Source organism: Spirosoma arboris, from assembly GCF_009754945.1.
In the GTDB taxonomy this organism is placed as follows: domain Bacteria; phylum Bacteroidota; class Bacteroidia; order Cytophagales; family Spirosomataceae; genus Spirosoma; species Spirosoma arboris.
Window position 1 is genome coordinate 461,373 of record NZ_WPIN01000003.1, and the last position, 57,671, is coordinate 519,043.

At 47.4% G+C, this 57,671-nt stretch carries 38 protein-coding genes (1 of these 38 only partly in view); 17 read left to right on the forward strand and 21 right to left on the reverse strand.

Annotated elements, in window-relative coordinates:
- The 4 genes from GO755_RS09755 to GO755_RS09770 form a co-directional block, all read left to right on the forward strand.
- Window positions 1-764: the end of an L-rhamnose mutarotase gene (locus tag GO755_RS09755; RefSeq protein WP_157584555.1), read on the forward strand. The gene continues 1,744 nt to the left of window position 1, outside the view; only the last 764 of its 2,508 coding nucleotides appear in the window; its start codon lies off the left edge, out of view; the stop codon is at window positions 762-764.
- 62 nt (window positions 765-826) lie between these two features.
- On the forward strand, window positions 827-1,894 hold the full coding sequence (locus GO755_RS09760; RefSeq protein ID WP_157584556.1) for a Gfo/Idh/MocA family protein: 1,068 nt from the start codon (window positions 827-829) through the stop codon (window positions 1,892-1,894).
- 91 nt (window positions 1,895-1,985) lie between these two features.
- Entirely contained in the window at window positions 1,986-3,563 is a 1,578-nt protein-coding gene (locus GO755_RS09765) for a sodium:solute symporter family transporter (RefSeq protein ID WP_157584557.1), read from the forward strand.
- A gap of 60 nt (window positions 3,564-3,623) precedes the next feature.
- Entirely contained in the window at window positions 3,624-6,494 is a 2,871-nt protein-coding gene (locus GO755_RS09770; RefSeq protein ID WP_157584558.1) for a glycoside hydrolase family 95 protein, read from the forward strand.
- Window positions 6,495-6,520: 26 nt separating this feature from the next.
- Here the strand turns inward: GO755_RS09770 and GO755_RS09775 are convergent, their stop codons facing one another.
- Window positions 6,521-7,357 carry a DUF4198 domain-containing protein gene (locus tag GO755_RS09775; RefSeq protein WP_157584559.1) on the reverse strand — a complete coding sequence of 279 codons (837 nt, stop codon included), beginning with the start codon at window positions 7,355-7,357 and terminating at the stop codon, window positions 6,521-6,523.
- A gap of 316 nt (window positions 7,358-7,673) precedes the next feature.
- Between GO755_RS09775 and GO755_RS09780 the strand changes: the two genes are divergently transcribed.
- Window positions 7,674-9,035, forward strand: a complete 1,362-nt coding sequence (locus GO755_RS09780; protein WP_157584560.1) for an amidohydrolase — start codon at window positions 7,674-7,676, stop codon at window positions 9,033-9,035.
- A gap of 78 nt (window positions 9,036-9,113) precedes the next feature.
- Here GO755_RS09780 and GO755_RS09785 read toward each other — a convergent pair whose 3' ends face one another.
- The 3 genes from GO755_RS09785 to GO755_RS09795 form a co-directional block, all read right to left on the reverse strand.
- A complete protein-coding gene (locus GO755_RS09785; protein ID WP_157584561.1) occupies window positions 9,114-9,917 on the reverse strand; it encodes an NIPSNAP family protein in 804 nt (267 codons plus the stop codon).
- A gap of 254 nt (window positions 9,918-10,171) precedes the next feature.
- Window positions 10,172-10,735, reverse strand: a complete 564-nt coding sequence (locus GO755_RS09790; RefSeq protein ID WP_157584562.1) for an RNA polymerase sigma factor — start codon at window positions 10,733-10,735, stop codon at window positions 10,172-10,174.
- A gap of 274 nt (window positions 10,736-11,009) precedes the next feature.
- A complete protein-coding gene (locus GO755_RS09795; protein ID WP_157584563.1) occupies window positions 11,010-13,904 on the reverse strand; it encodes a PAS domain-containing protein in 2,895 nt (964 codons plus the stop codon).
- 322 nt (window positions 13,905-14,226) lie between these two features.
- On the opposite strand from GO755_RS09795, the gene GO755_RS09800 reads away from it, so the two are divergent.
- The 5 genes from GO755_RS09800 to GO755_RS09820 all read left to right on the forward strand — a co-directional run bounded on the left by GO755_RS09800 (window position 14,227) and on the right by GO755_RS09820 (window position 18,002).
- Complete coding sequence (locus GO755_RS09800) at window positions 14,227-14,436, forward strand: YtxH domain-containing protein (protein WP_198174793.1); 210 nt, start codon at window positions 14,227-14,229, stop codon at window positions 14,434-14,436.
- 284 nt (window positions 14,437-14,720) lie between these two features.
- The gene (locus tag GO755_RS09805; protein ID WP_157584564.1) at window positions 14,721-15,149 is read left to right on the forward strand and encodes a DoxX family protein; all 429 of its coding nucleotides are present in this window, start codon (window positions 14,721-14,723) and stop codon (window positions 15,147-15,149) included.
- A 130-nt stretch (window positions 15,150-15,279) separates the two neighbouring features.
- On the forward strand, window positions 15,280-16,182 hold the full coding sequence (locus tag GO755_RS09810; protein WP_157584565.1) for a helix-turn-helix domain-containing protein: 903 nt from the start codon (window positions 15,280-15,282) through the stop codon (window positions 16,180-16,182).
- Between the two features lie 82 nt (window positions 16,183-16,264).
- Window positions 16,265-17,098 carry an SDR family NAD(P)-dependent oxidoreductase gene (locus GO755_RS09815; protein WP_157584566.1) on the forward strand — a complete coding sequence of 278 codons (834 nt, stop codon included), beginning with the start codon at window positions 16,265-16,267 and terminating at the stop codon, window positions 17,096-17,098.
- 28 nt (window positions 17,099-17,126) lie between these two features.
- Window positions 17,127-18,002 (forward strand): oxidoreductase, encoded by an 876-nt coding sequence (locus GO755_RS09820; RefSeq protein WP_157584567.1) that lies wholly within the window; start codon window positions 17,127-17,129, stop codon window positions 18,000-18,002.
- An 89-nt stretch (window positions 18,003-18,091) separates the two neighbouring features.
- Here GO755_RS09820 and GO755_RS09825 read toward each other — a convergent pair whose 3' ends face one another.
- The 4 genes from GO755_RS09825 to GO755_RS09840 form a co-directional block, all read right to left on the reverse strand.
- The gene (locus GO755_RS09825) at window positions 18,092-19,648 is read right to left on the reverse strand and encodes a glycoside hydrolase family 28 protein (RefSeq protein ID WP_157584568.1); all 1,557 of its coding nucleotides are present in this window, start codon (window positions 19,646-19,648) and stop codon (window positions 18,092-18,094) included.
- 256 nt (window positions 19,649-19,904) lie between these two features.
- Entirely contained in the window at window positions 19,905-21,680 is a 1,776-nt protein-coding gene (locus GO755_RS09830; RefSeq protein ID WP_157584569.1) for a RagB/SusD family nutrient uptake outer membrane protein, read from the reverse strand.
- A 16-nt stretch (window positions 21,681-21,696) separates the two neighbouring features.
- Window positions 21,697-24,912: a SusC/RagA family TonB-linked outer membrane protein gene (locus GO755_RS09835; RefSeq protein WP_157584570.1), complete on the reverse strand. Its 3,216-nt coding sequence runs from the start codon at window positions 24,910-24,912 to the stop codon at window positions 21,697-21,699.
- Between the two features lie 32 nt (window positions 24,913-24,944).
- Window positions 24,945-25,613 carry a DUF3826 domain-containing protein gene (locus tag GO755_RS09840; RefSeq protein WP_157584571.1) on the reverse strand — a complete coding sequence of 223 codons (669 nt, stop codon included), beginning with the start codon at window positions 25,611-25,613 and terminating at the stop codon, window positions 24,945-24,947.
- Window positions 25,614-26,009: 396 nt separating this feature from the next.
- Between GO755_RS09840 and GO755_RS09845 the strand changes: the two genes are divergently transcribed.
- Window positions 26,010-26,897, forward strand: a complete 888-nt coding sequence (locus GO755_RS09845; protein ID WP_157584572.1) for an AraC family transcriptional regulator — start codon at window positions 26,010-26,012, stop codon at window positions 26,895-26,897.
- Window positions 26,898-26,981: 84 nt separating this feature from the next.
- Here the strand turns inward: GO755_RS09845 and GO755_RS09850 are convergent, their stop codons facing one another.
- From GO755_RS09850 to GO755_RS09870, 5 genes are all read right to left on the reverse strand, one after another.
- Window positions 26,982-28,694, reverse strand: coding sequence for a cell division protein ZapB (locus GO755_RS09850; protein WP_157584573.1), 1,713 nt, complete (start codon window positions 28,692-28,694; stop codon window positions 26,982-26,984).
- Between the two features lie 265 nt (window positions 28,695-28,959).
- Window positions 28,960-29,898, reverse strand: coding sequence for a dihydrodipicolinate synthase family protein (locus GO755_RS09855; RefSeq protein ID WP_198174794.1), 939 nt, complete (start codon window positions 29,896-29,898; stop codon window positions 28,960-28,962).
- Window positions 29,891-31,483: a sodium:solute symporter gene (locus tag GO755_RS09860; protein ID WP_157584575.1), complete on the reverse strand. Its 1,593-nt coding sequence runs from the start codon at window positions 31,481-31,483 to the stop codon at window positions 29,891-29,893. The genes GO755_RS09855 and GO755_RS09860 overlap by 8 nt, the downstream gene beginning before the upstream one ends.
- A gap of 112 nt (window positions 31,484-31,595) precedes the next feature.
- Entirely contained in the window at window positions 31,596-33,149 is a 1,554-nt protein-coding gene (locus GO755_RS09865; protein ID WP_157584576.1) for an MGH1-like glycoside hydrolase domain-containing protein, read from the reverse strand.
- A 225-nt stretch (window positions 33,150-33,374) separates the two neighbouring features.
- Window positions 33,375-33,887: an RICIN domain-containing protein gene (locus GO755_RS09870; RefSeq protein ID WP_157584577.1), complete on the reverse strand. Its 513-nt coding sequence runs from the start codon at window positions 33,885-33,887 to the stop codon at window positions 33,375-33,377.
- Between the two features lie 235 nt (window positions 33,888-34,122).
- On the opposite strand from GO755_RS09870, the gene GO755_RS09875 reads away from it, so the two are divergent.
- From GO755_RS09875 to GO755_RS09900, 6 genes are all read left to right on the forward strand, one after another.
- Window positions 34,123-34,515 carry a hypothetical protein gene (locus GO755_RS09875; protein WP_157584578.1) on the forward strand — a complete coding sequence of 131 codons (393 nt, stop codon included), beginning with the start codon at window positions 34,123-34,125 and terminating at the stop codon, window positions 34,513-34,515.
- Between the two features lie 92 nt (window positions 34,516-34,607).
- Window positions 34,608-38,948, forward strand: coding sequence for a CusA/CzcA family heavy metal efflux RND transporter (locus GO755_RS09880; protein WP_157584579.1), 4,341 nt, complete (start codon window positions 34,608-34,610; stop codon window positions 38,946-38,948).
- Between the two features lie 14 nt (window positions 38,949-38,962).
- Window positions 38,963-40,138, forward strand: a complete 1,176-nt coding sequence (locus GO755_RS09885; protein ID WP_157584580.1) for an efflux RND transporter periplasmic adaptor subunit — start codon at window positions 38,963-38,965, stop codon at window positions 40,136-40,138.
- Between the two features lie 155 nt (window positions 40,139-40,293).
- The gene (locus GO755_RS09890) at window positions 40,294-41,178 is read left to right on the forward strand and encodes a cation diffusion facilitator family transporter (RefSeq protein ID WP_157584581.1); all 885 of its coding nucleotides are present in this window, start codon (window positions 40,294-40,296) and stop codon (window positions 41,176-41,178) included.
- Between the two features lie 175 nt (window positions 41,179-41,353).
- Entirely contained in the window at window positions 41,354-41,725 is a 372-nt protein-coding gene (locus tag GO755_RS09895) for a BlaI/MecI/CopY family transcriptional regulator (protein ID WP_157584582.1), read from the forward strand.
- A complete protein-coding gene (locus GO755_RS09900) occupies window positions 41,722-43,086 on the forward strand; it encodes a M56 family metallopeptidase (protein WP_157584583.1) in 1,365 nt (454 codons plus the stop codon). The genes GO755_RS09895 and GO755_RS09900 overlap by 4 nt, the downstream gene beginning before the upstream one ends.
- A gap of 65 nt (window positions 43,087-43,151) precedes the next feature.
- Here the strand turns inward: GO755_RS09900 and galB are convergent, their stop codons facing one another.
- The 8 genes from galB to GO755_RS09945 form a co-directional block, all read right to left on the reverse strand.
- Complete coding sequence (galB, locus tag GO755_RS09905; protein WP_227686910.1) at window positions 43,152-45,539, reverse strand: beta-galactosidase GalB; 2,388 nt, start codon at window positions 45,537-45,539, stop codon at window positions 43,152-43,154.
- Window positions 45,540-45,700: 161 nt separating this feature from the next.
- Complete coding sequence (locus tag GO755_RS09910; protein ID WP_157584584.1) at window positions 45,701-46,822, reverse strand: glycoside hydrolase family protein; 1,122 nt, start codon at window positions 46,820-46,822, stop codon at window positions 45,701-45,703.
- 200 nt (window positions 46,823-47,022) lie between these two features.
- On the reverse strand, window positions 47,023-48,240 hold the full coding sequence (locus GO755_RS09915; protein ID WP_157584585.1) for a PepSY-associated TM helix domain-containing protein: 1,218 nt from the start codon (window positions 48,238-48,240) through the stop codon (window positions 47,023-47,025).
- Between the two features lie 92 nt (window positions 48,241-48,332).
- Complete coding sequence (locus GO755_RS09920) at window positions 48,333-49,562, reverse strand: DUF4374 domain-containing protein (protein WP_157584586.1); 1,230 nt, start codon at window positions 49,560-49,562, stop codon at window positions 48,333-48,335.
- Window positions 49,563-49,586: 24 nt separating this feature from the next.
- Entirely contained in the window at window positions 49,587-51,956 is a 2,370-nt protein-coding gene (locus GO755_RS09925; protein ID WP_198174795.1) for a TonB-dependent receptor, read from the reverse strand.
- Window positions 51,957-52,431: 475 nt separating this feature from the next.
- Window positions 52,432-53,316, reverse strand: a complete 885-nt coding sequence (locus tag GO755_RS09930; protein ID WP_157584588.1) for a sugar phosphate isomerase/epimerase family protein — start codon at window positions 53,314-53,316, stop codon at window positions 52,432-52,434.
- 3 nt (window positions 53,317-53,319) lie between these two features.
- Complete coding sequence (locus GO755_RS40890) at window positions 53,320-56,265, reverse strand: sodium:solute symporter (protein ID WP_227686911.1); 2,946 nt, start codon at window positions 56,263-56,265, stop codon at window positions 53,320-53,322.
- A 158-nt stretch (window positions 56,266-56,423) separates the two neighbouring features.
- Window positions 56,424-57,620, reverse strand: a complete 1,197-nt coding sequence (locus tag GO755_RS09945) for a four-carbon acid sugar kinase family protein (RefSeq protein ID WP_157584589.1) — start codon at window positions 57,618-57,620, stop codon at window positions 56,424-56,426.
- Window positions 57,621-57,671 lie beyond the last annotated feature (51 nt).

The window sequence follows — 57,671 nt, forward strand, 5'->3', positions numbered from 1 at the left end:
AGAAATTCCTGCAAAACGCTAACGGTCCAAATAATGTCTGGGATCATAATGGGCCACAAGTTGCCGATAGCATTAAAGTGAAAGCGGGCCTTCAGCCTTCGTACCAGCATCTGCTAAATGATAAAGCCCGACCCGACGCCAACTGGGGAATCAACAAAGAAAATCCAGTCATTATTGAATTGATTGCCAATGCCGGCCAAACCATTGACGTACAGCGACTAAAACAGGTATTGACTCGAAGCAAAGTCAATCCTGAAGCACTCTATCAATGGGAAAACCACTACGTCATTTTCGATAAAGTGCAGGACGCATTCGTGCTGAGTGAGCGATTGAAAGCGGCTTTCCCAGGTGCGAAAGTCAAGACGTACTACGATTTATTCTACGAGTTCAACCGGAACCATTGCCCTACTGGATCAGTCGCTGGCAAGTGGTCGCATACGATCTTAAGCGCAAATCTGGTAGCTGATCCAACGCTCCAAAACGAATATCTGGCCTATCACGCTACGCAATTTGCGAAATGGCCGGAAGTCTCGAAAGGATTCTGCAATGCCAATTTTCAGCAGTTGCTTCTATTCAGAAACGGGCGTCAACTCATGCTGGTCATTAGCATTCCAAAGGGCGAAAACTTAGATAAACTCAACCCCAAAACAACTGAGAATAATCCGCGTGTCGATGAATGGAACGCCCGAATGAAAAAGTATCAGGAAGGTATTCCCGAAGCAAAACCAGGTGAGGTGTGGATTGGCTTTCAATCAGTTAACTAATGAATTATCTGTCATCTCTCCTTACGTCGAGATGACAGACATAGAAAATCTAAAAATAAACTATGTTAAAATTAGGCATTTTAGGATTAGGCGAAGGGCGCAGCACCATGTCGGCGGCTTTATCGAGCCCGAATTATGAGTTAGTCAAAATTTGCGATCAGAAGATCGAACTGTGCCAGCAACGGGCGAAAGAGTTCGATTTTTATAATTATACAACCAGCTATCAGGACTTGCTCGACGATCCCGTCATCGACGTTATCGCGATTTATACGCCTGATAAATTTCATGCCGAGCACACCAAACAAGCTATGTTGCATGGCAAACATGTTGTGTGTACCAAGCCCTTCATCGATGATTTGTCGAAGGCGAAAGAACTCATTGACATTAGCGAGCAAACTGGCAAAAAGGTGTTCGTTGGGCAGAGTTCCCGTTTTTTTGAACCGATGAAAAAGCAACGCGCTGATTTTGACGCGGGCTTGATCGGCGAATTGATCACCATCGAAGGCTACTACCACGCCGATCATCGCTGGTTTCTAGACAAAGGCTGGTCGCTGGAAAATGCGTTCAAATGGTTATACGGTGGACTCAGTCACCCGGTCGATTTCATTCGCTGGTACTTACCCAATATCGAGGAAGTGATGGGGTACGGCATGCTCAGTACCAACGGACGTAAAGGCGGACTGAAAAATGTAGACACCATGCACTTCATTTTCAAAGCGACCGACGGACGTATTGCCCGTGTGAGTGGTGCCTATACAGGTCCCGTTCAACCCAACACCCGCGACTCTGAAATGAGTTGTATTCTGCGCGGCACAGAAGGCTGTAGTCAGGCCGACTACATGGATTTGCGCTACGCCATCACGACGAATACCGGCGACGAAATCATCCAAACCTGGGAGCACAAATTGAAGCACTATTTCCGATTTGAAGGCAAAAGCCACCATGCCGGAGAGTACCAAAACTACCTCGATTATTTCGCCACCTGTCTCGAATCCGGACAGACGGCCTACCCTGATATCAACGAAGGTATTGGCACCGTGGCACTACTTCAGTCGATGGACAAATCCCTCCAAACCGGCCAGCCCGTGAAGGTACAGGATGTATTGAAGGAGCATGGATTGTACTACTAGAACACTGATTTTTATGATGATTATGATTAAAAATGATCCGGGTAAATCATAAGGATCATAAAAATCAGCGTTCTATTCTAGCGCCTAACCTATGAACAACATCACCGACCGCTTAACTGCCTTAGATTATTTTATCGTTCTGGCTTACCTGATTATTCTGGCGGTGATTGGCTATAAAGCCAGTTCATCAAAAAAAAGGGACGAGACGTTGTTTCTGGCCAATAAATCGCTGGGCTGGTCGAGTATTGGGTTCAATATGTGGGGCACCAATGTGGGACCGTCCATGCTGTTAGCCTTTGCCAGCATTGGGTATAGCACGGGTATCGTGGCAATTAACTTCGACTGGTACGCGTTTGTATTCCTGTTTCTATTGGCTATCGTTTTTGCGCCTAAATACCTGGCTGCCAACGTATCAACCATGCCCGAATTTATGGGGCAGCGTTACGGCGAATCGACGCAAACCATTCTGGCCTGGTACGCCCTCATCAAAATCCTGATTTCGTGGTTATCACTGGGCCTGTTTGCGGGCGGGTTTCTGGTTCGACAAATTTTGGGCATTCCCATGTGGCAGTCGGTTATTGTGCTGGTGTTGTTTGCGGGTCTGTTTGCGTATACCGGCGGACTGAAAGCGATTGCCCGCGTAAACGTTTTCCAGATGCTGTTGCTCATTGGCGTGTCGTTGACCCTCACCATTCTAGGCATCAACAAAGTGGGTGGACTAGAAGCTGTTTTTCAGAAAGCACCTACGGAATATTGGAGCCTGATTCATCCTGTCAGCGATACCAAATATCCCTGGCCTGCTATTTTGTTAGGGTATCCAGTCGCAGCTATCGCCTTTTTCTGTACCGATCAGGCGATGGTACAATCTGTCCTCGGAGCCCGAAATCTAGAACAGGGGCAGTTGGGCGTCAACTTCATCGGCTGGCTCAAAATCCTGTCGCTGCCGCTGTTCATTCTACCCGGTATTCTCTGTTTTATTCTGTTTCCCAATCTCAACGACCCTGCCGAAGCCTACATGACAATGGTAACCAATTTGTTTCCTCCGGGTATGAATGGGCTCGTGATTGTTGTCCTGATTGCGGTGCTGGTAGGTACCATCGGCTCGTCGTTAAACTCACTCAGTACGGTGTTCACGATGGATGTGTATGCACGGCAAATCAACCGGAATGCCAGCAATCAGCAACTGATTAAAGTTGGGCGGATGACAGTGGTTGTCGGTTGCCTGTTTGCCATTCTGATGGCGTTGGCCATTGATAGTATCAAAGGGTTAAATCTGTTCGATGTATTTCAGTCGGTGCTGGGGTTCATTGCTCCACCATTGTCGGTCGTCTTTCTGTTGACTGTCTTCTGGAAACGTACTACCCGAAGTGCGGTGAACACCATACTCTCAGCCGGTTCAGCGTTTAGCCTGGGTGTAGGTGTACTATATTTATGGGTGCTTCCTTCCGATAACTATCCATTTTGGCCGCACTATCTGTTGCTGTCCTTTACCATTTTTGCGGTGTTATTGACTCTGGCTATTTTGATTTCATTACTCGATAAAAATCCGTCTATTTATACCCCTGTTACGTCTGAAACGAATCTCATTGCCAAGCCCACGCAGCGTGTCTGGATCGCCTGGATAGCTCTGATTATCAGAATGTTGGGATTGTATCTTAGTTTTCACTAAATCCCGTGATGTCGAGTTCTCAAACCCGATATCAGATAAATAATTTCAACTTAGCGCTATATGAAAACCTATTTCCATAAACTCTCCTTATTACTTCTCTTCATCGCCATTTCCTTAACCACTCAGGCACAAACACCTGTCCCACCGTCGCTAATTCTGTGGTACAAACAACCGGCCAACAAGTGGGTAGAAGCGCTGCCGATTGGTAATGGGCGATTGGGGGGTATGGTGTATGGGGGGATCGTGGAAGACCAAATTCAATTCAATGAAGAAACCCTCTGGACAGGCGGTCCGCGTGATTACCAGCGCGAAGGGGCGGCCCACTATTTGCCCCAGATTCGGCAATTACTAGCAGAAGGGAAGCAGGCGGAAGCAGAGAAATTAGCTCAGGACAAATTCATGAGCCGCCAGAGTAACGAGGGCGATTACGAGCAGAAGAAAACCGCCTGGTTTGCCAGCGTTCGCGAGTTAAGTACCGCGAAATTGAATCCAATTGCATCTACGTTCGATGATCACTCCTGGAAAACGATGGACGTTCCAACTGTCGATGGTTGGGAAAAAGCCGGGCCACGTCAGGCGGGGTTGGAAGGATTAGACGGTGCAGTCTGGTTCCGCACGTCATTTGACTTGCCGCAAGCTTGGGCTGGACAAGACGTCGTTCTGGATATGGGACGCATTCGCGATCAGGATTTTACCTACCTGAACGGTGAACTCATTGGCTCGGCAGAAGGCATCGCCAAAAACCGACGCTATCAAATTCCCGCGTCGAAAGTACATGTCGGCAAAAACCAACTGGCCATTCAGGTCATCAACCTGTTCGATAAAGGGGGTTTTATTGGTGTCAAAACTAACCAGCCTACGTTTGTCGTCTATCCTGTAGGCCAGCAGCCAACCGATGGTATTCCGTTGAGCCAACCATTTAAGTACTGGATTCAGGACGAGAACCCACCACCGGCTCCCCGCTATCAGGCTGATTACCAACCTTTCGGTGATCTTTGGATGCGATTTAAGAACCAGGGTCAAGCGATGAACTATCGGTTCGAACTGGATCTAACCAAAGCCATCTCGCGGGTGACCTACTTTGCTGACGGTGTACGTTTTACTCGTGAGTACCTGGCCAGCGCACCTGATCAGACCATAGCGATTCACCTGACTGCCAGTCGCCCAAGTCAAATTAGCTTCGAGACAACGTTGACTAGTCTGCACCAAGGAAGCTCTGTCAGGCAAATTGATAATCAGACGATTGCGTTATTGGTTCAAGTCAAGAATGGCGCATTAAAAGGTGAAAGTCTATTGCACATCCAAGCAAAGAAAGGTAAGATAACCGTATCGGATGGGAAACTCATCGTGTCGGAAGCAGACGAGGCAACCTTGTATTTAACGGCGGGCACTAATTTCAAAAACTATAAAGACGTTTCCGGAAATCCAGCCACAAGGAGCCAGCAACCAATCCAGACACTACGTACCAAACGCTTCGACGCCGTTAAAGCGGCCCATATACGAGACTATCAGTCGTACTTCAATACGCTGACACTTGATTTGGGTGCCTCGCCTAACGAGGGTCTCCCGACTGATGAACGACTGCAAAAATTCGAGAAATCGTACGATCCATCCTTAGCGGCATTATACCTCCAGTATGGCCGGTATTTATTGATTTCGAGTTCGCGGCCACACACACAAGCTGCTAATTTACAGGGGATCTGGAATGATCTGCTCACCCCTCCCTGGGGTAGCAAATACACCACCAATATTAATCTGGAGATGAATTACTGGCCCACCGAAATGCTGAACTTATCGGCTTGTCACGAGCCAATGTTTGCAGCCATCGACGAGTTGGTTGAAGCAGGTAAGAAAACGGCCAAAGCGCATTACAATGCCCGAGGCTGGGTACTGCATCACAACACTGATCTCTGGCGGGGTACGGCACCTATCAACGCGTCGAATCATGGCATTTGGGTGAGTGGAGGTGCCTGGGTTTCACATCATCTTTGGGAGCATTATCGCTATACACAAGACCGGACTTTTCTACAAAAACGAGGCTATCCGGCCATGAAAGAGGCCGCCCTTTTCTTCGTGGACTTTCTGGTCAAAGACCCTAAAACCGGCTGGCTCATTAGTACGCCTTCCAATTCACCTGAACATGGCGGGTTAGTAGCTGGGCCAACCATGGATCACCAGATTATTCGGGATCTATTCAAAAATTGCATAGCAGCCAGTGAAATCCTTGGTGTAGATGCCGCTTTCCGCGACACGCTCCAAACCATGTATCGCCAGATCGCGCCTAACCAGATTGGTAAACATGGTCAACTTCAGGAATGGTTGCAGGACGTTGACGACCCAAAAGACACGCATCGACACGTATCGCACCTCTGGGGTGTTCACCCCGGCACCGACATCACGTGGGATGAAACCCCTGATCTGATGAAAGCCGCCCGACAGTCGCTCTTGGAGCGCGGAGATGAAGGAACGGGTTGGAGTCTGGCTTGGAAAATCAATTTCTGGGCACGATTCCGAGATGGAAATCATGCCTACAACATGCTCAAACTGCTCTTCCGACCCGCTATTTCGCCAGAAGGTACTACGGGTGGCGGTTCCTACCCTAATCTCTTCGATGCGCACCCGCCATTTCAGATTGACGGTAATTTTGGCGGCTCTAGTGGCATTGCTGAAATGTTGTTGCAAAGTCAGGGCAAAACCATCGATATTCTCCCCGCCCTTCCCTCCGCCTTACCAACGGGCTACATCAACGGCATTTGCGCACAAGGTGGTTTTCTATTGAACATCCGCTGGCAGAACGGCCAGTTGAGCGAGGTTGACATTACGTCCAAAGCCGGGCAACCCTGCATTCTTCGTTATGGAGACAAGCAGGTGCAGTTGACAACCGAAAAAGGAAAAACGTATAAGCTGAATGGGATCTTGAAAACGCTGTAGCGCCGACCGTCCCGGTCGGCGCTACTCTATCGACAGCCAAATGTCAGGCTACCCCAATAGCTTTGCCAGTCGGCTTCTTTGGTATCGGTGGTTGGGGTCATTTGCACCAGACTGATCATATTTTGACCGGATCTGAGTTGAAAACGAACACGCCCTTGCGCGTCGGAACGTTGTTGTTCTTCCGTTAATCCTTTTGGCCTGATATCCGGGATTTCTTTCCCTATAAGCTCGGGGCGAGTCCAGTAGCGAACCAGCGCATTAGCCAACGGTTTATGATTGAATACAATCCGAAATTCAGCTAGGCCGCCCGGCTTTAGGCTGTATGGATTTTGTATCGGAATAATCTCCAAGGGCATTCCTGTATCCAAAGAAAACGTCCGGTCGGCGGGATTTACCGGGCCTGCCTGAATCATTGTTTTGACGCATCGGCGGTAGAATTCCCGGCTACGACGTTGCGTTTCATGTTGATCCTGGCGCAGTTGAATTACGTTATCCAACCCATCCTCCCGTAGGTACAACAGGAAGCTGTCTGCCCTCATTTCCAGGTATTTATTCGTATTGGCAAAAGCCACCAGATGCATGCCCGGCTTAGTTAGCTTGAGCGGCACAACTCCATAATGGCCTTCGGTCAGCTTTGGAGCCAGATCCTGTTTGACTCCCCCAACCCAATGAACGTACTGCACGATACGATTCTTCTTTGCTTCCGATCGCTCGCCATTGAAATTCTCTCCAACCAGAACCTCAATCGGTATAGTCTGTCCGGACTCTGCAAAGAAAGTGCCAGGCTGTAGCCAAAACTCATGCGCCTGGGCTAATAAGGCAATCAGCATGAGAAGGATCGAGGCTCCGTAAATTCGTTTCATCGAACAGTAATTGGTTCTTGAGACAGTGTATAATTTCCTGACGAATATCTGGTAAATCTGCGAGAATGCAGCCGGAGTAGTCAATCAATCAAGTTATTACGCGCCTAGCCACACCTGGCGATTTAGAAGGGCTCTTTTCTTCAAATAGCGGTCCACTGCACGGCAAAAAAACTTACAATCTCCAGAAAGTTATTTATTCTGTATTATATATAATTATTAATCTATAACCGTCAATTTTAATTAAAAGTCAAAATTATATATCGACTTAAATGTAAATTGCATTAAAATTGCTTTTACAACCAAATTGACTAAGTTAATGAAAAAATCTCCATCCATTATCGCTGCGTTAGCCCTGAGCGGTGTGGTCGTTTATTCGGCCTCGGCACAGGTCGGTACGTTAAACGCCCGTATGGACAAAGCGGCCGAAGGTCTCGAAAAAAAGGTGGTTACCTGGCGTCGGGATTTTCACCAGCATCCTGAACTGGGAAACCGGGAGTTCCAGACGGCGGCAAAAGTCGCATCTCACTTACAGGCGCTTGGTATGGAGGTCAAAACGGGCGTGGGTAAAACGGGCGTTGTCGCTCTGCTTAAAGGCGGGAAACCCGGCCCTGTCGTCGCCTTACGGGCCGATATGGATGGCCTTCCCGTAACCGAACGAGGAGAACTAGCCTTCAAATCGGAAGTCCGAACTGAATACAATGGTCAGCAAACGGGTACCATGCATGCCTGCGGACACGATACGCACGTAGCCATCCTGATGGGCGTGGCCGAAGTGATGGCATCGGTTAAAAATGACCTGCGGGGGACGGTGAAGTTCATTTTCCAACCTGCCGAAGAAGGTGCGCCAGCAGGCGAAGAAGGCGGTGCGAAACTGATGATTAAGGAAGGCGTTCTGGAAAATCCGAAGGTAGACGCCATTTTCGGTCTACATATTAACTCCCAAACTGAAGTTGGCACGCTGAAATACCGGCCAGGTGCAACGATGGCCGCCGTAGATACCTATGCCATTAAAATTAAAGGCAAACAAACCCACGGGGCTGCTCCCTGGTCGGGTGTTGACCCAATTGTCACATCGGCACAGGTTGTGATGGGTTTACAAACGATTGTTAGCCGTAACGTTACCCTCACCGACAATGCGGCCGTGGTAACTGTAGGTGCCTTGCATAGCGGCATTCGGCAGAACATCATTCCCGAAGAAGCGAGTATGATTGGTACCATTCGCACATTCAGCCCTGAAGCGCAGCAACTGGTTCACCGACGTATCAGCGAAATCGCGACGAATATTGCTGAAAGCGCAGGTGCTAAAGCCGATGTAACCATTAATGTTGGCTGCCCTGTTACCTACAATGATCCTAAGTTAACGGATCAAATGGTGCCGACACTCGAAGCTGTAGCGGGTAAAAACAATCTCAAAATTACACCAGCTTCGACGGGAGCGGAAGACTTCTCCTTTTATCAGGAAAAAGTACCGGGCTTCTTTTTCTTTCTGGGCGGCATGAAGAAGGGAACAAAGGTAGAGGATGCAGCTCCACACCACACGCCCGATTTTCACATTGACGAAGGTGGTTTTGTCCTGGGCATGAAATCACTCTGCCGCCTTACCACCGATTATATGGAATTCGCCAGTAAGGGTGTTGCCGTTAAAGAACTCACCGCAAGCGGTACGAGTGGTAAATAAATGTAAACAGACAATGCCGTCGTATCCTTGGTCTGTGAGGACACAGACCAAGGATACGACGGCCAAATAAATTAACTTCTATATCTGCGAGAAAGCAGTCGGAATCAGGAACATGCGCGTGATATTCGAAACGATTCGGGCATCGGTAAATTCGGGTACAGAGCTAATCTTTTTCCACTCCGGATCACTACTAAATGCTTTCCAGTTCTGATCATGTTCTTCCATGTTGTCGAAGGTCAGCATGTAAGTCAGATTGGGGCGCATGGGACCAATAAGTGTTTCGCCGAAAAACACAGGTGTCAACCCTACCCGTTTGAAAATGGCAATTTCTCCGCCCTGATTAAACATCTCAATCTTCTTTTTCCCGGCCAGTTCATTATGGCTTTCGTAGCGTCGAAGCTCAAAGATGCGTGGCTTTTTCTCAGGTGCTTCCAGCTTAGGCATGAGCGCAAACGCCTTCAGTAACGAACTGTCAATACGTTCATAAGACGGTGCCGTCGCTTCGGCGGTTAAATAATCGGCTCCAGCTTGCTGATAAGCCGCATCACTGGCCAATTTATCGGATGTATTAAAATAATCGTCGAGCGAGTTAAACGGTATTACGGCAACCAGTTTTGTAAATCCCTGTGGGAGGTATTCGGTGAATACACCAATGTTTTTACTCCCTAACCGATTAAGAGCCGGAATGAGCGCATTTTGAAAATAAGTCTCAACTGCTTTCCGCTGCCGGGCATTTTTCAAGCTATAAATCCGCAATTCATAAAACTCAGGATTTGCATTTTGCTGAGTATCTGAAGCGGCTGTAGCCTCACTCAAGGGGTCGATAAAACTAGTAACAGTACTTGTAAGAAGGGATACTTTTACGAAGGTACGTCTTTCCATCAGGAGTATTTTTTGGTAGTTATACTAAAAAATGCCTTGGCATTACTCTGCAAAGGAACAAAGGCGTTCGTTCTATCTTCCTTCTTCGGACAAATTCGGGTTGTTTTTAGCCGTATACGTAACCTCGATTGTCACGCCCCCTTATATAGCTATTCCACAAACTTACGACCTACAGTATACGTTTATAAAAATAGATATACCATAACTTTAATTTTACGACAGATTAAGTATTTACATAATTAGGTACAGAGGCACTATGCTCCATATTGGGCATGATAATGCTGAATATCCTGATCGAAAAACTGTTTGAGTTGTTGCAGCGCTGCTCTCATACGGGTTTTAACGGTACCCAGCGGTAATTTTAATATATCGGCAGCCTCCTGACTGGTGTAATCTCGATAATACATCAGTTCGACAACAGTCTGATACTTAGGCGCTAATTGGCTCAATAGTGACTGATGAAGCATGCCTTCGGCAAACCTTGGGCTCGTTGAGTCAACTTCATGCGCATAGATATACGTAGCAGCCGTTGCCCGAACTTTCCGAGCCCTTAGCTCATCCATAGCCAGATTCCGGGTAATGGTCAATAACCAGGTGAACAAGCGACCTTGCTTAGGGTTGTAGTTCTGACTATTTGACCAGATTTTAATAAAAGCATCCTGCAGTAAATCTTCGGCCCTATCGGGATCTTTGACCAGCCGGAGAAGCACACCGTAGAGGGCTGGCGAATAGGAGTCATAGAGCAGGGAAAAATCGGCAGACCGGTGGTTCTGAAGCGCACACACCAGTAGTTCTTCAGTAGGATAAGTAGCGTTCATGTAGGCAGACAGGTAGAGTAGGAATAAACTTGGAATTTATAAGCTCTCAAGTACGTATGTGCATAGAGCTTATTACTTGAGAGGGTCATAAAACCGTGCCAGTATACGGCAAAGCAGTCGAAAGGGGATAACCCTGCTGATAAGGTGGATTTAGTCGTCAGCCCGGCAAAAAACTCAGTACTAACTGTGGTCATAATTCCCCGCAAATGGGATTTTACGGGGAATATCAACCAAGCTAACCAAATGGATAGTAGTAATCCAATGTCGAGCCTTTCTACAGAGGCAGATACACGCTAAAGGTTGCTCCCGATCCTGGTTTGCTCGTTGCGGTAATCGCTCCACCATGATTGACAACTACCTTTTCACAGATCGCCAGACCAACCCCTGTTCCGGCAAACTCGTTCTTACCATGGAGTCGCTGAAAAACCTGAAAAATGCGATCTCTATATTTCTCGTCAAACCCAATTCCATTATCAGCCACGTCAATCCGTAGATAAGCCATAGTCTGGCGGGCAGGTTTTACAGAAACAGGCAAGTCCTCAGCTCGTAAGGCAGTGGCTCGTACAGTAATATGAGGTACAGTCGACTCACCTGACTGGCTTTTACGACTAAACTTAATCGCATTAGACAGCAGGTTCAGAAAGAGTTGACCTAATTGGGAGGCATCACCCTGCACAGTGGGTAAAGCATCTACCTCAATATGAGCGTTTGTCTCACCAATAGCTACCGATAAATTATCCAGTGCCTCATCAACGACCTGACTAAGTGATACAGAAGCAGTTACCACCTGGCGGGTTGAAATGCGCGAGAAGGACAGCAGATCTTTTATCAGGAGCGACATCCGACTAGCCGCCGACTGCATCCGCTCCAGATAAACCAGTCCCTCACCAAAAGACGTCTCATAGCGATTCCTGAGTAAATCGCCAAACTGCTGAATCTTACGTAGCGGCTCCTGCAAATCATGGGAAGCAATGTAGGCAAACTGCTGTAAATTCTGATTGGAGCGGGTTAGGTGTAGATTGGCTTCTTCAAGCCCCTTATTCGCTTTCACGATTTCTTCACTGGCTGCCGTAAGCTCTTCATTGATGGCCGCCAGTTCTTCATTAGTAGCCGCCAGTTCTTCGGTGCGTTCCTGCACACGATGTTCCAGGGCTAGTTGAATACTTCGCTGTTCGGTAACATCCTGCGCTGTACCGCTAATGGTATAAGCTTTGCCCTCTTCGTCGAAAAAGGCTTTCCCTTGTGCATGGATAATCCGTTCTCGTCCGGCCTGAGTGGCATCCAGAGTATATTCCACATCGTAAATACCGTTGGTGCCAGGTGTCATGGCATGGGTCATGGAGGCCTTAACCAATGGTCGATCTTCTTCCCTGATCGGGCGATAGGCCCGCTCAATTGTAATGATCTCATCTGGCCCGATACCGCACCATGCTCTCAATCGTTCAGAATAGTCCAGAATGCCCGTAGTCAGGTCAATTTGCCAGGTACCCAGTTCGGCCAGTTCGACGGCGCCCCGTAGCGATGCCTCGGCCCGCTCAACTTTCTGTCTGGCCAGCACCTGCTCAGTGACAACGGTAGCCAGAACCATTACGCCCGTAACTATACCTTCTACATTTCGGATCGGTGTATAAATAAAGTCATAATAAACGTCTTCCAGTTTTCCATTGATCATGAGCCTGGCGGGGGCTGCATAGGCGGAATAAAGTTCTCCGGTGCTATAAACCTGGCTAAGCAGCGCAAGAAAAGGCTGGCCTTCCAATTCTGGCAATGCCTGCCGAATAGGTTTGCCAAGAATAGTCGCATCCTTCCCCCAGGAAGCCAGTACGGCTTCATTGGCGGTTTCGACAATCATATCTTTTCCACTTAGCAAGGCGATGGCAACGGGTGCCTGCTCAACAATAGTGCGAAAGCGGACCTCACTCTCTTCCAGTTTTCGGCTAGCGATTACTTTATCGGTAACATTAGTAGCGGTAACAAGAATGCTGGCAACCAGGCCGTCTGTACCCAAAAGCGGTTTATAGTCGAAGTCGACATAAACGTCTTTTAATACGCCATCTATTTTATGCGTGACCAGCGCATTCGAAGCCGAGTAGGCTTTTGCAGTCGTAAAAACATCGTCTAATATGTGTAAAAATGGCTGGCCTTCTAATTCTGGTACGGCCATCGCCAACGGCTTTCCAATTACCTCGCGACCCTTTCCCCAAATAGCCAGAATAGACTGATTGGCCACTTCAATGCGTAACTCCCGCCCGGTAAGCAGGCAGGTGGCTACTGGCGCTTCTTCGACCAGACTTCGGAACCGATATTCACTTTTTTCAATCGTTTGTCGGGCTAGTACCTGCTCGGTAACCTCATAAGCAAAAACGAGAATACCATCCGTTTTCCCCTGACTATCAATGGTTGGCTGGTAAATAAAATCAACATAAGCAACTCGCGACTGCCCCGAAACGTTGAGCAGAGTAAGCTGAACGTTTTTGCCCGCAAAGGGCCTCTGGGTAGTATAAACAGTATCCAGCAGCTCATAAAATCCTTGCCCTTCCAGCTCTGGTAATGCCTGCCGGATAGGCTGTCCCAGCGGATTCCTCCCCCCGATCAGCTGTTGATACTCGGGATTGGCCAACTCATACACATGATCTGGCCCTCGCAGGATACAGAACGAAGCAGGAGCCTGCATAAAAAAGTTGTACAGACTCTGATCAGCTTGCTGCCTGATCTGGCTATTCAGTAGCTCATTTTGAGCTAACAACGCTTGTAATGCCTGATTGCCATCGGTGGGCTCATCGGGCTTGACAGCCATATCAGGCGATGAGTCGATGGCTTTTACTTTCGCTTCTACAATCTGGAGCAAGTCAACTACCTGATCGGCACGTTGTTCCATCTCCGAAAGGCCCAGACGGGCTTCAGTTACGTTTCCCTGCTGATAGAGATTAACCAGTTCTCGTGCAAGCCGGTGAAGTTGGCCATGGACTTCTTCCAGTTTATAAACTTCGGGAATGGATTCGTAGTGAATCAGGGCATGCGTATAGAGCCACTTGCCTACTGCACAGGCATATTGAGACAAGACGCGCGTATCGGAGGCATCCCCTTCTCCGTATAGTATTGCCCGGAGCCGACTTTTAAACAGGAGATGATTGGCTTTAGCCTGCTGGAAATCTAGGGTAGGTAACAAGGTATCAACGTGACGTAATTACGGTTGGGTGACCAACGCTAACGATATGGTAGCAAAAGGCATACACCCAAACAGTGTATAAACTGAGGAATTGTTTTAAAAACATTAATTTCAGGCTAACTGTTTGAATCTACTTTTAGTCTTCCAGAGAAATCCCCATTTTTGGGTACTAAATACCTCATACAGGGTTATCTGATGAATGAACTGTCAGCAAGAATAGTGCTTTTCCTGCGTTTAAACTGCTTTTCGTTCTTTTTTTCATGGCTGGCATGATTTTGTATAAACCAGCCAGTAATCACATTCACCACTAGTTTAATTAGCTATGAAAAATTACTTGAAAGGCATCCTGACTGGTGTCGCTGCTGGATTACTTATTGGCTATCTGACGGCTCCTAACTCAGGGAAGAAAACCCGTAAAAAGATTGTTAAAGCCCTCGATAAGCAAGCCAGAGAATTGACCGATGGCATTAGTGAGCAGTGGGACAAGACAATCGCAATGGCCGAGGACGTCGTTTCCAGTGTAAAAGGATAAGTCCACACGGGTAGCGATAAGCAGCCTGTATTGTGCTTCATGAAATAAGGCCTTGATCGTTGATCAAGGCCTTGTTTTTTTTGGAAATTCCCAGCGATTCAGGCTAAATCCAGTAGCAAATTTCAGGCTAAAAATGGGTAGAAAAGAATGTCGCAATTCACCCCAAAATTGCCGTTTATAGCCCCTATCGAAGTCGTTTTAGAGAGGTAAATTTGTATTGTCAGTCAGCCAAACAACAACTACACATGACACAGACCGATTCTAAAAACTTAACTCCTGCAGCCATGAAAAAGACAAAAATCACGTACTGGATATTAACGGGTTTATTCGCATTTGTTATGACGGGTTCAGCTATTCCCAATATCATGGTCAATCCAATATCTGTACAGGGGTTTAAAGAGATGGGGTATCCAATCTACATCATCCCCTTTCTGGGCTGGGCCAAGCTATTGGGTGCGGTGGCTATACTGGTACCGGGCTTTCCGCGCCTTAAAGAGTGGGCCTATGCCGGTCTTATTTTCGACCTGCTGGGTGCTACGTATTCCGTCGCGAATAGCGGTAAAGCTTTCGGCCAGTGGGCGCCTATCTTTATCTTTGTGGCGCTGGGGTTTGGCTCGTATATTTTCTATCACAAGAAGCTAAAAGAAACTGCTGCTATTACTGAAGCGAATCAATCAGACTTTCGAATAAAGGGAAGCATTCAATCTGTTTAGAAGATCACATCAGCGAACGAATACATCAATGGCCTTGAACGCAGGTAGCTCCTATGTTCAAGGCCATTGATCTTTAAAAGCCTTTATAGATCTGCGGTAATAAATGATTTGAATTTTATAATTTTACCGCATGGAAAAAGCGGAGACACTCGAAGAGTTTTATAAGAAGAAGTTTAACTGGTTACCCGAAAATCTGCAACAGGATATTGGCCACTTCAATGTATTTCGTCTGGAAGATTGCCTGGGATTGGGAGCCCCTGGCGTGCAGTACAGTCGCCGGGACTTTTATAAAATCAGTCTGATCCGGGGAGAAAACGTGTACCACTATGCCGATAAAAGTATTCAGATCAACGGCACGACGCTCATGTTTTTCAACCCGAACGTGCCCTATACCTGGGAGTCTTTATCAGACGACAAGACTGGCTTCTTCTGCATATTCACCGAAGCGTTTTTTACCGAAAAAATCAGGGGAAGTCTGAGTGAATTACCCATGTTCATGGCGGGGAGCAAACCAGCTTACATTCTAAACTCTACTCAGGATGAGCATATTAGCGCCTTATTCTTAAAAATGATTGATGAGATAAACTCTGATTATCAATATAAATATGATTTACTGCGCAATTATGTAATGGAGGTAATTCATTACGCCTTAAAGAGCCAGCCTTCCGAAACGTTATATCAGCATCAGGATGCCAAATCCCGAATCACCGCCGTTTTTGCTGAATTACTCGAACGGCAGTTTCCCATTGAATCGCCTTCACAACGGTTCAAGCTACGTTCCGCCAGTGATTTTGCCCAGCAGTTATCCGTACACGTCAACCATCTGAATCGGTCCATTCGGGAAACGACAGGCAAAACAACCACCGACTATATTGCCGAACGAGTGGCCAGCGAAGCCAAAGCTTTATTGAAGCATACAGACTGGAATATATCCGAAATCAGTTACAGCCTTGGGTTCGACGAACCGGCTCATTTCAACTACTTTTTCAAGAAACAAACCCAGCTAACGCCATCTGCTTTCCGAAATGTTTGAATTTGGTAAGTATTGGTTTGGATGTCGCAATGCTCTGCCCAGTTAGCTCCCCTACTTTTGCTCCCGTTAAACGAGCAAAATTATGGATACTAAGAAAGTATGGTTTGTTACGGGTGCATCAAAAGGATTAGGGCTCAGTCTGGTTAGCCAATTACTGGCAGAAGGACACTCAGTAGCAGGCACTTCCCGCAACGCCGATGAACTACGTAAAGCCGTTGGTGAGGAGCATGCTCAGTTTCTACCCCTACAAGTTGACCTCGCCAATGAGCAGAGCGTAGCGCAGGCTGTTCAGAAAACTCACGACACGTTTAAGCGAATCGACGTTGTCGTTAATAATGCAGGCTATGGCATTGGTGGCAGCATTGAAGAACTAACCGATCAGGAAACTCGCGATAGTTTCGACATTAACGTATTCGGTACGTTAAACATAATCCGCCACGTACTGCCTTTCCTACGCGCCCAGCAGTCGGGGCACATCATCAATATTTCGTCCATTGCCGGTATAACAGCCAATACGGGCTGGGCTATTTACGCGGCCACAAAGTATGCTGTAATGGGCCTCTCCGAAGTGCTGGCCGATGACGTTAAATCGTTCGGCATCAACGTTACGGTGGTGGCACCGGGTGCCTTCCGAACAAGTTTCCTGTCTGCTGAATCATTGCTACTGGCAAAGCATCCCATCGACGCCTATGAGCAGGTCAGGGCTTCGCATGCCAAATACCTGAACATGGATGGCGTACAGGCCGGTGATCCTGCTAAAGCCGCAGCCGCTATGATTCAGATCGCCAATGAATCAAATCCTCCTCTGTATTTACTCCTAGGCAGCGACGCCTATCAGCGGGCACTAAACAAAATCGACCTGCTTGGCAAAGCATTTACAAGCCAGGAAGAACTAACAAAATCAACTGATTTCTAATCCATTACACTAAAAACCAAGTATAATCATGAGTACTCAATCACAACAGACAAAAAAAGTGTGGTTTGTAACAGGTGCATCAAAAGGCCTGGGACTTTCATTAGTAAAGCAGTTACTGGATCAGGGGTTTAACGTAGCTGCCACATCCCGAAACATCAATGACCTGCGTCAGGCTGTCGGCACAGAAAGCGATAGCTTTTTACCATTGGCAGTCGATCTGAAAACCGAAGCCAGTGTTGAACAGGCTATTAAAGCTACGGTTGAGCATTTTGGTCGCATCGATGTAGTCGTCAATAACGCAGGTTACGGTTTGCTGGGCAGCATTGAAGAACTAACCGACCAGGAAGCGCGTGAGAATTTTGATGTCAATGTATTCGGTTCATTGAATGTCATTCGTGCCGTGATGCCGCATTTGCGGGAACAGCAATCAGGCCATATTTTCAACATCTCGTCGATTGGTGGCTTCACGGGTAACTTCCCCGGCTTTGGCATCTATTGTGCCACCAAGTTTGCCGTAGAAGGCTTTTCGGAATCGCTGGCTGCTGAGGCCAAAGCCTTTGGCATAAACGTGACGATTGTTTCACCCGGCTATTTCCGAACCGACTTTCTTACCGCAAATTCACTGGGTGTCCCCAGCCGTCAGATTGACGCGTATGAAGCCGTACGAGCAAGCCAGCAGGCGCACCAAACGCAGATCAACGGCAATCAACCCGGCGATCCCGAAAAAGCCGTAGCAGCTCTGATTAAAGTAGCGAATGAGCCAAATCCACCCCTTCATTTATTTCTGGGTCAGGATGCGTATGACATGGCATACGCGAAGATCAACGACGTTAAAACTGATCTGGAAACCTGGAAAGGCGTGACGATTTCAACAGGTTTTGAGGTTGAGAATGCTACCGTTTAATTGATGGGGTGTACCCACGGTCTTCAGGCCGTGTTTATTTCGAAACTAACACGGCCTGAAGACCGTGGGTACAAATAAATCAATCCGAACTATGGGAAATCAATCGTCAAACTTTCCAGTTTCCCATCCGTCAAAACGGGCGTTTTGACATGCCGGAAGTTGTTTCCGCTCACCGTAATGTTCTGGGTTTGCTGACCATTCAGTTTCAAAAGTACATCGGTACCAACTTTAGGGAAACAATTATGAATAAAGGCATCTTCCACGTTGATCAGCTCCATCACAGGCGTATTGATATGGGGTGTTCGTGAGGTCACTCCGTCGATTTCCAGGTCATGCACATTACTGGCTTTAATCGATGGCCCACTCTCGGTATTGACTGTGACGTTATGAAAGGCAATATGCTTAGCCTGGCTCATCACAAATCCTGTTTTTGCCTGGAATTCTAAGCCACTGAAACTGATATTTTCGATGGGCATTTCGTCTAGACCGTTTAGAAAACCAGCCTGATTCGTTTCAGCAGTAATGTGGCTGAAATGAATATTTTTGAAAGCGGGCGTTCGCTCTGAAACGGGTTCGGGTTGCGTTTGAGCATACTGCATATCGAGTACAATGGCCTGCTCCCGAATGTTTTTCATAATAACATTATCCACCCGAATATCCTCAACAACTCCTCCCCTGCCCCGTGCCGTTTTAATCCGAATACCCCGATCGGTACCGTCGAATATGCAGTTGGAAATCGCTATTTTCTTAACGCCCCCCGACATTTCACTACCGATGACCACGCCACCGTGTCCTGCCAGCATGGTACAATTTGTAATAGTATAATTCTCCGCTGGTACATTCATTTTGCGGCCCGCCCGATCTTTACCTGATTTAATGGTAATACAGTCATCACCGACGCTGATATGGCAGTTGGAGATGTGTACATAGCGGCACGATTCGGGATTTATGCCATCTGTATTGGGTGAGTGCGGATTATTTATCGTAACACCCGTGATGGTTACGTTCTCACAAAATTCCGGATTGACCGTCCAGAACGGCGAGTTACGAATGGTAATACCTTCGATCAGGACGTTTTTACAGTGCATAGGCTGAATGAACGGCGGCCGCAGAAAACCCTTCTCAATCCAACCTGGCAAATCGGGATGCAATACGTCTTTGTTCAATCGGTGAAATTCATCCTGCCACTTTGATCCCGGCGATGTCTTCACAGTCACCTCCGAATAGCCCCACCATTTTTTACCATGCCCATCAATGATTCCCCGTCCGCGAATGGCAATGTTCTCGGCTTTGTAAGCGTAGAATAAAGGCGAAAAATTCGTCACGTCCGTGCCCTCCCAGCGCGACAGTACCATCGGCAGATAATCGTCGAAATTATCGCTAAAATGCAGTTCAGCACCGGCATCGATCAGGATGGTAATGTTGCTTTTAAGGTGGATTGGGCCGGTCAGGTATTTGCCCGGTGGAAAATAAATGGTTCCTCCTCCAGTCTTCACCGCTGCGTCAATGGCTTTTTTAATAGCCGCCGTTGCGATTTTAGAACTGTCGTTTTTCGCTCCGTAGTTCAGTACGTTGTAATACATCCCTGATTGGCCGAAAGCGGTGAAGGCGGTTAGACAAAGAAAGAGAAGCAGTCGATTTTTCATATAGTTGGTTGTAATTAACCTCTGGCGTTTGCCCTCACCCCCCGTTCTCGCTTGGCTACGCCGAGTGAGGGCTATTTTTTAACGGCCTCTGGCCGGTGAATTAATTACATTATGTCAAAAACGGGCCAGAGGCCCTTGAAGTAATAGTCCTCACTCGGCGTAGCCAAGCGAGAACGAGGGCAAAAATCAACCCTGCTCACGTTGGTAGCAACTACACAAGGCAAGCAGGGTGAATACAATCCGATTAACGCTTTACTTATTTTAATGGGTCGAATGCACCGCCCCAGGTGTTATTCTGAATCAATTTTGGGTTATTGTCGATAGCCGTTTGTGGGATGGCAAAGAAGTAATACTCTGGCTTCCAGGCGATATCATACTTCGTATCCAATTGTTTGAACGCGATGGTGAAGTAGTCGGTATACGCCTGATCCAGACTTACATTGTCGCGGTTCGTGGCGAAATCTGCGGGAACGCCCGTTGTTTTCAGGTTGATCGTTACACCCGTTCTGCGGGTGCCGTTCAGTGTTTTTTCGATCAGTTTCCAGCGACGAAGATCCCAGAAACGTTTGCCTTCAAAAGCGAACTCAATTTGCCGTTCGTACAGGATTGCACTGAACAGTTCGGCACGGCTCATGTTGGCTTTCAGACCGTATAAACCGTCGGTACCTGCTTCGATACCCGCCCGCTTGCGAATGGCTTTCAGTTGCGTGTACGCTTCGTCCAGTTGGTTGATACCCACAGCACTTTCAGCCAGATTCAACATCACTTCGGCAAACCGAATTTCGATCCAGTCGGTACCCGAATACTGAACGTCGCCCGCAGCGGCTGTTGGATTAATGGCTTTCCGCGCATAGAAGCCCGTATTAGTCGCCTTCGATTCGACCGTTTTACCGCCTACAAAATAGGTCCATAATTTATAGGCAGTATTGCCATTGAGCGGCCAGGTTGCGCCATTGTAAGCAATCGTTTTGTCAAAACGAGGGTCTCGGTTTTTGTAGAACAGCTGATCCGAATACGTGTATTTGGTCGATTCTCCCGCTTTCTTACCGTCCAGCATCGGGAAGGCTTTCACCATCTCCCACGATGGCTGATTCGAGCCACCACCGGTTCCGGCATAGGATGGGCGAGTACTGTTATCATAGCCATTGTTTTTCTTCGTCTGATCGCCCGTAGCCGTGTTGTAGCCTGTAATGAAGACTGCTTCAGGGTTGTTGACCTCCTGGAACCACAATTGATCGAAGGATGCATGAAGTCCGTAGCCATTCGTCGTCAGCAGATCATACGCCTGTTTGTTGGCCGTATACGAAGTCTGCCATTTGGTCTGATCGTCGGTTGGGTTGAATTGGGGACTAGCTGCGTACAATAGGACCCGGCCTTTCAACGCAGCAGCAGTTCCTTTTGTAATCCGGCCCCAATCTGTTGCTGCCGACCAACGGCCCGGTACCGATGCAATTGCCGAATCAAGATCGCTTACGATTTGCGCAAAGCATTCGGCAGTACTGTTTCTAGGCAGAAAATCAAGCTGTTTGGCTTCAACACCAACGGCGGCCTGTGGCGATAACACTAGAGGAACGCCCCCGTATAAACGTACGAGATCGAAGTAGCGCCAGGCCCGGAAAAATTGCGCCTGAGCCCGAAGTTTATTTTTAGTGAACTGAGGCAATGTTCCACCGTTCACATCGCTCAAAAACATATTGATGACCCGAAGCTTGCCGTAATTGTTGGTCGCATCAAGTTTAGTCCCAAAGTCTGCAACTTCATTGATAAGCAACGAGCCCTGCAACAGCTTACTATCGGCATACGATTCATCTGACAGACCACTTATCCCCGTAGGTTCTGGCCCTAACGAACCAATGGGTGCCGGTAAATTCTGATCGTAGATATAATCGAGGTTCAGTTGGGTAAGTGTCGAATCTTTAAAGATCAACGTACCACTAGTCGAGCTCAGATCGGTTTTATCGAGCACCTCCATACAGCTTGTCAACGCAAGTGACGAGCAAAGGGCGACGAGTAATTTATAGGATAGTTTCATTGTATCTGAGGGAATTTTACAAGCCAAGATTTAAACCCAATGAGAATGAACGGAGTACGGGATACGCATCGTAGTTACCTGAGTACGATTTAAAATCATACGGATTGTACAGATTGAGCGGGTTCGTTGCTACTAAATAAACCCGTACCGTGCTGAGCCCGGCTTTACCCGCCAATCTATTCGGAAGACCATACGAAATGTTCAGGTTTCGAACGGATGCCTGGGTTGCACTTCTGAACCAGAAGTTGGAATCAACTGTATATGTGTCTTTGTAATACGGACTTGGGTAAGCCGCATTCGGGTTGTCGGGTGTCCAGTGGTCCGACCAGAATACAGGCCGGTTTGCAGTGGGTGTGGCTTGTGTCCGGGCGGTGCCTTCAACAAGTGCCTGACCACCAAATGATCCGCCAATGACGGCCGCAATCGAGAAGCTTCGGTACGACGCGCTGAAATTGAAACCAAATCCGAAATGGTTGTTCGCTTTCTTGTTCAGATAGTCCATATCGTCGGTCGTAATTTTCCCATCGGGAGCGGTGTATTGTCCCGATGCATCTTTGGGGCCTCGTACGTCCTGATAATACAGCATGCCGGGTTTGGGCGCGGCCCCGAAGAGTGTATACCCTGGATTTTTTTCCAGATAGCTATCCACATCCTGCTGCGTTCTGAACATTCCCAGATAATGGTAACCCAGAACGCCCACATCCGTTGAACGGCCAGTCGGATCTAAATACGTCCCTTGTACGCCTTTAGCGACGTCGACCAGAATTTGTTTGTTATCGCTCCAGCTCAGGAATGTGTTGACTTTATACGACCAGTCGCTGCCAACTTTGTCGTTCCATCCCAACGAAATCTCTGTTCCGAAACCATCGACGGTTGCATAATTTTCGGAGGGTAATGTGGCACCAACTAACAGCGGTACTGACGATGACAGGGACGTCAGCATATTGTAGCGGTGATCGTAGAAGGCATCCACCGTAAACGACAACCGGCTTTTCAGGAACTGCATATCCAACCCAATGTTGTACTTGGTATCATTGTCCCAACGAGCCTGACGGTTAGCCATTGAATTGTTGGGTAAAACGGCCAATCCACGATCTGAATTACCGCCGAACACGGCTGCCTTGCCCGTCTGAATCGAATAGCTGGTCAGCCAGTTATACGGCTTGGTCGCGTCTCCTCCCATAAAACCAATCGAACCGCGCAGTTTCAGGTAGTCGATTCCGCGAACATTGTTTTTAAAGAAAGGCTCTTCAGAAATTACCCAGCCTGCCGAGAACGATGGGAACAAACCCCAGCGATATTCGGGCGCAAAGTTGGTCGAGGCATCGTAACGAATGGCGCTTTCAAACAAGTACTTATTTGCGTAGCTATAGTTAATACGAGCTGCATACGACAGGAAACCCGTTTCGGACTCCGTTTCTGAGGTTGTCTGCGTACCCGTGGCATAACGCATATTGTCCAGACCATCAATGATAACGCCCTCGGCCATGGCCGCTACCTGATCGGAATGCGTTTCGGCCTGCTCGAAGAAGGCAATGGCCGTGATCTGATGCTTACCAAACTGGCGATCGTAATTCAGATAGCCATTGAATTGATACGCATCGATATAGCCCGGATTGATCCGAACCCGATCGCCATTGTTCAACGACGTTGTCTTGATCACATCCCCCCCATAAATGTGCTTATGGTCGCCCAGCATCGAGAAACTATACACATTGTATTTCGTACCGTACTGTTTTCCGAAGCTGTTATCGAGCGTACGACTGTAGAGTAAACGGGCTTTCAGGCCTTTTACGCCTGGAATGGTGTATTCCAGATTGGCCGTTACGTTAAAGCCCGTCGTTTTGGTTTGGGTGTAGTTATTCGAATTCTGAACCTCGAAAAAGTTAAAGGCGTCGATGGTATTTGTGTTGCTCGAATTCGACAGCAGAACGGGTAAACCATTGACATAAGGCGGATTAAACTGAGACGTGTAGAGCAGGCTCTTCATGTCATTCTCAGGATTTTCACCCCCTTGCTTCAGGAAATACATGCGTTTGTTACCGAGGTAGCTGCTCAACGAGATAGCTGCTTTTAACCCTTTGGTCACCTGCATATCGGCGCTGGCCCGGAATGTCCACTTGCTGTTATTAATATTATCGAAGTTGGCGTCCTGCGCATTGTAAGAAACACCCGCAAAATAGGTTGCCTTTTCGTTGCCTCCACTCACATTCAACGCATGCCGCTGAACGGTCGATGGTTTCCAGGCTGTGCGGAGCCAGTCGGTATTATGATCTTTAAAATACGCGAGTTCGTCGGGGGTATAAATCAGTGGGTCGGTGGCGAGTTTGCCACCCGCATAGTTCATATCATTCAGATAGGTAGCCTGTTGCACTCCATTCATCATGGTAGGCAATGTGGCATCTGAAATACCCGTTGAGCCACTATAGCTGAATTTAGGCGCTCCCACTTTACCGCGCTTCGTTGCAACAACAACAACGCCCTGGTTAGAACGAGCGCCATAAATAGCCGCAGCCGCATCTTTCAACACCGAAATCTGGTCTACTTCTGAGACATCGAGCGCATTGAAATCATCGGCCGACCGGACAACGTTGTCAATAACATACAGCGGTTGCAGCGTTCCACCATCTTTCGACAGGATAATCGGATTACGAACTGTAATCACAGCATTATCACCAGGTCGGCTGGTTCCCCCTGCAACCCCAACACCGGGCAATTGACCCGTCAGTACTGCCGACAGGTTATTCACCGGAAGATCCTGAACCGATTTCATGTCTACCGTAGCAACGGCACCGGTCAGGCTGGCTTTCTTTTGCGTACCATAGCCAACCACGACAACTTCGCCCAATGCGGCCGCATCTTCTTCCAGTTGAACCGTCAATCCATTCCGTCCGCTTACCGGAACTTCTTGGGTTTTAAAGCCGATATAGCTAAAAATCAGCGTCTCATTTCCGGTTGGCAGGTTTAGCCGAAACATACCTTTGATGTCCGTAATTGTCCCGGTCTTCGTTCCTTTAATTAAGACGTTTACGCCGGGTAGTGGCTCGCCTTTAGCATCCTTCACTGTCCCGGTAATATTCTCCAGCGGGGCTTTATGCGGGGCAACTGTTCCAGGAAGTCGGTTTCCCTTTTCTGCGTAACAGACCTCCTCCGTGAACCCTCCCAGGAGTAACGCACAGACCAGTTTTACAGCACTGGTGAGCAGCTTTTGTGTTCGTAAAGGCGATAACATGTGTGTATGATTAAGGATAAGATTGTTGTGATCTATTCTTTGGATTTACCCGCTTCTTTTTCTTTAGCGATCCGCTCTTCCCATTCTTTGCTTGCCTTTTTCATGTCGATTCCGGCAGCAGACAGGTAATTATTTATTCGCCCTTTGTACTTGCCGAACATGGCATGTTTCTTCTCGGATGTTCCTTCATCCATTGCCCGTTCGCGCGCTTCGGTCAAATAGGTGAGTATTTGTGTTTTCTGGGCGTCGGTCAAATCCGGCAACATGGCCTGATAGCCTTTATAGGTAATGGGCAATACGCCATAAGTCATACCATCTTTTACCATGTCAACCTGCTGAGCCGTTAAATCGCGGGCAAGGATAGTGAGATAGTCATTGTGTAGTGTGGCCAGTTTACGAGTCGTCTCCGTTTCGAACGCTTCTTTCTGTGCTTGGTCAGTCAATGTTGCCAGAGCTTCTTTTCGGCCTTCCTGAATGTCATTCAGGCTTCGATACTGTTGAGCGATTTCTGTTTTCACGCGCTCTGCAGCCTTCGAATCGGTAATGCCCAACGTTGCAACAATCTTAGTCGCGCGTTCTGTGATGACGCGGGTGTAAGCAGCTTCTTTGCTTTCAATTGTCTGATCTTGTCCTACTGCTGAAGCCACAACTATAAGCGTCAGGAGACTACCAAACCAAAGATTTTTTAGCGTACTAGCCATCTGTAAAATGGGGTAAAAAGGTTATTTTTCAGGTTAAACAGACCGATTTATCGAGTGTGCTTGCAGGAGGTAAAAACCGTCATTAAGCGAGCCTTAAAAGCAGACAAAAGCATGATTAAACAATACTTTTCTATAACATGATACAAAAATATAGTACATTTTCCGGCAAGAACTGCATTTTTTTGTCAATTTATTATAGGAAATTATCATAGAATAAATATGACTTATCTACGATATTTCTTTTAGGTTTGTATATTGATCGCTCAGATACTCTCCAGGGCTCAACCAGAGAAGATTAGGCTGATTAGAATCAAATGCAGGGTCAGTAGGCAGACCGGTGCTTATGCTTATATACTATACAAATCGAGACCGTATTGACTAGATTTGCCAATTGCCATGAAACCATTATTCCGAAAAGTCACTGCCAATCTGGAGAGCTCATATACGGTTCGGCATAACATTTTGCCGCACTTTAAGAACATCTGGCATTATCACCCCGAGCTTGAACTGCATTATATTCTTAAGGGAGAAGGCGTCCGGTTTATTGGCGATAAAATCAGCAATTTTTCGCCCGGAGAAATTGTGCTAGTTGGCGAGAATCTGCCGCATACCTGGCGCAGTAATGAAGAATATTTTCATAACGACCCTGACCTCAACATCGAGGTTATTGTCATTCAGTTTCTGCCCGACTGTTTGGGCGATCATCTCTTAAAACTACCCGAAGCGTACCTGATTCCAAAGCTCTACGAAAAGGCTAAAAGCGGTATGGTCATCAATGGCCAGACTAACGCCAAACTGGCCGAACTGATGCGCAGGGCTATCGATGCGACTAACTTAGATAAGCTGATTATTCTGCTGTCGATTCTAAAAATCCTGGCAGAAACGAGTGAGTACGAAATGATTGTGAATGGGCGGGCTGTATTTTATCAATCCAATGAGACCGATACGCTGCGCCTGAACAATGTGTGCAGCTACACGCTGGAGAACTACAAAAAGGATATTACGCTGGAAGAGATTTCGGCGATCAGTAACCTGAGTGTTACGTCCTTCTGTCGGTATTTTAAATTAATGACCAATAAGACGTACTACGATTTCCTGATCGAAATTCGCATTAGTCACGCTTGTCGGGCATTAATTGAAGACAAAACTCCTACTGAAATCATCTGCTTCGATTGTGGGTTCAATAACGTATCGAATTTCTATCGTCACTTCAAGAAAGTGACGGGCCTGACTCCGCTGGAGTACAAGCGGCAATATTTGAAAAAAGGGAAGGTAGTTGCTTAATGATGACGCAAGGTTCTGGCCTTGTGTCTACTATTCCCCGGCCTCTGGCCGGATTGTAATAAACATCAACATAAACGACTCTCCCTAGTCTTTGGGAAGGAGTTGGTTGACCAGCCGCTCAAGCTGGGCCTGCTTCTGCTCCATGACTTGTAGCTTCTGGTCATAGTGTTGTTTGATCGTTTGTAATTCGTCTCTTTGCTGCTGATTCGCTTTTTCTAGCTGGATACTATATAACGTTAATTCCTCAACCTTCTCTAAAAGAGTAGTATTCATCTTAAGCAGATCGATGCCTTCGTTAACTACTTGTTGAGCAGAAGGCACACCTGGTAAGTGGCCATGCTGGCCAATGAAGGCGGCCACTGAGGATAAGGGCCTCAGTGAGTAGGAGGAGGTAAAGACATTATCACTCCATTCATTAGCAGTATTGATGCGAAGCCGGTACCGAGCTTTGATTACATCCCCTCGTTCACTCACGGTTAGAAATTGATCACTCGAACGTACCGAGGGACTAGTTGCGGTTAGCTTCGTTAAGCGTAAGCCGCTGGCATCTGGTGTTTCACTGACCACTTCTAAGCGAGCCGTAGGAGCTGACGTCCCAATCCCGACGTTGGCCTGATTGCCCAGAACAACTGCATTGCTCACAGTCACACGGGCATCTGCCCCAATAGCCGTAGCATGGTGTAAATCGACTATCGATTCGGCGCTGGTTTGATGGCCAAGCAGGGTATTGCTGTTGCCAGCCCATTGACCTCCACCCGCTTCTCCGCCCAGAATCAAGTTATGCTGACCTCTGCCCGTGCCCGATTGGACGTTGTAGCCCATCAGTATATTATCATTGCCTGTGGTGACTGCCGTGCCCGAGTTTGGCCCAATGATAATATTGGTACTGCCTGTCGTATTATTATAACCTGCCTGGTAACCCACAAACGTATTGAGAGCACCCGACGAGTTGGTATAGCCTGCTTTGGAGCCCAGAAAGATGTTATTAGAAGTCGTCGAGTTGAATCCTACCGAATCGCCAATCATTATATTTCGCGAGCCAGTTTGGTTATTGTAGGCTGCGGAGGGACCAATAGAGATATTGGAAAAACCAGAGCCATTATTGATACTAGCCTGGTATCCAATAAACGTATTATCCCCCCCAGAGCTATTATTAAAACCTGCCGAAGTACCCACAAAGGTATTTCTGGCACCTGTAACATTCAAAAAACCTGCAGCAGTCCCTACAAACAAATTATTGAACCCTGTCGTATTGCTTTTGCCCGTCTCACCGCCCACAAACGTATTTCCGTGACCCGTATCGTTGACAAAGCCTGCCTGATAGCCTAAAAAGGTATTTCCGAAACCCGACGAGTTCGTATAGCCTGCCTGATAACCCACAAAGGCATTACGGTCACCAGTCGTGTTGGAAAAACCGCTACTGGATCCCACAAAAACGTTACCACTGTTTTGGTTGCTTTTTCCGGCTTGATAGCCAACGGCGACTACATCAGAAGCCAAATTTACCCCCGCCTGGTGGCCTATCAGGACGTTACGGCTTCCCGTACTGTTATTATAGCCAGCTCCTAAACCAGAATATACATTAAAGGAGCCAGTGGTATTGGAGAAACCGGCCTGATAGCCCGTAAATATGTTGTTATTCCCACTGCTAACATTATTGCCTGCCTGGATACCTATCAGCGTATTGTAAGTGCCAGGGCCTCCCGAACTTGGGCTCGTAGCAACGTAGTTCGTTTGAGTGAAACCCAGGTTAGGTGTGGCTACCCAAAGAAAAAGCCAATAATATAGTTTATTCATGGCAGTATTCAGTAAATCAACAGGATCATTATTGCCTCTCAAGTTATCCACTTACGTACTGAAAATCAATAGATTAATGGAGTTTTAATAACCTACTGAATGATCGCTCAACTTACGGGTAATTCCAGGATTCGGCCGTTCCAGTGTGTATAGCTTGTCAATACAAAAGGGCCCGCCGTTGCGGCTAGAGAACACAAAGTCGTCAGAAACTAGCTTTGTATTCTCTGGCCGCAACGGCGGACCCTTCTATGTTAACTACAAGAAGCTACACCACACTCAATTCCAGTTCATTTTGCAACTGGGTGTAACTCGCATACAATCCTTCAACCTGCTTGCCAATTTCGGGTGTAAACGTACCTACACTACGTCGGGTAAAGGTGCTCATGTCAAATCCGCGTAGTTGCAGGAAGTACTTCGAAACGGTTGGATAGACATTGTGCATCACATCCATATTATCGATCAGGAATTGTTGAACTTTCGCGACTTCGTCCTGCAAATCGACGTTATTGTAATTCCGGCAAAGCCAGACGATCAACTCGGGAAAGTAGTTACCCTGAATGCAGGACAGCCCCGCTGATCCCGCTTTCAATGACTCCACTGCGTGAGCCATGTAGGCATCATACAGGCCAAAGCCAGGGCGAGAAGCCAGGCGTATTTTCTCTTTGATTTGCGCTAGATCCAGCGACGTATCTTTATGGTAGATAACCCGGCCGGTATTCACAAACAACTGAAGTTGCTCCGGCGAAATCAGGCGTTTGTACGGAACGGGGCACTCATAAAATCCAACTGGAACTGTGTCCGTTTGATCTAATAACTGGAAAACGCGCTCATTGAAAACGGCATCCGATTCGGCTTCGTCGGCAAGCAGACCCGTAATTAGAATAACAGCTTCGGTACCTGTGTTATGCACCCGTTTAATAAAATCAGCCTGCTGCGCAATTGGACCGCCAAAGGTACCTGTGGCTACAACGGGAACGACTCCATTTACAACCTTAATGACATGTTCGATAACCTGAATGCGTTCCTGCTCGCTCAATTCGAACATTTCGCTCGACAGGCAATTGGCAAACAGACCAGCCGCGCCCGCTTGTAAGTAAAGCTCCGTGAGTCTTGTCAGGGCATCGAAATCAATGGCACCGGTGTCGGTAAATGGGGTGAGCATCACCGGAATGAAGCCCTTTTCAACTGTTTTCATATTATTCATTGGAGACTATAACTTCTTTTCTGATTTGTTCCGACGAGCGGCCTTTGCTTTTGGTTACGAGTAAGCCAACCAGGAAAATAGTGAGCGTCCCGACCACAATAATCATGTTGCTGTGCAGTGGGTTGCGCAAATAACTGAATTGGTCGGGAAGATTGCTGGAAAAGGTCATCCAGACAATGACCAATACGCCAATACAAGTGGCAGTCAGTGCTTCATGGCTATTAGTTCGCCGACTGATCAGGCCCAACAAAAACAGCCCGAGCATACCAGCGGCAAAAATACCGGAAAGCGTCCACCACGTATCGAGAATACTTTTTACCCCAATCATGGCTAACCCAGTCCCTAAACCCAATAAACCAACTACCACAGTGGTCAAATGAAGCAGGCGAAGGAGCTTTTTATCAGATATGTCGGCGTTGATATACCGCTTGTAAATATCTTCCGTAAATACCGTGGCCGATGCATTCATACCTGAGCTAATCGTACTCATAGCGGCCGACAGAATAGCAGAAATGATCAAGCCCATCAGGCCAGCGGGCACTTTGGTCACCATAAAATGCGGCATCACTTTATCGCCATAATCGGCAGGCTGAAGCGTAGCCATGAGTCGAGAAACTTCTGCCGCCGAAGCTGTAGCCGGTAGTCGATCCATCGCCACCTTTTGCTTGATGGCTTCGATAAATTCGGGGTGGACCTGATAATAGGCAAACAGACAAGAGCCGATCACAAAAAACATGAGTGAAGCCGGTACATATAGCCAAACGCAAAGCCAGAGCGATTTCGACGCTTCTTTGGCCGACGAGGTTGTATGATACCGTTGAATGTAATTCTGATCCATCCCGAAGTTATTCAGGTTGATAAAGAAGCCATATAACAGCACCACCCAAAACGAGGATTGTGTGAAATCGGGGGCGTAGCTCCCCAGACTAAACTTGTCGTGCGCAACACCAATATCGACAATTTTGGAAACGCCACCCGGCATCGAATTAACAATTAGGTACAGAATCAGCAAGGCCCCAAAGGTTTTGATAACAGCCTGCACCACTTCTGTCCAGATAACGGCTTCCATGCCCCCCATAACCGTATAGATAATGATGCAAACACCCATAACAACCATGATCATCTGCATCGAATAGCCCGTAAGTGCCTGTAAACTAATCGCGATTCCCAGAAAAATAGAACCCATGCGGGCTAGCTGAGTCAGTAGGAAACAGGCAACGGCATAGGTTCTGGCCCAGGGACCAAAGCGATGTTCGAGGTGCGTATACGCCGATATTTCGCCCGTTTGACGATAGAACGGCACGAAAAAACGAGAGGCCATGTAAGCCGCCAGCGGCATGGACAAACTAAATACAAATGAGTTCCAGTTTCCTCCGAATGCCTTCCCAGGTACACCCAGAAACGTATTGCTGCTCAGGAACGTAGCGTAGATGGACATCCCCAACGCCCAACCCGGAATCTGCCCGGACGCTTTAGTGAATTGGTCTGTATTTTTGTTTTTTCGGGAAAAATAAACGCCAACCAGCACCATTGCCACGAGGTAAGCAGCAATTACGGCAAGGTCGAATAAGGGCAGGTTTTTCATATTTTTCTGTCATTCCGACGACAGGAGGAATCTCAACGTTGTGTATTAGTCAAGCTTGAGATTCCTCCTGTCGTCGGAATGACAGAAAACTCATCAATTGACATACATTACTCTAAAATGATCGGACAGCTAATGGAGCAAGTGTCTTCCCCTTAACTACTATTTTTCCATCAGAAAAGACTATGAAGCCCTTGCCTTTACCGTAATGTTTTCCGGTTTTGTCGTACAAAATGGTCAGCATTTTCCCGTGATACAATACTTTATCCAAACAAAACCAATCCCATTTGTTGTCGGGTATCAGCGGGTGAATTTCCAATACGTTATCGGCACGGGGTTTCAGGCCAACCAGATCACTGATAATTAAGTCGGCAAAGCTCGAGTGATTATAAAATTTACTTCTCGGATTATCCCCTTTCAGCCACTCCCCCGTCTTTTCGTCCTGATACTCACCCAGATATATTTTACCATTCATCGTGTGCGAATGGGCGTACTTCAGCAATTCATCATAAAAAACCGACTTGGTCATACGCCCCTGATTCCGGTATTTGGTAAGAAGGTTCGACAGTCCTTTCAATGTTTGCGTCGTGGCAAATGGCCAGACGGGTCCATCCCACTCGCAGCCGTGCCCTGACCCATGCGTCCGAAAGAGCGGATGCCGTCGTTCGGCAGTGGTAATTCCCCAGGGCGCCTTGAAACCCGTTGTATCAGTCAGTTGATCCCACTGACTGGCATAAGAGGGCTTGTCGTCGGGTAGGTTGAAATACCAGGGAATAAAACCGATGGCTTCGCGGGCGTTTGAGAAATTGCCTTTTTCCAGTTTCACTTCAAAAAAATGGGCTGAATTGTCCCAAAGGCTATCCAGCGTCAGCTTTTTCAATTCTGTCGCCTGTTGTTGGTAACGGCGTTGGAGCGTATCATTCTGGGCAAGAGTCGCCATGGCCGCTAAGGCTTTGGCATTTCCGTACATGTAGCTGTTAATAGAAGGGCGTCGGTTTTTCTCTTTCCGTGATCCACTAATCGACTCTTCCATAGCGTCTTTTACATCGAACTGCCAGAACAATCCGCTCGGCAATTGCTTCTCCTGTTGCCATTTTCGATAATCGGCATCCAGAGCCAGAAGATTTTTGTCGATGAAGGGCTTATCCAGATTAACGAGGTAGCGATTATACACCGCATCATCGACCCAACTGCTGAATCCATGAAATCGCTGCGCTACGTGTTTGGGGTCAATGTAGAGCCAGAACGAAATGTAATCGTTGATATACTGTGGGTTATGCAACCACCGGCCTTCGTAAATATGATGTCCCAACGCGCTACTGATGGCATTGTACTTCCCAGCGTGGTTCACTTTAGTGATGAACTCCGTAAATACATAGCCTTCTGGAGTCTCTTTCAAATGCTTCCGAAATGCCCACCAGCGATAGTAATAAACCTCCTGCAACACCGAATCCGGGCAGTCGAACAACGGAATATTTTCAGAAAGCCAGTCAACCGACTGCTCATTCGGGACGTAGTTTTTTACCGCTTCGTCATCAATAGAGTTGAAATAGGTAACGTAGTTTTTGAGGGTATTCGTAGACAATACAGCTGTCGTCTGCGCGACAGAAAACGACGTTTGCAGGAAGCTGATAATCAATACGAGTACGCAATACCGTTTAGCCGTCATGGGTAACTGTACTTTCCCGAAAGGTTGAAGCTGTTTATACCCTTCAAAATTAATAGGAATATACCGCTACAGAATATGCTATTTTCACAAGCCATTGTAGGATGTTAGCTTGTTAGGTAAACGTTGAGCAGAAAAAGGGTTTCGACAGGATTTACAGGATAAAACAGGATTTTATGTAATGTTAAAAATCTTGTCAATCCTGTAAATCCTGTCGAAACTTTATCATCATATCTCAGGATCTTGCTCGTAAATACTCCACAACTGCGCTGGTGATTCTGATTTCTTAGCCAGCGTTATTCTGGAATTAATAGAGCCTTTGGTATCAGCGGGTGTGATATAGAGGTTTGTTCCTTTCAATTTAATCCGATACGTGGCTTTTCCGGCGGGAATAAATTCATACTCCTGATTGGCCTGCGAACTTATGAGGGGCTGTTGTTCCAGATTGACACCCTCGGCAGGCGTACCAGCTTCTGGCTGAAGGGTTTTACTGGTGAACAGGTTCTTGAGTTGATACGTATCCCCTTCCACATGCATAAAATCCCAGGTGACGCATTTCCAGTTAACGGGCGAATAGGCAACAATCGGCGTTCCATTTGCTTTTCGGGCATCCTGAACACGCAGAAGCAAGCCCGTCTGGGTGTTCTTTATCGCATAATGGCCATGAATCGTTTGGGCGAAACCGGTTGTCTGTATCAGTCCAAGAATAATCAGAAAGGAGAATAGGAGTCTGGTTTTCATCGCTGTAGCGCTTTTTTCATACAAGTTAATATGTGTGTTACACATATCAAGGCGTTTATTCTACGTTTAGGTACCTTTATATCAAGTACTATAACCTCGTAGAGGTGAAATTTTTATAGTCAATTTATTTTCTATAATCATTTCATGCCTCCGGCATTTTTAGAAGAGAGTAGTGTTCTTTCTTTTTACTTACCCGATACTAAGTTTCTCAGTTAGTAGGACGTACCTTTGCGACATGAAATCCGCCACAGCTCTCTTTCTAGGAATACTGCTCTTTGTGGGTAGTCTGTTTCCGCAGACAGATGTGGAGGAAGTTTATAAAATTCCGGGATTGATTGCCCACTATCAACTGCACAAGCGGGCAGCCGGAAGCGGTTTTGATGTCTGGCAGTTTCTGGAAATGCATTACAACGCATCCTCGAAACATGCGAAAACCCCACACAAAGGCGTCAAAATACCGCTTTACAATCACCTCTCAGCGGGTTTTGTGTTTGTATTGACCCAACCGCATCGGCTCCCCGCCGAATTGTCAGTACTGATTCCGTGGCCACAGGTCCATTTCTCCTACGAGAACCTGTATTCGTTCCTTACAGCTACACTGCTGTTCCAACCTCCCCAAATCGGATAACTCTGCTGTATGTATTGGCCAATTGACTGACCGTGTGCTTGTGGCACATAGGCAGGTTGTTTGCTATTTATTCTCAACGAGTTATCTATTTTATGATCGATAAAATCATTCAGTTCAGCATCAGTCAAAAGCTGATGGTGGGGCTGGGCGTGGTGGCATTGATTGCCTGGGGCACCTTTGCGCTCCGGCAATTACCCATCGACGCTATTCCCGATATTACCAACAATCAGGTTCAGGTGATCACGCAGGCGCCTTCGCTTGCGGCTCAGGAAACCGAACAATTCATTACGTTTCCCCTCGAAACTACCCTCCGCAATGTGCCGGGCGTTACCGAAATCCGCTCCATTTCCCGCTTTGGCTTATCGGTGATTACGGTTGTTTTTGAGGAATCAACGCCAACGTTTCTGGCCCGGCAGCTTGTGACGGAACAACTCAAAGCCGCTGAACAAACGCTGACGACTGGCTCTCCCCAACTGGCTCCGGTTACAACCGGATTGGGTGAGATTTACCAATATGTTATACGCCCCAAAGAGGGGTTTGAGAGTCGTTATTCGGCTACCGATCTGCGTACAGTGCAGGACTGGCTGGTGAAACGGCAACTGGCTGGAGTACCCGGTGTGGTCGATATTAGTAGCCTGGGTGGGTATTTGAAAGAGTACGAAGTCAGCATCAACCCCGAGCGTCTGCATGGCATGAATACCACGCTCACGGAAGTCGTCCAGGCACTGGCCGATAATAACGCCAACACGGGCGGAAGCTACATCGAAAAAGGGCCTGAAGCCTTTTTTATTCGGGGCGAAGGTATGGTAAAAACGCCTGACGAGATTGGGCAGATTGTCGTAAAAAACGTTGGTCCTACGCCTATTCTCGTTCGCGATGTGGCCCAAGTGGGATTAGGCCATGCGGTACGTTATGGCGCTATGACCCGCAATGGGCGGGGTGAAGTTGTCGGTGGTATCGTGCTGATGCTTAAGGGAGCCAGTTCCGAAAAAACCATTTCGGGCATAAAAGAACGGATTGCTGAAGTTCAGAAAAGCCTTCCTCCCGGCCTGGTTATCGAGCCATTCCAGGATCGTAAAGTGCTCATCGACAAAGCGATTCACACTGTCGCCAAAAACCTGATGGAAGGCGGACTCATTGTTATGAGTGTGTTGCTGCTATTGCTGGGAAACTGGCGGGCAGGTCTTGTCGTAGCCTCAGTGATTCCGCTCTGTATGCTTTTCGCATTGGGTATGATGCACGTTTTTGGTGTATCAGCCAACCTGATGAGCCTGGGCGCCATTGACTTTGGGTTACTGGTCGATGGGGCCGTAATCATTGTCGAGAGTATGATTTTCAGCATTGTCCATACAAAAGCCACCCGCTCGCAGTCGATGGACGAGATTGCGCTGGACTCAGCCAGTCGGCTAATGCGCTCGGCCCTGTTTGGGCAGTTAATTATCCTGATTGTCTACGTGCCGATTCTGTCGCTGACGGGCATTGAAGGGAAGATGTTTCGACCCATGGCGCTGACGGTTGGCTTTGCTATTATTGGTGCTATGTTGCTGTGCGTGACTTATGTACCGATGATGGCCGCAACACTTCTGCGCAAAGACATCAAAGAAGAGGGTACCCTGGCAGACCGAATCATGAAGGCCCTCTACCGGGTATATGAACCGCTATTAAATGGCGCACTACGTTGGCGAAAAACGGTTTTAGCAACATCTGTTCTCTTGCTCATTGGCGCGATGGGAATTTTTGGAACTATGGGCGGTGAGTTCATTCCCAACCTCGACGAAGGTGACATTGCGATCAGCTTGACTCTGAAACCCGGTTCGTCGTTGCGGCAAACTATCGAAACGACGGGGCGGATGGAAACGATCCTGAAAAATGGTTTCCCGGAAGTGAAAGACGTGATTTCCAAGATCGGTACCGCCGAAATACCTACCGACCCCATGCCTATCGAAGCGGCCGATGTAATTGTTGTGCTAAAAGAACCGAGCGAGTGGACCTCAGCGACGACGAAAGATGAATTAGTCCAGAAAATGGAACGGGCACTGAGCGTATTACCTGGTTTAACCTACGAATTCACCCAACCCATCCAACTGCGATTCAATGAGTTAATGACGGGCGTCAAGTCCGACGTTGCCGTCAAGATTTACGGCGAAGATCTAGGCGTATTATTTAAAAAAGCCAATCAGGCAGCCGCTAAACTCAAGACGATTCCAGGTGTAGCCGACTTGAAAGTCGAACAGATCAGCGGGCTTCCGCAGATGTTGGTGTCCTACAACCGACCGAAACTGGCACAATACGGCGTTTCGGTGGCGGGTTTGAACAGGATTCTGAAAGCGGCTTTTGCGGGCGAAACGGCGGGTGTGGTGTTTGAAGGCGAAAAACGGTTCGATCTGGTTGTGCGTCTCGACAGTATGTATCGTCAGGACATCGACAACATCCGGCAGCTCTACGTCGATTTGCCCAATGGGCAGCAAGTGCCATTAGATCAACTGGCGTCCATTCGTTACGAAAATGCACCCATGCAGATTTCGCGGGACAACGCCCGCCGACGTATCACAATCGGCATCAACGTGCGGGGCCGCGATGTGGAAAGCCTGGTGGGTGACATGAAAGCAGTGTTGGAGAAAGATGTTCCGCTTCCGGCGGGTTATAGCTATACCTACGGTGGTCAGTTTGAAAATCTGGTGAAAGCCAAAGGGCGTTTGGCTGTTGCAGTACCACTAGCGCTTGTGTTGATTGGGTTGTTGCTCTTCTTCACTTTTGGCTCCTTCGGGCAGGCAATCCTGATTTTCACCGCCATTCCGTTGTCGGCCATTGGTGGTGTACTGGCGTTATGGTTCCGGGGAATGCCGTTCAGTATTTCGGCGGGCGTGGGTTTCATTGCCTTGTTCGGGATTGCGGTTCTCAATGGCATTGTCCTGATTAGTTATTTTAACCAGCTTGAAGACGAAGGCATAACCGATGTACTGCAACGGGTTAAAGAAGGCACGGCGGTTCGATTCAGGCCTGTCATTATGACGGCAGCCGTAGCATCAATGGGATTTCTACCGATGGCGTTATCAAGCTCTGCCGGGGCCGAAGTACAAAAACCGCTGGCAACGGTTGTTATTGGAGGGCTGGTCTCGGCCACGTTATTGACACTGATCGTTTTGCCAGTGCTGTACAGTTTAGTGGCTTCCCGTAAGAATCATGCTTTGCAATTGACAGATGGAGAACAGTCTCGACCCGCAATTGCCCATTGTGTTGTAGGGATTTTAGTCCTGGCATTCGGAAGTTTGTCTGCCTCTCAAGCTCAAATGCAACCACTCACGATTGACCAAGCGATTGAGCAAGGTTTACGTCTGAACGGCGGATTACAGGCTACAGTGTTGGAGGTGAAAGTCGGGCAGAGTTTACAGAAAACAGCCTGGGATATTCCCCGAACAACGGTCGATTACCAGCGGGGCCAAATTCAATCGTACCCCATCGATCATAGCCTAACGGTCATGCAGTCAATGGCGATGCCGTCTGTATATGGAGCGCAAAAACGACTCTACCAGGCGCAGCAGGGCGTTGCCGAGCGACAGGTGGCTGTTGGTCGAACGGAGTTGGTTCGTCAAATTCGGCTGGCTTTTTACAAACTTCGGGTTGATTACGAACGAGTTAAGCTGCTTCAGGCGCAGGACAGCTTATACCGCCGGGCAGCTCATGCGGCAGCGGTACGTTACCGAACGGGGGCTACGAATCAACTGGAAACGGTAACCGCTGAAACCCGACAACGTGATATTCTGAACCGGTTGGCCGTATTGCAAACCGATATTTCGATTGGTCGACAAACACTGGCCATCTTGCTGCAACAAACCGAATTGGTAAGCATTGATACGACAGGCAGCTTAAAAACTGGAGCACCGCAAACGCCATCCACGCTGGATGCCAACCCGCATCTGGCGGTGTTACGTCAGCAAATTGAAGCCACCCGTCGGCAGGTCGATCTGGAAAAACAGCGATTCTGGCCCGATTTTCGGGTGGGTTATCTTTCGCAATCCATCGAAAGGCAGGGAGGCTTTGGTGTCTATCAGATTGGATTATCATTGCCACTCATCACGGCTCCCTTACGCGCAAGGCTCGATATAGCCCGTTTACAAGGTCAGATTGCCGACCGGCAGTTGAACTATCAGCAACACCGGCTTAAAGGCGAACTTTCCATTCGGGAGCAACAGTATGCTCAGTCGCTCAGTACATTGGCTTATTACGAAAACTCGGCCCTGCCTCAGGCAAATCTCATCCTTCGAACAGCCGAGCGCAGCTATTTAAGTGGCGACATCGAATACCTCGAATTTGTGCAGAGTACCACTCAGGCCTGGCAAATCCGGGAGCAGTATCTGGATGCCATCACACAATACAATCAGTCTCTCATTGAACAGGAAGCGCTAGCTGGATTTACACCTGTTACGCCCTAACTAACGATATACGTATGAAACACAAACAGAATAAATGGCTGCTATCTATTCCTTTTCTACTAGGAATCAGCGTTTTAACAAGTTGCTCACATTCCGACGATAAGACGACAGACAAACCCAAAGCGGCCGTTCATACAGCCGCCCGCACGGTAACAATCAGTGATGCCCAGTTCCGGGAAACAGGGATTCAATTGGGTGGCCCCGATACGTTGACATTGGGCGAAACGATTCAGGCAACTGGCAAACTGGAAGCCCCACCCGATCATTGGGCCAGTGTTCATGCCCCGATGGGCGGCTTTGTGCGATCAACCCGACTAGTTGAAGGTGATTTTGTAAAAAAAGGGCAGATTCTGGCTGTTCTGGAGCATCCCGATTACATTAAATTACAACAGGAATACTTGCAGGCCATCGCCAAAAGTCGATTCGAACGGCAGGAACTGGACCGGCAAACCGAACTCAATCGGGAAGAAGTAGGTGCCCGCCGGAAACTGGAACAATCAACCGCTGATTACGAAACGACGCGCGCCTTATTGACGTCATTGGAAGCGCAATTATCGCAACTACATATTCCGCTTGAAGCCTTGCGAAAAGGCACGATAAGTCGCACGATTCCGCTGCTGGCTCCTATTAACGGCTATGTCGATAAAGTAAATTTACGATTAGGTCAGTACGTAGGTACAACCGACGAACTGGTCGAAATTGTCAATAAAGAGCATTTGTATCTTGAATTGCGGGTGTTCGAAAACGACATTCGGCAGGTTCAGGAAGGGCAACAGGTTCGCTTTACGATCTCCCAGCAATCGGGCGAGTTACAGGCAAAGGTGTATCGGGTAGGTCAATCGTTTGATCCACAAACTAAAACGGTACCAGTACACGCCAATCTGCTCACGAAAGATGTAGGACGATTGTTTGCCGGTTCCTATGTACGGGCCACTATTCTGGCCGATCCGCATCAGGTAATTGCTCTTCCCGAAGATGCGCTGGTAAAAGAAGGCAATCAATCGTTTGTATATGTTCGTCAGACAAACAGTGCTGCCGATTCGTACCGATTCGAGTTAGTAGCGGTCAAGACGGGCATTACCCAAAACCATAAGACCGAAGTCGTGTTACCCAAAGGACTGAATCAGTCAGCCATTGTACGACAAGGCGCTTATTTTATCAGCGCCGAACGCGCTAAGCTGGCTGGTTAGTTTTAGTAGTATGGTGACGTTCAGTGATGTCAGGTTCTTCAACCTGACATAGCGAGGTTTTGAGAAACCTCGTGTATACATTTAAATAGGTTTTGAGAAACCTCACGAGTCAGGTTGAAGAACCTGACTCCACAAAAGCCAACAATACATCCTATATGGAACAACCAATAAAATCCCATCAGGCCGAACGGGGGCAAAAATCAACGCTGATTGGCATTGCCGTTAATATTGGACTGGTGCTGGTCAAAGGGATGGCTGGATGGCTGGGCCACTCCTACGCCCTGATTGCCGACGCTATGGAATCGGGCACCGACATCGTTACGTCGATTTTTGTCTGGTTTGGTCTTCGCACAGCGTCCAAAGCGCCCGATCAGAATCACCCGTATGGCCACGGAAAGGCCGAGCCGCTAGCCGCTATGGTAGTGGCGATTGCGCTGGTGGGTGCGGCCATTCTGATTGCTGTGCAGAGTATTCGAAATATTCAGGTGCCGCACGAAATCCCAGCGCCTTTTACGCTGGCGGTTTTAGCCGGAGTGGTGATTGTCAAAGAAGTGCTCTTCCGGCGCATTGCCAAGGTTGGGGATGAGACAGACAGCAGTGCCGTTAAAGCTGACGCCTGGCACCATCGCAGCGATGCGATTACATCCCTAACGGCTTTTGTGGGTATCAGCATTGCCCTGATTGGTGGCCCTGGTTACGAAAGTGCTGACGACTGGGCTGCGCTGCTGGCTTCGGTCGTTATCGTGTACAATGCCTATCACATTTTCCGGCCATCGTTCGGTGAGATCATGGATGAAACCCCTGCTGGCGACTGGCAAAACGAATTAAGAGCGCTTGCCATGAGCGTACCACAGGTGAAAGGAATCGATAAATACCGGGTTCGAAAGACCGGCTTTGAGTACTTCGTCGATTTACACGTACTGGTTCCCGGCGATTTAACTGTTACACAGGGACACGCCATTGCACACGCTGTAAAAGCGGCCATTCTTAAAGAGAAACCGGCCGTATATGACGTGCTCGTGCATATTGAGCCTGTTTAGTTCGCCGAATTGTGGCGCGACATATGCCATATCTTGAAGATATGGCATATTCTTTTTAATCATCTGACGTACCCACTAACTCAGCTAAGTCGAAGCAAAATAAAAAGTCAACAAAATTCTTGCGTGAGTCAAATTTTTTATTCTACATTTGTAGAAACAATTCTATAATTGTAGAATGAAATTAACTACTGCCGAAGAAACACTCATGCAACATCTATGGAGCCGCGAAAAGGCTTTTATGAAAGAGTTGCTTGATGCCTACGATGAGCCCAAACCAGCTGCCACAACCCTGGCTACGTTGCTCAAACGCCTAATCGATAAGGGAGCAGTTGGTTACCAAGAGTATGGTAACTCCCGCCAATATTATCCAATCCTGAAACGACAGCCTTATTTCGCCAATCAGGTTAATGAGCTGATTAAGAATTTTTTCAATAATTCGGCGGCTCAGTTTGCATCCTTTTTCACGGCAACTACAGATCTGTCGGCCAGTGAATTAGAAGACTTGAAGAAGATTATTGATGAGCAACTCAATAAGAAAAAGTCATGATCGTTTACCTGCTCAAATCCAGCCTTTGTCTGATTATCACCTTCGGCTTTTATAAGCTCTGGCTCGAGAATGAGCAAATGCACGTCTTCAAACGATTCTACTTACTGGGCAGCCTGGTGGTTTCGATGCTGATTCCATTGATTTCGTTTGACAGTTGGTTCGATGCGGCTCCATTGACCCCTGAAGTATGGGACGATTATACCAGTCTGTACAGCCTGACCAATGCACGCCCAGCAACCCAGATAGTCACAGTGCCGACTAATGCTGGCCCAGCGTATGGTCTATGGCTGTATGGTATCGTAACGGCGGTGATGTTGGGTCGATTTGTGAAAAACCTGTATACGCTGGCTCGTAAAATTTATTCCCATCCGAAACAGTCTTTTCATGGAGCTACGTTAGTCGAATTGCCCGGAAATGGATCACCGTATACGTTCCTGCATTACTTATTTCTCCCTGATTATAGTCGGAACGAGCTAGAAAATGAATTGGTAACGCACGAATTAACACACATTCGACAGCGGCATTCACTCGATGTCCTATTCGTTGAATTGCTTCTTTGCTTTGGTTGGTTCAATCCGTTGCTGAGCTGGTTTAAACGAGCTATTCAGCTTAATCACGAATTCCTGGCCGACGCAGCGGTTACCCAGACGTATCAGGATGTACCACATTATCAACGTCTTTTGCTGAGCAAACTAACGCTCACGGGACAGCTTTCCTTAACCAGTTCGCTAACGTTTCAAACCACAAAACAACGGTTGATTATGATGACTAAACACACAACACCTATTCGGATTTGGCTGACTGGAGGCAGCACAGCGTTGCTGTTTGGAACGCTGTGCCTTTTATTGGGAAATGTCAGTTCGGCGCAGCAGCTACCAACAGCTGATGTACAGACCGCAACACCCAATCGGTTGCAATCGAAACCTAATGTGGAGGAAATGGAACGGTTATATGGCGATAACTACGTTATGTTACCAATCCGGAAAGGTGGGCGAAAAGAGACTCGTAAGAAGTTTTCGAATTTATCTACCAGCGAAAAACAACAGGTTCGACTCATTCCTTTTGCGCCTGAGTTAGTACCAACCGAAGCGCAACTGAGCGACTGGGGGAATAGCCAAAAGTATGGGATATGGATCGACGAAAAGCGTGTACCGAACGAGCAACTGAACCAATATACACCACAGGATTTTGGTTCTTATTATTCCAGTAAACTGGAGAAAAATGCCGCTAATTATGGTAAATACTATTTCCAGATTGGTCTGATGACCAAACCGTTTTATGAAAAGTATGTAAAAAAGTCGATTGAGTCGCCTTTTTTAGTCCTGGTAGATCACAAGACAAAGGCTATGAATGGCCGGTAATTAGACTAGTGAACCCAACGGATTTAATGGCATAGAACGTTGAATTCGTTGGGCTTAGGTATAACTTAACGACTGATTAGCTCAAGAACTGCCCCCTGCAATCCTTCAGACGTAGCTTTCACACGTATCTTTCTCGCCTTTTCGCTCGTCTGAATGATCGCAAGGCACTTGCCATTATACGCCTTGCGGTAATTGGCTTTGAAGGGTTCCATACTTGCCTGATAGCCGTTGTCAACGCCAGCTATTATACCCTCACCCTGAATAGAAAACGTAATTAGGTGATTGGCATCGGGAACAAGGTTACCTTGATCATCCAGCACATTTACGGTAATGTAGGCTAAATCTTTTCCGTCAGCTTTCAGTGTGGTTCGGTCAGCGATTAGTTGAATTTTGGTAGGCTTTCCTACCGTTGAAATCGTTTGAGTTAACACAGGTTTGCCGCCTTTTCGGGAGATTGCTTTCAGCGTACCGGGTTCGTAGGTAACGCGCCACATGACGTGTAGATCATCACCGGTTTTCTTACGAACGCCCAAAGATTTATCATTCAGAAACAGCTCGACTTCATCGGCTTGGTTGTAGTAAGCCCACACATCAACAGTCTTTCCTTTTGGCCAATTCCAATGCGGAAAGATGTGCAGAACGGGCTTGTTCGTCCACTCTGACTGATATAAATAATACACGTCTTTAGGAAAGCCAGCCAGATCGAGAATCCCGAAATAGGAACTTCGGGCTGGCCACGGATACGGATGAGGTTCACCTAAATAATCAAAGCCTGTCCAGACGAACAGCCCCGCCATGTGCGGCAATTTTTTGATGACTTTCCAGGTTTGCTCGTGTGTCGAACCCCAATAAGCGGCTTCATTGTCATAGGCCGATGCCGTCCAGTCGGGATTACCATCTTTGAAGTTGGCGGGGCCACCTTTTCCCCACATCCGCACGGAATCGGAAGGCATATCATAATGCCTGCGCGTTTGTAGCGATGAGCCTGTTTCGGAGGCAAGTACCGCCTGATTGGGGAAGGTCTTCGGAAAGTCTGCGTAGGCTTCGTGTTTGTAATTGAAACCTAACAAGTCTAAAGCACCCGAACGATAGATGAAGTTTTTATCGGGTATGTTTTCGGTCAGTGCTGAGGTAACGGGGCGGGTTGTATCCAGCTTTTTAACGATTGACGCTAGCTCTTTTGTGATTGTAATACCCGTTGAATCAAACTGTTCACGAATTTCATTGCCAATACTCCAGATAAAAATCGACGGGTGATTTCGATCACGACGAACCATGTCTTCGAGGTCGGTTTTGTGCCAGGCGTCCCAACTGAGACCGTAATCCTGCTTCGACTTCTTTTTCTTCCACATGTCGAACGCTTCGTCCATGATGATAAAGCCCATTTCGTCGCACAAGTCCAGAAATTCAGGAGCGGGCGGATTATGCGCTGTTCTGATGGCATTGCAGCCCATCGCTTTCAGTAACTCAAGCTGGCGTTGCATGGCGCGACGATTTACAGCGGCACCTAATGCACCCAGATCGTGATGGAGGCAAACCCCGAGAATCTTCATCGGCTGGCCATTCAACGAAAAACCGGTGGCCGGATCGAAATGGAAATAACGAATGCCCAGTGGTGTTTCATAGGAATCGACCAGTTGATTTTGGCTGTAGATTTGGGTTATGATTTTGTACAGATAAGGTTTCTCAACCGACCAAAGTAGTGGATTTGAAACATCGAACTGTTGCGAAACAATTGTGAGTGTATCCTTAAGCTGTACTGACGTTGCCGTTTGGGTAGCAACTGCTTTTCCAAAAGTATCCAGAATTGTGCTTACGATTCGAATTGTTTGCGACTTTCGGGTGGCATTACGAATACTGGTTTGCAGCGAAACGGTTGCTTTCTGATTTGAAACTGTGGGCGTTGTAACGAACGTACCCCACTGATTAACAGCAATTGGCGAGGTCATTACCAGCCGCACATTCCGGTAAATACCTGATCCTGTATACCATCGTGAATTGGGTTGCGCTGCATTATCGACCCTCACGGCCAATGTGTTTTTCTCGCTTCCGAATTTCAAATACTTACTTAACTCATACCGAAATGAGCTGTAACCATAGGGCCGAATACCTAATAAATGCCCATTAATCCAGATCTCACTGTTGCGATAAATGCCATCAAATTCAATAAATATGGCTTTATTTTTTGCAGAAATTGGTACAGTAAACACTTTCCGGTACCAGCCGATTCCGGTAGGCAAAGCGCCTTCCTGTGTAGTGCTCAGATGTTGTTCGCTGAACTGTCCTTCGATACTCCAATCGTGAGGCAAAGGCAGTTTTCGCCAGTCTGAATCATTGAAGGCTACGTCTTTTGCTTTAGGCTCATCCCCTAAGTAGAATCGCCAGCCTTTGTCGAAATCAAGAATGGTACGTGGGTTGTTTTGGGCGAAGATTGGGGAGGTGAGTAAGCTCATTAGTGAGCAGATTAGCCCAATTTGACGTCGCACTATGTGGTGTCGGTTACTCATAACCGACATTTTAGGTTTCTCAAAACCCACTGACACGAGGTTTTGAGAAACCTCTCGTGTCAGATGAAAGCATCTGACACCACAAGAGCCACGAAACAACATCGTCCTCATGGCTTCTTCGTGACAGGTGGGGCTACGAAACTCTTCTTGCTCTTGCTCTTGCCTAAATCAACTGAGGTGGCCACTGCGATACCGCGTTGATCAGCTTTATTGACAGCGCAATAGAAGTGATAAACCACACCTTTGTGCTTCACAACAAACGATTTGTGCGCATACAAGTCATCATAGGACTCCGACGGCTCGATTAGATGATCGCCTGTCCAGTCGGTCCAGTTGACTAAATCGGTGGAGGCAGCAAAGCGGTTGAAAGCACCTTTCCGATCTTCCCAGAAGGCCCCGAAGTAGAACATGACGTAGAGCTCGTCCATTTTCTGGATAACGGCATCGCCTGTAATACCAGCCGAATGCATTAGAACCGGCTCTTTGTGAAACCGTTTCCAATTCAGCATATCATCTGACACGGCCATTCCGATACGTTCAAACCAGCGCGTTTTATTTACGCCAGTTGTATCGCCATTCGCGTTGTAGTACATCACAAACGGATGCCCAGTCAGTTTTTTGGGATCATGAATGACTGTGCTTTTGTACAGTTTCCGATTTTCCCACCAGCGCGTATCAGTGTCTTTTGCCGTCAAAACGGGTTTTGATTGTCGCTGCCACTCGTGCGCTTTTGAGGGGTCCTGTGCTGTATAGGCAACGCCAATCGACAGATCGCCAGCTTCGTAGCCCTTCGCAGGCCCACCGATATACGACATCCAGTACTTACCATCGAATTTCTCCAGTTCGTAATTACCACCCCATTGATAATTCTGTAAAGCATTATACCCCGCTTTCTGATTGGCATCCCACTGTGTACTGTCAGAGAAGGCCATGATCCGCCCAAGCGTTTTCCAATCCAACAGGTCTTTACTTGTTGCCAGCCAGGTTTCGTAGCCACGCCCGTCATAAATCAGGTAGGTCATGTACCATTTGTTGCCTTTTTGGAACACCGTTGGGCAATCCATCTTCCGCGAATTATCGGCAGGAGTCATTACTAACCCGTACTTAAATGGCGTTTTGACTTCGGCATAAATTCGCTGCATCTGCGCGTCGGAAATACGCGCAGATTGGGCAAAAATTGGTGTGGATAGAAGGCAAAGAAGTATAATTCGGATGCTCGATAAAGTCATTACGCTGGTCAATTAGGGCTGATGGTGACTCAGAGTACAAATCTATCCGTGATTAAGTCTATATCTATCTATTATTTTTCCTGAAGATTGTAGCATGTTAGCGTGGATAATTTATCGTCTCTCCTTTCAGAAAAACTCCTGCCTTTAGTAAAACGAAAAGGCTGCCTCTAAAGACAGCCTTTTCTTCTAATTTCAGTTACTTATATCGATGCTTGTACTTTTGTCTTTTTGCCTTTCGACTTTCCTTTTTTCTTTTTTCCCCACCAGATAATGAATCCTGTAATCGGCAAACTAGCGCCAATCAGGCTGACGAGAAAAGCCAACACCTTACCCGGAAGCCCCAGAACCGTGCCGATATGAATATCATAGTTCATTCGGCGGAGTTGGTTTCCGAATGAATCCTGCGAGAATTTCTGGCCGTAGATTTTGTCTTTGGGAAGTTCCCTGAGCGTAAACTGATCATAGATGTAGCCTTGATTATCATAAATTACCCCCGTCGATGGATAAACCGTTACGATGATAACGGCTTTGTGATTGGCTGAATCTGGAAAAGAAATATAAAACCCTTTTGAATCTGGATGCAGGTTAGCCGCTCGCTGCCAGGCTATATCCATAGCTTTGGCAGGCGTGTAAGGTCGGCGGGTTTGCAGGGTATCGGAAGAAAGGTTGTCATAGCCGGGCAATGATGTTCCCCCTGTAGTGGTCCAATAAACTCCTTTCCCGAACCACTCAAGGCCATAGACCATTCCCGTCATAGCAATGACCGCCACGATCAGCAGGGAATAAAAGCCCAGCACATTATGCAAATCGTAATTGACTCGTTTAGCCGAACTCGTCCACTTAATTGTGAAGCTTCGTTCACGTGTGCTTTTGGTCCATTTATGCGGCCACCACAATACCAGACCGGTAATAAGTGTAAAAACAAAGATTAACGTACTGTAATTGACAATCGGCCGACCTATTTGGTAAGGAAGCCATAAAAAACGGTGCCCTTCCAGAATCCATTCGAAAAAGTCGACACTGTGTGATTTGGGGTCAATTTTACGGATAATGGTACCCGTGTAGGGATTGATTTTAAGCAAAGCTCCTTCATCCCGCTGCCCAGCTAAGTTTACGTTTATGGCTCTTCCCTGATGGTATTCAGCAGAGCCAACGCGCTTTCCCGGAAACTCTTTGTCGACAATAGCCATGAGCTGCGAGGGTAGAACAACCGGCTTTTTCTGATAAGGTACGTTCGACTCGGGGTCGAGGAATGCACTGGTGATTTCCTCCTGAAACACCCAGATGCAACCTGTCAGGCAAACAATAATGACGACGATACCAGCAACCAATCCCAACCACAGGTGCAACCAGGCCGAAATTCGGTAAAAACGAGTTCGGGAAGATTCTTTTCGTTTGGAAATCGTATTTCGGCTCATAAGATCGAAAAACTTACGGACGGGTTTATTTAAATAATAGAGGCTGCCTTCTTCAGAACAGCCTCTATGAGCACTTTAGATAAACGTAAATCTTACTGCACCTTGAATAGTCCGCCAACGAACGATGCCTGAACTTCGGCACCTTTCTTAGCGACTGCAGTTGATACGTCAATTTGATAGATAAATGTGCTACCATCTGAACCCGTTATCGGATAGTACACTTTAGTGCCATCAACCAACACAGGGAAACTACGACCACCATTGCCGTTGTGTATCAACGAAGCAGCGGTTCCTGTCTCTGGTTTAACATCGGTGATTTTCTGGTTGACAACGTCGATGATCGCCATTTTCAGCGATTTGTCGCCCCAACGATCGTCGGCTGTCTGAGTTGTGATTGTGCTGATCGTAGCGAAAACCAGGCCATTGCCAACGTACTTAATGTGCGAAATTTTGCCCCCCAGTTTATCCGTATTGAAGAAATACGACTGATCAAAAGCCGTTTCACCACTCTTGATGCGCAGGAAACCGCCGGGTTTGGTCGATTTGCTGTAGCCATTCGAAATGTTGCTGGACGACATCGCATAAATATCACCACTTTCGGCTTTGAACAGGCCGTTTTTCGTTTGCCACGCACCCGTTGGGCCTGTACGCGTGTCGGTAATCAGCTTTTCGAACTTAATCTCAGGATACGTATAAACCGCTACGTAATTCGTGTCGGTATGGTTTGTGTTATACGACGCATCGAAATGTAGATTCGAGACAAACAATTGGCTTCCCCGCACAACCATACCCGAATAAACCGGATTGTCGCCACCGGCCACCAGCGGAGCCAATGGGGTTGACAGGTTTTTGGTGATCGCTTTCGAGGCAATATCCACGAAATACCAACGTGCATTGCTACCATTGGCTTTAGACGGATACTCCAGCGCCAACATCTGGGTGTTGTCAACCTGTTGAATATCATCGGCAGACCGATCAAATGTAGCCGAACCACTTATTAATAATTGACCACTGGCGTCCTGCGTGATGCCATTTACATTGACTTCACCAAGGCCACCAACAGCAAAAATAGTATTGTTACCCTGCGAAAAATCGCGATAACCAGCCAGTGTCAGGCCATTGCCAATCGGGGTAATTTTGCCGGTCATCAGATCGCTGGCTTTCACTGCATAATTGGTTGTGGCTCCGTTTGACGTCACACCAACACCGACTATGTAAGACGTTGTAGAAAGAGTAGGGTTGTTACTATCACTCGAACAGGATGCCGCGAATAAAGCCATCCCGGCAAAAAATCCAACGTTAAAAAATTGCTTAATCATCATTAGGTTTATTAACTGAACAAAAAATTACTTACTGATAAAATACCTGAACTTGACGGAGAATGAGCGCCCTGGCTTTTGTAGCCGATACGAATCATACAAGAGGTTATCGGTGAAATTCCGGCACTCGAGCGCCAAATTGTATTTGCCTCCACCCAGCGAATAACTCGCCGATAGATTGTGCGAAAACTGCGTAGGTATGATGTATTGCCGATTAAAGGCACTCTCACCCAGCTCTGCGTAGACCAGATAGTACTTCTGTACGTAGTTCAGGTTGTAATTCAACGACAACGCCCGATTGGGTTGCGTCGGGAGATTGACTCCAATGTTGGCGTTACCAAACAGGTAAGGAATGTTAGGAAGCCGGAAGTTATACGTAATGTTTTTGGTCGCGCCACCCGTAAATCCGCCACTCTGCTCAAACTCCTGCTTGTCGATAATGCTCTGATAGGTACCATTTACCGACGCAAAAAATAGCTTTCGGAAGTAATACCCCAGTTCGGCTTCAACACCCGTTGTTCTGACTTTGCCTTTGTTCTGATTCTGCCGCTGGGCTCCCGAAACGGATTGATCAAGGCGAATAAAGTCGGTGGTCATCCGGTAAATAAGGCCAGTTTCGGCCGTGATGCGGTGGTCTTTTTCCGCAGGCGTCGCGTAGCGGGCACCCAGATTGATGTTGTCGCTTTTTTCGGGTTTCAGCCCAACGCTGTAAACGACGAAAACCCCATCACCAAAAATTTCGCTCCCATCCGGCATCCGGTAAGCATGTTCGTAAGATCCTTTCACCTGAAGCGTAGGACGAACAAAATAAGCCGTCGCCAATCCATAGCCCGGATTCGAATAGTTGAACGTAGTGGCCTCATAACGTTCCTTCTCGGTAAAGGCATCAACCAACTGATAGCCAACAGCTTTCATCGCAAAGTATTTCGCGAAAATCGAGGTCGTAAATTTGTTGGGGATATTCAGATTCCAGGCCATACCCAGCACATTCTTGGCTAAGTCAGACGGAAATCGGTTGCCGATGGCATCGGGATTTTCGGGATCGTAGGATGCCCGATGAAAGTTGGTATTCACGTAATTGAGTGCCAGCGTCTGCAACTCATTGAGCTTATACGTCAGATTGGCAGTGACCAATCCTTCCCGGTCTTTATTCTGATTTCGGGTACGGCTACGTTCTCCCCCAACGCTGCTACTTCCCGAAGCCGGATTAGTTTTATACTCGCCCAGCCAGTTGTACATGCGAGCGGTCGTATCAATCAGCGTAAAGCGGGTCATGTTGTAGGCAGCATACAGGTTCAAATCCAACCCACTGACAAACAGGTCCGTTTTTTTGTATTTGAGCGTCGGAATCAACGTTCGGGTATTGCTGGTAATAGCTCCGAATACCTGCTCCATCACGACGCCCGTTTGTACGTCTTTATCATTACCCGACGCGATGATACCAACCAGGAGTTTATCCGCCCATTTTTTGTTTGTTACACCCGCTTCCAGTTGCAGCGTTGCCGACTTATAATGATCATGAAAGCGGGGTACCCATTGCTCTGCACCAAAGCTGCTGGTTGTCAGATCTTTTATGGGAACCAGCACTTTGTAGCTGTTGTCTGAATAATTAAAGAAGGTATTTGCTCTGACCGTAAATCCTGTTCTGGCGTTCGTGTAGGCTCCGTTAAAGGCCACCCGATGCGTATTAAATGAACCGATCGAGTAGCTGGCATCCAGGTAGTTCGGATTACTCCGGCTCACAATATTGACAGCACCGCCAAGGGCATCGGTTCCCAGACTTACCGGCAATACACCTTTGTAGACCTCAATCCGTTCGGCCATGTTGGCGGGGAAATTGTTGAGCGTCAGCGACGAGCCAAAATTGTCGATTGGAATCCCGTCCAGAAAGAATTTGACCTGATTCCCCGAAAACCCATTCAACGAAAAATTGAAATTAGACCCAAGCCCTCCTTCTTCCCGAATACGGATACCCGTGGTCGTATTGAGTACCTGATTCAAATCCCGATTCAGGCTGTAGCTGGTTTTCAGATCAATGGCGTTGACGTTGAAGCCCTGCTCATTAATCTTCCGAACTTCGGTTTTTCCCCGCACTACGACTTCATTGAGTTCATCGTCGGCCAGTAGAACCAAGTTTGTCAATTCCGTAGTTTTCCCATCCCTAATGACTACATCATGCGTTTGCTTCTTCAAACCAACCATGCTTATTGACAGCACATACTTCCCGGATGGAGCCTGAATGCTGAAATTCCCAGTTGCATCAGACGTTGTATTGTACTTTGTATCAACCAACACAACTGTAGCAAACTCGACTGGGGTATTTTCTTTGTTGGTGATTTTTCCACTGATTCGGCCTAAATTCTGTGCTACCAAAGGACCAGAAACGATGAGAAACACAAAGAATAAGTGGTAAAATCTGTGCTTAGATTTGGTAGATATAGGTAATGGCATCAATACTTCTTTGTGTTGGTCAATACATCCTTTTATAAAAGGCCTTTCAATCTACTCCTTGCTCAATAGCAAGAGTAAGAGTCGTTGAGGAATAGTATGCGCTGAGTATCAGCCACTGAGGAAGGGCGTAGAGTCAATCTAATCTTATTTAGACTAGTTCTACAGTACAAACGTATGAATAGTTTTTCGTAAATTCAAGAAGCAGACTCAAATGTTTACTCAGGTCATGCCGCCTGCAAGAATTTTGAAGAAGTGTATAGATTGAACAACCGATTGATTATCAGATAATAGTCGACCAGCTTTAGTAAAAAGAAGGTTACAAATTTTAATGTATTATCCTATCCCCTAAGCGGTTACATAGCAATATAGGCTGGCATGTCCCTATTATACTCTTAAGGTAGAAATGGCAAAGTCTATAGTATTAACTCGCCTGAAAAATGGATTTTAAATAGGCGGTGTTCGCGCCAAAGTTTTTTTTCACGTTTCGCGGATCGCTGGCATCACGTGAACGTTCGATGACGAGCCAGCCTTTCCAGTTCATATTATCCAGCGTTTGCTTTACTTTTTTGAGATCGATTCGAGGGTTGTTCTGTAGCCAGACACCATCTTCGTCTGTACAGTGAATTTGGCAAATCCGCTTTTTGCCAAGTATTCGTAATTCGTCGTGCAGGTCGCGACCAGCTTTCAGGGGGTTGGAGAAATTAAAATAGCTCTGAATATTCTTTGAACCAATCTCCTCCAGCAACGCTACCTCACCTTTGGCATCCAGCGCGGTTTCTATGCCAACAATTACGCCCGCTTTCTTTGCCATTTTACCAACGACCTTGAGTCGTTCCACAATCGCAGGGCGCAATTCGGGATTCTTCACTAAATCTCCCTGAACACCTAATGGCAGAAAAGCCACGTTTACATGCATGGCATTCATTGTATCGAAGCAATCCTGAATCATGCGCTGATACGTTGGCCTCGTCGCGAACGATTGTGCGTAGAACCCGGTCATAGCCAGCGAGCAGATTTCCAGATTCAACTCTTTCGCTTTGTCCAGAAACTGCTGCCGGATTTCTGGATTGGCTAATTGGTTATCAAACGTTTCCCGCTGTCCCAGGCCTCCCATATCGATCTCCAGCCCATCGGCACCAATCTCTTTGGTCAGTTGAAATGCTCCTAATTTTTGCCGTTTCAAAATCATCAAATCGACGACGGCAATCTTATAGGGCTGTTTTGCGGTGGCCCACTTTTCAGGCATAAACAAGCCTGCTGACAGGAGTGAACTGGATTTGAGGAATTGTCGACGATTGAGAGTCATAATCTATTGCACCAGCTTTTCTACATCTTCAAATCGCCGAATAGCATTGGCAGGAAGGTTTTCGCCTTTTTCACCGAAGACATACATCGCTGGATTCTGTTCGATGGTGCATTTCGATTCGTCAGCTTTTTTGAGGTCGAGCGCAAAATTTTGGGCTAGAAAATCATACAATGCCAGCCGCTTGCTAATCCCATAATCATGCCCTTCCTGGGGCAGATGTACATTTTTTACCACGTCGGTTTTACCATAAAAACCATAGATGCGCTGTAGGAATGGGAACTCGGTTTCGGGTACGTGTTGCGTCCAGTCTTTGCCGTCGGAGATGGCCAGTTGTAGGCGGGGCGCTGCCATGGCGGCAATTTCTACGTTGTTGGTGCCACTGCCGCACAGATGTACGCCCATCCCACTTTCGCAGGGACAACCGCCACTGTGATAGGATGATAGCATTACCACAGGAACGCTTAGGATAATACGATCATCCAGTGCTGTCAGCAACATTGTCTGGCTGCCTCCACCCGATCCCCCGCTAATGGCCACCCGTTTCGGGTCAGCGTTTTTGAGCGTTAACAGCCAATCCAGACTACGCATTCCATTCACGACCTGAATCGTTTGGGCAAGACTGCGCCGGTGATCTTCGGGTTTGACCTGTAGTGCCGATTCACCCCAGGCAAATAGGTCATAACTAAAAGCCATAGCGCCCATTCGCGCCTGCATTGCACATCGATACTGACAATCAGCCCGATAACGACCGTCGCCAAAGTGACCATCAGGATTTAAGATCACAGGCATAAGGCCTTTGGCATTCAGCGGCTTATATAATGAGCCCGTAACGTACAAACCCGGCAGCGTTTCAATGGCAACGTTCTCAACCGTATAGCCATCGTACGTTCGCTTATTGGTAATAATGGGTTGGCTAGTAGGTCTGGCGGGCAAATGCGACAGTTTCAATGCCTCCCACATACAAGCTCGCAACTCCGATTTCCGCTTCTCCCAACTGGCTATATCCGTATATAGAGAGGCTAAATAATCGAGCTGTTGTTGGCCTTCTTCGGGGGTTTTCAGGTGATACTGAAATGCCTGAAGTTTGTATTTTTTGTCGCCTTCTTTAGCAAACGTAATGTCCTGTGAAGCCAAAATGTTGGTCATCGTTTTTTCGACATCAGCAGGCCGGAATCGCCAGTCGGCATAGGTGACATACTTATCCTTAACTAATTCCTGCGGGTACCGTATCTTCACTGAATACCGGGTTTCGATTTCACTAATGATCTCGTTCAGCGGCTTTTTAAATTGATTGTCAGCTGTTTGGGCAGCTACGTTTAAGCTAAATCCAAGCAGTAAGAAAACGACAGTTGCTTTCCCAAGCTTCTGCAACGATGGCACAACTGACGCTTCGAGCCGACGAGTGTCCTCGTTTCGGGCCGTTAATGAGGAGCCTTCTATGGTCGAAGGTGCTTTTGATGCATTTCGCCAGCCGCTATAGAGAAGATTCGTGTCAAGTTTCGGTTTTGGAAAAAACAGACTGGCCACATACCCGACGCCAATAACGACCAGATGGCTATACACGCCCAGCATCAGTTTATGGTGGGTGAAATTGTAATCGCCCAGATCTAACAGCAGTTTCTTGTTGTCGCCGTAACCGATCTGGGTGGACGTCAGAAAGGCATAAGCCGTAAACACGATACATACAACAATGGCAATATTGACGCCCTGTTTGTTCGCTCGTGCACTAAAAATTCCCAGCAGAAAAATACCAACAATGCCTCCCGAAAAAATGGCATATAACGTAAAGACAATCCCTAATACGCCCTCATTACCCGCCTGTAAGTAGATGGCTCCAATACCAATCGCGATGATCCCAGAGAAAACAACAATTCCCTTACTGACCATCAGGTATTCTTTGTCGGTGCGAGCCGGGCGCGCTTTTTTATAGAAATCCTCCAGACCAACGGCAGCTAAGGAGTTTAAATCGGCGCTGAGACTACAGATAGCAGCCGAAATCATAGCCGCCAGAATGAACCCAACCACACCAGTCGGGAATTTCGTCATGATGAAATACGGAAAAACAGCATCCGGGCGCATACCCTGTGGCAAGGGCTGCTGTTTATAATAAACATATAAGGCTGTACCGATAAACATGAAAAGTGCCCAAACTGGCACTGTGAGCGAAATGCCGAGAATGGATGCCCTGATAGCAGCTTGGTCGGTTTTTGCGGTCAGATAGCGTTGAACAACAGTTTGATCAGTACCGTATTTCTGGATGGCGTAGAACGCACCGTTGATAACCATTACCACGAACGTGAGCCTGGTAAAATCCACATCGTAGGGACCAAACCCTGTCCGATTATTCGCAGAGGCAGTGTTGATGACTTCGGAGAAACCACCTTTCACGGAGTAAATAATGACGACGACGCAAAGTATGCCACTGGCAAACAACATAAATCCCTGAAACACATCCAGCCAGATTACCGCTTCGATACCTCCTAATAAATTGACCGCAATGATGATCAAGCCAACAATGACAATGATATAAAATGTATCAGCACCAGTCATATTGGTCAGCGCCACCGACAACAGAAAAAAGACCGTCCCCATTGAGGAAAACTGCCTGAGAACGAAAGCGGTAGAACTATAATAGCGAGCAAACGCACCGAACCGTTTTTCGAAGTATTCGTACGTACTTAAGCCAATTACCTTGCGATACAGGGGTACTATAAACCAGATCGTACCCAACAATACAATAGGCACCATGAGGCCCTGTACCAGCAAAATCCAGTTCGACGAATAACCTTCGCTCGGGTAGCCCAAAAAAGTAACGCTACTAATTAAGGTTGCCAATAATGACATCCCAATAGCCCAGGCGGGCACTCTGCCCCGAGCCGCAAAGTACGTTTCGGTAGTTCGCTGATTTTTGGCATATCGCAGCCCGAAATACAGGTTGATAATTAGCATGAAACCAATTATCAGGTAGTCAATTATGGTTAAGGTCGGAGTTGACATTCAGTTTAGGAATCAATATTTTTCTTTCGACAGGATTTACAGGATGAACAGGATTAGCTGTGTATGTGAAAAATCCTGTTCATTCTGTAAATCCTGTCGAAAAAGATGAATCAAAATGACCATAACACTACTGGCCAACGATAGCTTCCGGGTTTTACGGTAATATGTAAATTGTCGGGGCAGCACTTCGCTGGGCGGCATTCTATTTTTTCAAGGGCTTTACTTCGAACGACTCCAGCTGCCAGCTCCTGTGCTACAGCAAGCCGTGTAATGCCAATTTCGCGCAGAACAGCTGCTGCCGTTGAGCCGCCTTCAATAATCAGTTCATCTACAGAAACCTGATCGAGAACCTGCTTTACAACTTTTCCTGTTAGCGCACGTAGGCGAGTTGCCAGTTTGCAGGAATCCACAACTGAATCAGGTTCTATCGCTATAATAACCTGCTCATGCCGTTGGAAACTGCTAACGATATGTGCTACCCAATTTGCCAATTCAGCAGATTCCTGATCGTCAACATGCATCAGGGCATTCGGCATATAACAAACGAAATCTCCTGTCATGGATGCCTTTTTTACTAATTCAGCACTATGGCCAAAGGCGCTTCCACAAACATAAAGCTTACATAAGCCTACTATATCCATTGGGTACGCTGGACATTTGGGCGTATAAGTAGCTTCCAGGATAGCCGTAAAGAAGCCGGCTCCCCCACCTAATAATGTCTGCTTATTAATACGGGCGGCCCACGCTCTTAAGTCTCCCTGTGTACCGACCTCGCCAATAACAATACCTTGTAGAAGAGACGTCGCTGCTGGCGGCAGTACGCTTATTGGTTCATTGTTGACCGACAGACGCTTCATTACGTTCGATTCAGTAATCGGAAATTCCGGATCTTTCGAAAAATGGGTTTCATGAATAAGTTCACCCTGTACGTAATAATGTCCATCGATCAGAATTCTACCCAACGCTGGATTAGCCGGAACAATAAGCGCTTTCTCTAATCCCAGAACGTTCATCTGTGCCCTAGTTTCGGCAACGACATGCCCGCGCAGCACAGAATCGACCTTTTTGAAAATTAGTCGCGGATTCATCGTTCGCAACGCTGCGCTCACTTCCGTCATTTCCTGCACAGCCTCCGATTTGGCTACAGATCGAGCGTCAGTAGCAATGACAAGCAAATCGGCCCCGGAGTGCGTATTGACGGACATAGCATATTGCCCAATAACCAATTCCACAGTCAATCCGTACGACAGACCAATACCCGCCAGCTCAGCGGCCCCTGTTAAATCGTCTGCAATGACGGCAATCATTTTAAATGAGTGAAAGAATGACAAAAGCCCCCATTTCCTGTGGCTGTGAGG

What these genes read in the sequence shown, in the direction of transcription:
- GO755_RS09865 (WP_157584576.1), bottom strand. Translation starts at nt 33,149, where the DNA reads ATGACGGCTAAACGGTATTGCGTACTCGTATTGATTATCAGCTTCCTG.
- GO755_RS09785 (WP_157584561.1), bottom strand. Translation starts at nt 9,917, where the DNA reads ATGGAAAGACGTACCTTCGTAAAAGTATCCCTTCTTACAAGTACTGTT.
- galB (WP_227686910.1), bottom strand. Translation starts at nt 45,539, where the DNA reads ATGAGCTTACTCACCTCCCCAATCTTCGCCCAAAACAACCCACGTACC.
- GO755_RS09880 (WP_157584579.1), top strand. Translation starts at nt 34,608, where the DNA reads ATGATCGATAAAATCATTCAGTTCAGCATCAGTCAAAAGCTGATGGTG.
- GO755_RS09885 (WP_157584580.1), top strand. Translation starts at nt 38,963, where the DNA reads ATGAAACACAAACAGAATAAATGGCTGCTATCTATTCCTTTTCTACTA.
- GO755_RS09835 (WP_157584570.1), bottom strand. Translation starts at nt 24,912, where the DNA reads ATGTTATCGCCTTTACGAACACAAAAGCTGCTCACCAGTGCTGTAAAA.
- GO755_RS09900 (WP_157584583.1), top strand. Translation starts at nt 41,722, where the DNA reads ATGATCGTTTACCTGCTCAAATCCAGCCTTTGTCTGATTATCACCTTC.
- GO755_RS09775 (WP_157584559.1), bottom strand. Translation starts at nt 7,357, where the DNA reads ATGAAACGAATTTACGGAGCCTCGATCCTTCTCATGCTGATTGCCTTA.
- GO755_RS09820 (WP_157584567.1), top strand. Translation starts at nt 17,127, where the DNA reads ATGAGTACTCAATCACAACAGACAAAAAAAGTGTGGTTTGTAACAGGT.
- GO755_RS09790 (WP_157584562.1), bottom strand. Translation starts at nt 10,735, where the DNA reads ATGAACGCTACTTATCCTACTGAAGAACTACTGGTGTGTGCGCTTCAG.
- GO755_RS09930 (WP_157584588.1), bottom strand. Translation starts at nt 53,316, where the DNA reads ATGACTCTCAATCGTCGACAATTCCTCAAATCCAGTTCACTCCTGTCA.
- GO755_RS09870 (WP_157584577.1), bottom strand. Translation starts at nt 33,887, where the DNA reads ATGAAAACCAGACTCCTATTCTCCTTTCTGATTATTCTTGGACTGATA.
- GO755_RS09895 (WP_157584582.1), top strand. Translation starts at nt 41,354, where the DNA reads ATGAAATTAACTACTGCCGAAGAAACACTCATGCAACATCTATGGAGC.
- GO755_RS09840 (WP_157584571.1), bottom strand. Translation starts at nt 25,613, where the DNA reads ATGGCTAGTACGCTAAAAAATCTTTGGTTTGGTAGTCTCCTGACGCTT.
- GO755_RS09850 (WP_157584573.1), bottom strand. Translation starts at nt 28,694, where the DNA reads ATGAATAAACTATATTATTGGCTTTTTCTTTGGGTAGCCACACCTAAC.
- GO755_RS09825 (WP_157584568.1), bottom strand. Translation starts at nt 19,648, where the DNA reads ATGAAAAATCGACTGCTTCTCTTTCTTTGTCTAACCGCCTTCACCGCT.
- GO755_RS09860 (WP_157584575.1), bottom strand. Translation starts at nt 31,483, where the DNA reads ATGAAAAACCTGCCCTTATTCGACCTTGCCGTAATTGCTGCTTACCTC.
- GO755_RS09810 (WP_157584565.1), top strand. Translation starts at nt 15,280, where the DNA reads ATGGAAAAAGCGGAGACACTCGAAGAGTTTTATAAGAAGAAGTTTAAC.
- GO755_RS09875 (WP_157584578.1), top strand. Translation starts at nt 34,123, where the DNA reads ATGAAATCCGCCACAGCTCTCTTTCTAGGAATACTGCTCTTTGTGGGT.
- GO755_RS09910 (WP_157584584.1), bottom strand. Translation starts at nt 46,822, where the DNA reads ATGACTTTATCGAGCATCCGAATTATACTTCTTTGCCTTCTATCCACA.
- GO755_RS40890 (WP_227686911.1), bottom strand. Translation starts at nt 56,265, where the DNA reads ATGCTAATTATCAACCTGTATTTCGGGCTGCGATATGCCAAAAATCAG.
- GO755_RS09780 (WP_157584560.1), top strand. Translation starts at nt 7,674, where the DNA reads ATGAAAAAATCTCCATCCATTATCGCTGCGTTAGCCCTGAGCGGTGTG.
- GO755_RS09830 (WP_157584569.1), bottom strand. Translation starts at nt 21,680, where the DNA reads ATGAAACTATCCTATAAATTACTCGTCGCCCTTTGCTCGTCACTTGCG.
- GO755_RS09855 (WP_198174794.1), bottom strand. Translation starts at nt 29,898, where the DNA reads ATGAATAATATGAAAACAGTTGAAAAGGGCTTCATTCCGGTGATGCTC.
- GO755_RS09845 (WP_157584572.1), top strand. Translation starts at nt 26,010, where the DNA reads ATGAAACCATTATTCCGAAAAGTCACTGCCAATCTGGAGAGCTCATAT.
- GO755_RS09760 (WP_157584556.1), top strand. Translation starts at nt 827, where the DNA reads ATGTTAAAATTAGGCATTTTAGGATTAGGCGAAGGGCGCAGCACCATG.
- GO755_RS09800 (WP_198174793.1), top strand. Translation starts at nt 14,227, where the DNA reads ATGAAAAATTACTTGAAAGGCATCCTGACTGGTGTCGCTGCTGGATTA.
- GO755_RS09815 (WP_157584566.1), top strand. Translation starts at nt 16,265, where the DNA reads ATGGATACTAAGAAAGTATGGTTTGTTACGGGTGCATCAAAAGGATTA.
- GO755_RS09805 (WP_157584564.1), top strand. Translation starts at nt 14,721, where the DNA reads ATGAAAAAGACAAAAATCACGTACTGGATATTAACGGGTTTATTCGCA.
- GO755_RS09945 (WP_157584589.1), bottom strand. Translation starts at nt 57,620, where the DNA reads ATGATTGCCGTCATTGCAGACGATTTAACAGGGGCCGCTGAGCTGGCG.
- GO755_RS09915 (WP_157584585.1), bottom strand. Translation starts at nt 48,240, where the DNA reads ATGAGCCGAAATACGATTTCCAAACGAAAAGAATCTTCCCGAACTCGT.
- GO755_RS09765 (WP_157584557.1), top strand. Translation starts at nt 1,986, where the DNA reads ATGAACAACATCACCGACCGCTTAACTGCCTTAGATTATTTTATCGTT.
- GO755_RS09770 (WP_157584558.1), top strand. Translation starts at nt 3,624, where the DNA reads ATGAAAACCTATTTCCATAAACTCTCCTTATTACTTCTCTTCATCGCC.
- GO755_RS09920 (WP_157584586.1), bottom strand. Translation starts at nt 49,562, where the DNA reads ATGATGATTAAGCAATTTTTTAACGTTGGATTTTTTGCCGGGATGGCT.
- GO755_RS09890 (WP_157584581.1), top strand. Translation starts at nt 40,294, where the DNA reads ATGGAACAACCAATAAAATCCCATCAGGCCGAACGGGGGCAAAAATCA.